The 56,345-nt window shown below is 66.7% G+C and carries 52 protein-coding genes and 1 pseudogene (2 of these 53 cut by a window edge); 27 read left to right on the top strand and 26 right to left on the bottom strand.

Annotated elements, in window-relative coordinates:
* Positions 1-526, top strand: the final stretch of a protein-coding gene (locus tag ACI48I_RS07385) for a peroxidase family protein (RefSeq protein WP_498573773.1). 1,094 nt of this gene lie to the left of the window's left edge; the window shows 526 of its 1,620 coding nt (coding positions 1,095-1,620); its start codon lies beyond the left edge, outside the window; the stop codon is at positions 524-526.
* Between the two features lie 19 nt (positions 527-545).
* On the opposite strand, the gene ACI48I_RS07380 is transcribed toward ACI48I_RS07385, so the two are convergent.
* Entirely contained in the window at positions 546-1,778 is a 1,233-nt protein-coding gene (locus ACI48I_RS07380) for a sensor histidine kinase (protein WP_498573772.1), read from the bottom strand.
* Entirely contained in the window at positions 1,768-3,108 is a 1,341-nt protein-coding gene (locus tag ACI48I_RS07375) for a sigma-54-dependent transcriptional regulator (protein ID WP_498573771.1), read from the bottom strand. Before ACI48I_RS07375 ends, ACI48I_RS07380 begins: the two co-directional genes overlap by 11 nt.
* A gap of 257 nt (positions 3,109-3,365) precedes the next feature.
* On the opposite strand from ACI48I_RS07375, the gene ACI48I_RS07370 reads away from it, so the two are divergent.
* Genes ACI48I_RS07370 through ACI48I_RS07360 form a run of 3 tightly spaced genes read left to right on the top strand, consistent with a single transcriptional unit; the run spans position 3,366 to position 7,737 of the window.
* Entirely contained in the window at positions 3,366-4,610 is a 1,245-nt protein-coding gene (locus ACI48I_RS07370; RefSeq protein ID WP_498573770.1) for an efflux RND transporter periplasmic adaptor subunit, read from the top strand.
* Positions 4,611-4,639: 29 nt separating this feature from the next.
* Entirely contained in the window at positions 4,640-5,320 is a 681-nt protein-coding gene (locus ACI48I_RS07365; RefSeq protein ID WP_498573769.1) for an ABC transporter ATP-binding protein, read from the top strand.
* Entirely contained in the window at positions 5,317-7,737 is a 2,421-nt protein-coding gene (locus ACI48I_RS07360) for an ABC transporter permease (RefSeq protein ID WP_498573768.1), read from the top strand. The genes ACI48I_RS07365 and ACI48I_RS07360 overlap by 4 nt, the downstream gene beginning before the upstream one ends.
* On the opposite strand, the gene ACI48I_RS07355 is transcribed toward ACI48I_RS07360, so the two are convergent.
* On the bottom strand, positions 7,734-8,066 hold the full coding sequence (locus tag ACI48I_RS07355; RefSeq protein ID WP_193685260.1) for a VOC family protein: 333 nt from the start codon (positions 8,064-8,066) through the stop codon (positions 7,734-7,736). The two genes, ACI48I_RS07360 and ACI48I_RS07355, sit on opposite strands and share 4 nt — an antisense overlap.
* A gap of 41 nt (positions 8,067-8,107) precedes the next feature.
* Positions 8,108-9,094, bottom strand: coding sequence for a Bug family tripartite tricarboxylate transporter substrate binding protein (locus ACI48I_RS07350; protein ID WP_498573767.1), 987 nt, complete (start codon positions 9,092-9,094; stop codon positions 8,108-8,110).
* Between the two features lie 140 nt (positions 9,095-9,234).
* Between ACI48I_RS07350 and ACI48I_RS07345 the strand changes: the two genes are divergently transcribed.
* A complete protein-coding gene (locus ACI48I_RS07345; protein WP_498573766.1) occupies positions 9,235-10,194 on the top strand; it encodes a LysR family transcriptional regulator in 960 nt (319 codons plus the stop codon).
* Positions 10,195-10,235: 41 nt separating this feature from the next.
* On the opposite strand, the gene pyk is transcribed toward ACI48I_RS07345, so the two are convergent.
* From pyk to ACI48I_RS07325, 4 genes are all read right to left on the bottom strand, one after another.
* The gene (pyk, locus tag ACI48I_RS07340) at positions 10,236-11,672 is read right to left on the bottom strand and encodes a pyruvate kinase (protein ID WP_498573765.1); all 1,437 of its coding nucleotides are present in this window, start codon (positions 11,670-11,672) and stop codon (positions 10,236-10,238) included.
* On the bottom strand, positions 11,669-12,949 hold the full coding sequence (locus ACI48I_RS07335; protein ID WP_498573764.1) for a glycerate kinase type-2 family protein: 1,281 nt from the start codon (positions 12,947-12,949) through the stop codon (positions 11,669-11,671). The genes pyk and ACI48I_RS07335 overlap by 4 nt, the downstream gene beginning before the upstream one ends.
* Positions 12,950-12,975: 26 nt before the next feature.
* Positions 12,976-14,325 carry a dicarboxylate/amino acid:cation symporter gene (locus ACI48I_RS07330; protein WP_498573763.1) on the bottom strand — a complete coding sequence of 450 codons (1,350 nt, stop codon included), beginning with the start codon at positions 14,323-14,325 and terminating at the stop codon, positions 12,976-12,978.
* Positions 14,326-14,448: 123 nt separating this feature from the next.
* Positions 14,449-15,537, bottom strand: coding sequence for a tartrate dehydrogenase (locus ACI48I_RS07325; protein WP_193685254.1), 1,089 nt, complete (start codon positions 15,535-15,537; stop codon positions 14,449-14,451).
* Positions 15,538-15,851: 314 nt separating this feature from the next.
* On the opposite strand from ACI48I_RS07325, the gene ACI48I_RS07320 reads away from it, so the two are divergent.
* From ACI48I_RS07320 to ACI48I_RS07305, 4 genes are all read left to right on the top strand, one after another.
* Complete coding sequence (locus tag ACI48I_RS07320; protein ID WP_498573762.1) at positions 15,852-16,202, top strand: DUF3147 family protein; 351 nt, start codon at positions 15,852-15,854, stop codon at positions 16,200-16,202.
* A 73-nt stretch (positions 16,203-16,275) separates the two neighbouring features.
* Complete coding sequence (locus ACI48I_RS07315; protein WP_498573761.1) at positions 16,276-16,806, top strand: DUF4142 domain-containing protein; 531 nt, start codon at positions 16,276-16,278, stop codon at positions 16,804-16,806.
* A 10-nt stretch (positions 16,807-16,816) separates the two neighbouring features.
* Positions 16,817-17,152, top strand: a complete 336-nt coding sequence (locus ACI48I_RS07310) for a cupredoxin domain-containing protein (RefSeq protein WP_498573760.1) — start codon at positions 16,817-16,819, stop codon at positions 17,150-17,152.
* A gap of 11 nt (positions 17,153-17,163) precedes the next feature.
* Positions 17,164-17,850, top strand: a complete 687-nt coding sequence (locus ACI48I_RS07305; RefSeq protein WP_498573759.1) for an RNA polymerase sigma factor — start codon at positions 17,164-17,166, stop codon at positions 17,848-17,850.
* 253 nt (positions 17,851-18,103) lie between these two features.
* Here ACI48I_RS07305 and ACI48I_RS07300 read toward each other — a convergent pair whose 3' ends face one another.
* A complete protein-coding gene (locus tag ACI48I_RS07300) occupies positions 18,104-18,325 on the bottom strand; it encodes a hypothetical protein (RefSeq protein ID WP_498573758.1) in 222 nt (73 codons plus the stop codon).
* 237 nt (positions 18,326-18,562) lie between these two features.
* On the opposite strand from ACI48I_RS07300, the gene ACI48I_RS07295 reads away from it, so the two are divergent.
* A complete protein-coding gene (locus tag ACI48I_RS07295; RefSeq protein ID WP_498573757.1) occupies positions 18,563-19,552 on the top strand; it encodes a ferritin-like domain-containing protein in 990 nt (329 codons plus the stop codon).
* Between the two features lie 45 nt (positions 19,553-19,597).
* Here ACI48I_RS07295 and hpnA read toward each other — a convergent pair whose 3' ends face one another.
* Positions 19,598-20,599, bottom strand: a complete 1,002-nt coding sequence (gene hpnA / locus ACI48I_RS07290; RefSeq protein WP_498573756.1) for a hopanoid-associated sugar epimerase — start codon at positions 20,597-20,599, stop codon at positions 19,598-19,600.
* Positions 20,600-20,857: 258 nt separating this feature from the next.
* Here hpnA and ACI48I_RS07285 point away from each other — a divergent pair, with 258 nt between their 5' ends.
* The 7 genes from ACI48I_RS07285 to ACI48I_RS07255 are packed head-to-tail and all read left to right on the top strand — an operon-like array spanning position 20,858 to position 27,904.
* Positions 20,858-21,364 carry a helix-turn-helix domain-containing protein gene (locus tag ACI48I_RS07285; RefSeq protein ID WP_498573755.1) on the top strand — a complete coding sequence of 169 codons (507 nt, stop codon included), beginning with the start codon at positions 20,858-20,860 and terminating at the stop codon, positions 21,362-21,364.
* 13 nt (positions 21,365-21,377) lie between these two features.
* Positions 21,378-22,310 (top strand): 4-hydroxy-3-methylbut-2-enyl diphosphate reductase, encoded by a 933-nt coding sequence (gene ispH, locus ACI48I_RS07280; RefSeq protein ID WP_498573754.1) that lies wholly within the window; start codon positions 21,378-21,380, stop codon positions 22,308-22,310.
* 11 nt (positions 22,311-22,321) lie between these two features.
* Positions 22,322-23,467, top strand: a complete 1,146-nt coding sequence (hpnH, locus tag ACI48I_RS07275; protein ID WP_498573753.1) for an adenosyl-hopene transferase HpnH — start codon at positions 22,322-22,324, stop codon at positions 23,465-23,467.
* A 15-nt stretch (positions 23,468-23,482) separates the two neighbouring features.
* A complete protein-coding gene (gene hpnI, locus ACI48I_RS07270; protein WP_498573752.1) occupies positions 23,483-24,628 on the top strand; it encodes a bacteriohopanetetrol glucosamine biosynthesis glycosyltransferase HpnI in 1,146 nt (381 codons plus the stop codon).
* A gap of 15 nt (positions 24,629-24,643) precedes the next feature.
* Complete coding sequence (hpnJ, locus tag ACI48I_RS07265; RefSeq protein ID WP_498573751.1) at positions 24,644-26,077, top strand: hopanoid biosynthesis associated radical SAM protein HpnJ; 1,434 nt, start codon at positions 24,644-24,646, stop codon at positions 26,075-26,077.
* A 10-nt stretch (positions 26,078-26,087) separates the two neighbouring features.
* Entirely contained in the window at positions 26,088-26,918 is an 831-nt protein-coding gene (gene hpnK / locus ACI48I_RS07260; RefSeq protein WP_498573750.1) for a hopanoid biosynthesis-associated protein HpnK, read from the top strand.
* Positions 26,915-27,904 (top strand): lysylphosphatidylglycerol synthase domain-containing protein, encoded by a 990-nt coding sequence (locus ACI48I_RS07255; RefSeq protein ID WP_498573749.1) that lies wholly within the window; start codon positions 26,915-26,917, stop codon positions 27,902-27,904. The genes hpnK and ACI48I_RS07255 overlap by 4 nt, the downstream gene beginning before the upstream one ends.
* Before the next feature lie 2 nt (positions 27,905-27,906).
* Here the strand turns inward: ACI48I_RS07255 and ACI48I_RS07250 are convergent, their stop codons facing one another.
* Positions 27,907-28,557 carry an MlaC/ttg2D family ABC transporter substrate-binding protein gene (locus tag ACI48I_RS07250; RefSeq protein ID WP_498573748.1) on the bottom strand — a complete coding sequence of 217 codons (651 nt, stop codon included), beginning with the start codon at positions 28,555-28,557 and terminating at the stop codon, positions 27,907-27,909.
* Between the two features lie 137 nt (positions 28,558-28,694).
* Between ACI48I_RS07250 and hpnN the strand changes: the two genes are divergently transcribed.
* Positions 28,695-31,361, top strand: coding sequence for a hopanoid transporter HpnN (gene hpnN / locus ACI48I_RS07245; protein WP_498573973.1), 2,667 nt, complete (start codon positions 28,695-28,697; stop codon positions 31,359-31,361).
* 38 nt (positions 31,362-31,399) lie between these two features.
* A complete protein-coding gene (locus tag ACI48I_RS07240; protein ID WP_498573747.1) occupies positions 31,400-32,170 on the top strand; it encodes an MlaA family lipoprotein in 771 nt (256 codons plus the stop codon).
* A gap of 10 nt (positions 32,171-32,180) precedes the next feature.
* Here the strand turns inward: ACI48I_RS07240 and ACI48I_RS07235 are convergent.
* From ACI48I_RS07235 to ACI48I_RS07200, 8 genes and pseudogenes are all read right to left on the bottom strand, one after another.
* A pseudogene (locus ACI48I_RS07235) lies at positions 32,181-32,276 on the bottom strand (3-deoxy-8-phosphooctulonate synthase); the annotation flags it as partial.
* 180 nt (positions 32,277-32,456) lie between these two features.
* On the bottom strand, positions 32,457-33,605 hold the full coding sequence (locus ACI48I_RS07230) for a hypothetical protein (RefSeq protein ID WP_498573746.1): 1,149 nt from the start codon (positions 33,603-33,605) through the stop codon (positions 32,457-32,459).
* Between the two features lie 527 nt (positions 33,606-34,132).
* Complete coding sequence (locus ACI48I_RS07225) at positions 34,133-34,462, bottom strand: hypothetical protein (protein ID WP_498573745.1); 330 nt, start codon at positions 34,460-34,462, stop codon at positions 34,133-34,135.
* Between the two features lie 256 nt (positions 34,463-34,718).
* The gene (locus ACI48I_RS07220) at positions 34,719-35,351 is read right to left on the bottom strand and encodes an alpha/beta fold hydrolase (RefSeq protein ID WP_498573744.1); all 633 of its coding nucleotides are present in this window, start codon (positions 35,349-35,351) and stop codon (positions 34,719-34,721) included.
* Between the two features lie 189 nt (positions 35,352-35,540).
* Entirely contained in the window at positions 35,541-36,335 is a 795-nt protein-coding gene (locus tag ACI48I_RS07215) for a S1 family peptidase (protein WP_498573743.1), read from the bottom strand.
* A 187-nt stretch (positions 36,336-36,522) separates the two neighbouring features.
* Entirely contained in the window at positions 36,523-37,173 is a 651-nt protein-coding gene (locus ACI48I_RS07210) for a hypothetical protein (RefSeq protein WP_498573742.1), read from the bottom strand.
* Between the two features lie 76 nt (positions 37,174-37,249).
* The gene (locus ACI48I_RS07205) at positions 37,250-37,762 is read right to left on the bottom strand and encodes a hypothetical protein (protein WP_193687131.1); all 513 of its coding nucleotides are present in this window, start codon (positions 37,760-37,762) and stop codon (positions 37,250-37,252) included.
* Between the two features lie 290 nt (positions 37,763-38,052).
* Positions 38,053-39,216, bottom strand: a complete 1,164-nt coding sequence (locus tag ACI48I_RS07200; protein ID WP_498573741.1) for a GGDEF domain-containing protein — start codon at positions 39,214-39,216, stop codon at positions 38,053-38,055.
* A 904-nt stretch (positions 39,217-40,120) separates the two neighbouring features.
* Between ACI48I_RS07200 and ACI48I_RS07195 the strand changes: the two genes are divergently transcribed.
* Positions 40,121-41,302: a hypothetical protein gene (locus ACI48I_RS07195; protein ID WP_498573740.1), complete on the top strand. Its 1,182-nt coding sequence runs from the start codon at positions 40,121-40,123 to the stop codon at positions 41,300-41,302.
* 452 nt (positions 41,303-41,754) lie between these two features.
* Here ACI48I_RS07195 and ACI48I_RS07190 read toward each other — a convergent pair whose 3' ends face one another.
* Genes ACI48I_RS07190 through dxs form a run of 4 tightly spaced genes read right to left on the bottom strand, consistent with a single transcriptional unit; the run spans position 41,755 to position 47,284 of the window.
* On the bottom strand, positions 41,755-42,489 hold the full coding sequence (locus ACI48I_RS07190; RefSeq protein ID WP_498573739.1) for a phosphorylase family protein: 735 nt from the start codon (positions 42,487-42,489) through the stop codon (positions 41,755-41,757).
* Positions 42,486-44,468 (bottom strand): squalene--hopene cyclase, encoded by a 1,983-nt coding sequence (shc, locus tag ACI48I_RS07185; protein WP_498573972.1) that lies wholly within the window; start codon positions 44,466-44,468, stop codon positions 42,486-42,488. Before shc ends, ACI48I_RS07190 begins: the two co-directional genes overlap by 4 nt.
* 49 nt (positions 44,469-44,517) lie before the next feature.
* Positions 44,518-45,417: a presqualene diphosphate synthase HpnD gene (gene hpnD / locus ACI48I_RS07180; RefSeq protein ID WP_498573738.1), complete on the bottom strand. Its 900-nt coding sequence runs from the start codon at positions 45,415-45,417 to the stop codon at positions 44,518-44,520.
* Positions 45,407-47,284, bottom strand: a complete 1,878-nt coding sequence (gene dxs / locus ACI48I_RS07175; protein ID WP_498573737.1) for a 1-deoxy-D-xylulose-5-phosphate synthase — start codon at positions 47,282-47,284, stop codon at positions 45,407-45,409. Before dxs ends, hpnD begins: the two co-directional genes overlap by 11 nt.
* Before the next feature lie 291 nt (positions 47,285-47,575).
* On the opposite strand from dxs, the gene ACI48I_RS07170 reads away from it, so the two are divergent.
* From ACI48I_RS07170 to ACI48I_RS07160, 3 genes are all read left to right on the top strand, one after another.
* The gene (locus tag ACI48I_RS07170) at positions 47,576-48,130 is read left to right on the top strand and encodes a GNAT family N-acetyltransferase (protein WP_498573736.1); all 555 of its coding nucleotides are present in this window, start codon (positions 47,576-47,578) and stop codon (positions 48,128-48,130) included.
* Positions 48,131-48,196: 66 nt separating this feature from the next.
* Complete coding sequence (locus ACI48I_RS07165; RefSeq protein WP_498573735.1) at positions 48,197-48,526, top strand: antibiotic biosynthesis monooxygenase family protein; 330 nt, start codon at positions 48,197-48,199, stop codon at positions 48,524-48,526.
* A gap of 132 nt (positions 48,527-48,658) precedes the next feature.
* On the top strand, positions 48,659-49,066 hold the full coding sequence (locus ACI48I_RS07160; RefSeq protein WP_498573734.1) for a PaaI family thioesterase: 408 nt from the start codon (positions 48,659-48,661) through the stop codon (positions 49,064-49,066).
* A 59-nt stretch (positions 49,067-49,125) separates the two neighbouring features.
* On the opposite strand, the gene ACI48I_RS07155 is transcribed toward ACI48I_RS07160, so the two are convergent.
* Complete coding sequence (locus ACI48I_RS07155; RefSeq protein WP_193685227.1) at positions 49,126-49,917, bottom strand: SDR family NAD(P)-dependent oxidoreductase; 792 nt, start codon at positions 49,915-49,917, stop codon at positions 49,126-49,128.
* Position 49,918: 1 nt separating this feature from the next.
* On the opposite strand from ACI48I_RS07155, the gene ACI48I_RS07150 reads away from it, so the two are divergent.
* The gene (locus ACI48I_RS07150) at positions 49,919-50,074 is read left to right on the top strand and encodes a hypothetical protein (protein ID WP_193685226.1); all 156 of its coding nucleotides are present in this window, start codon (positions 49,919-49,921) and stop codon (positions 50,072-50,074) included.
* A 4-nt stretch (positions 50,075-50,078) separates the two neighbouring features.
* On the opposite strand, the gene ACI48I_RS07145 is transcribed toward ACI48I_RS07150, so the two are convergent.
* Positions 50,079-51,311, bottom strand: coding sequence for a YbfB/YjiJ family MFS transporter (locus ACI48I_RS07145; RefSeq protein WP_498573733.1), 1,233 nt, complete (start codon positions 51,309-51,311; stop codon positions 50,079-50,081).
* A 319-nt stretch (positions 51,312-51,630) separates the two neighbouring features.
* Between ACI48I_RS07145 and ACI48I_RS07140 the strand changes: the two genes are divergently transcribed.
* Positions 51,631-52,680, top strand: coding sequence for an NAD(P)-dependent alcohol dehydrogenase (locus ACI48I_RS07140; protein WP_498573732.1), 1,050 nt, complete (start codon positions 51,631-51,633; stop codon positions 52,678-52,680).
* A gap of 1 nt (position 52,681) precedes the next feature.
* Positions 52,682-53,878 (top strand): MFS transporter, encoded by a 1,197-nt coding sequence (locus ACI48I_RS07135; protein ID WP_498573971.1) that lies wholly within the window; start codon positions 52,682-52,684, stop codon positions 53,876-53,878.
* 11 nt (positions 53,879-53,889) lie between these two features.
* Here the strand turns inward: ACI48I_RS07135 and ACI48I_RS07130 are convergent, their stop codons facing one another.
* Positions 53,890-55,206 carry a chloride channel protein gene (locus ACI48I_RS07130; RefSeq protein WP_193685223.1) on the bottom strand — a complete coding sequence of 439 codons (1,317 nt, stop codon included), beginning with the start codon at positions 55,204-55,206 and terminating at the stop codon, positions 53,890-53,892.
* 152 nt (positions 55,207-55,358) lie between these two features.
* Here ACI48I_RS07130 and senA point away from each other — a divergent pair, with 152 nt between their 5' ends.
* Positions 55,359-56,345 carry the 5' portion of a selenoneine synthase SenA gene (senA, locus tag ACI48I_RS07125; protein ID WP_498573731.1) on the top strand. The gene runs 237 nt beyond the window's last position, so the window shows 987 of its 1,224 coding nt (coding positions 1-987); it begins with the start codon at positions 55,359-55,361; the stop codon falls past the right edge of the window.

Below are 56,345 nucleotides of genomic sequence, written 5' to 3'. Positions count from 1 at the left end.
CTGGCAGACCTTCTTCGATTTCGGCGACGGCAACATGCGTCCGAACAAGCGCATCGATACCAGGCTGTCGTCGCCGCTGATGAATTTGCCGGGCTCGCGCGCGCCCTCGCCGGGCCTGCCGAACGACGGCGTCCAGGCACTGCCGGCCCGCACCCTGAGCCGCCACATCAATTTCGGCATCCCGTCCGGCCAGGCCATCGCGCGCAGCATGCACATGCCGGTGCTGGCGCCGAGCCAGCTGAGCGAGCTCGCTCCCTACGCGCTCGATCCACGCACCACGCTGGCCAGCTCCACGCCGCTGTTCTTCTACATCCTGAAGGAAGCCGAGGTGATGGAACACGGCCTGCGCCTCGGACCGGTCGGCGCGCGCATCGTCGGCGAAGTCTTCGTCGGCCTGCTCAGGGAAGACCCCGGGTCCTGGCTGCGCGCCGCGCCGCAGTGGAAACCCACGCTGCCCACGAGCCACCCCGGCGACTTCCGCATGGCCGACCTGCTGCAGTTCGCGGGCGTGGTGGCGCCGCTGTAGGCGCTTCTACACCTGACCCTCAGAAACCGAGCACGAAGCGGGCGCCGCCCGTCACGGGACGCACGTGGCGGACGGTGCCCCCATTCGCATGCACCAGCTGGCGCACCAGCGCCAGCCCGATCCCGCGCCCGCCCTTCCGGGTGGTGAAGAAGGGCGTGAAAATGTGCGGCAGCAGTTCTTCCGGCACGCCGGGACCGTTGTCGCTGACCTCGATGCGCAGCCGCGCGCCGCGCACCAGGCGCGCGTGCACGGTGGCGCGCGGCGCCGCCAGGCCCGCGGTCGCTTCAAACGCGTTCTTCAACAGGTTGATCAGGGCCTGTTCGAGCTGGCCCGCATCGGCCACCAGCGCCAGCGAGTCCGGCTCGACCAGGATGCGCAGCTCGCCGCCGCGTGCGCGCCAGGCCGGTTCGACCAGCATCGACACGCGCGCCAGCAGCTGTTTGAGCGCGACCTGCTCCGGCACCGGTTCCGGCATGCTGGACAGGCTGCGGTAGCTGCCGACGAAATCGGCAAGGCTGGTGGCGCGGCGCGCGATGGCGTCGAGCGCCGCGCCCAGGTCGGCGGCGAGTTCGGCTTCAACTTCGCCCTCGAGCTGCGGCTGGAGTTCCGCCAGCATGCCCTGCGCCGTGTTCGACAGCGAGGCCACCGGCGTGAGCGAATTCATGATCTCGTGGGTCAGCACCTGCACCAGCTGGCGCCAGGCGTTCAGGGTTTCGGATTCGAGTTCGCTTTCGACCGGGAGCAGCGCGGCAATGCGCTGCGCCTTGCCCTGCACCGTCAGCGAGGACATCGCCACCATGGCGCGTTCAACGCCGCGTTCGGTGTCGAAGGCGAGCAGCGCGCGGCCGCTCGCCGGCTGCGCGGCCAGCTGCGAGCAAAGTGCCGCGCGATCTGTCACGCGCCCGGGCGCGAGCAGCTGGCGCGCGCTGGCATTCAGGGGCGCGGCCTCGCCTGCGCAAGTGGAGGGATCGAGCAGGAACAGTGCGACAGGCGCATGTTCGAGCCGTGCCTCCAGCACCAGTGCGTCGTCCGCTCGCCGCAGCATCGGCGGATCTGCCTGGGCCATTTGCGCCGGCGGCGGCGCCATGCGAGACAGCGCGCGCCATACGAGCCAGGCGGGGACGAGCGCCGCCAGCGCGCACGTGACCTGCAGGCGCGGCGAGCCCGCCGCGGCCCCGGCAGCGGCCGCCAGCGCCATCAACGCGGCCACACCGGCAAGGGCTCCGCGCCGCAGCGAAGCGCTAGAGGCCATGCTTCTCGAGCTTGCGGTACAGGGCGGCGCGGCTCAGGCCGAGCCGGCGCGCGGCCTCGCTGATATTGCCCTTCGCCTGGGCCAGTGCGGCGGCGATCGCGCCGCGCTCGACTTCGCCCAGGGTCTGGTCATCGAGCGCGGGAGCGGCCAGCGCGGACGGCGCGACGGCCGGCGTGCCCAGGCCGAAGTCCCCGGTCTCGTAGGCCGCGCCCGCCGCCAGGATCACGGCCCGTTCGCAGGCGTGGCGCAGCGCGCGGACGTTGCCCGGCCACTGCCATGCGAGCAGCGCCGCCTGTGCCGCGTTCGACAGCGCGCGCGCCGGCCGCGCGTACTGCGCTTCGTAGTGCGCCAGGTAGTGGCGCAGCAGGCCGGGGATGTCGCCGCGGCGCTCGCGCAGCGGGGGCACCCGGATCACGATGGTATTCAGGCGAAACAGCAGGTCGGGACGGAACACGCCCGGGTCGAACAGGCTCGCTTCATCGAGATTGGTGGCGCTGACGATGCGCACGTCGACCGCCTGCGGCCGGTCGGCGCCGAGCGGCGTCACTTCGCGCCGCTCCAGCGCGGCGAGCAGCTTGGCCTGCGCCGCCAAGGGCATGTTCCCGACCTCGTCGAGGAACAGCGTGCCGCCGCGCGCGGCCTGGAAGCGGCCGTCGCGGTCCGCCTTCGCATCGGTGAACGAACCCTTGCGGTGGCCGAACAGTTCGCTCTCGAAGGTCGCTTCCGGCAGCGCGCCCATGTCCACGGCGAGGAAGGCGGCGCCGGCGCGTTTCGACGCGGCGTGGATGGCGCGCGCCACCAGCTCCTTGCCGACACCGTTCTCGCCCAGCACCAGCACGTTCGCCTCGGTGGGACCGACACTCGCCACCATCGCCCTGACTGCCGCCATGGCGGGCGACTCGCCCATCAGGATCGACGCGGCGCCGGCAACGCAGGCCGTGCTACGGCGCGCCAGGGCGGCATCGACGGCGGCCAGCAGGCGCGCATTGTCCCAGGGTTTGGTGATGAAGTCGCCCGCGCCGCGCTTGAGCGCCTCCACCGCCAGCGGCACGTCGGCGTAGGCCGTCAGGGCGATCACGGCCGGCGGCCGCGGTTGCCGGCGCAGCAGGTCGAGCACGGCGAGGCCTTCGGCGCCGTCCGTGCGTCCCGGCGTAAAGTTCAGGTCGAGCAGGACCACGTCGGGCACACCCTGCGCCAGGGCCAGCGCCAGCCGCGCAGGGTCCTGCAGCACCGTGACTTCGCCATGGCGGCGGCGCAGCAGCATCCGCGCGGCGAAGGCCACGTCGGCGTCGTCGTCGAGGATCAGGATGCGGGCGGTGGTCGGGTCCATGGCGGCCTGGCTGGGTTGAAGTCCGGGGCATTCTAGCAGCGAAGATGAGATGGCGAAATCACAAATTCGCCGTGCCCGCACACCTGTCCGGATATGAACACCTGCCCTGTCCGGGAGCGGACAGGCTGACTGCAAAAGGGGGGCAAAAAGGGCTTGGGGCCGCCATGGCACGGCGCTTGCAATGACAGGTCCTGTCACCACTCTCCGGGCCCCTCATGTCGCTGCAATCGCTTCCCACTCCGGCCACCGGCGCCGCCATGGACACCATCGTTCCGCGCAAACGCGGCAAGGCGATCCTGCTCTGCGCGCTGGCTGCCGTCCTGCTGCTCGCCGGCGGCGCCTGGCTCTGGCACCAGGTTCCACGCGGACTGCGCGTGGAACGGGCCGAGCTCGCGATCGCAAGCGTGCAGCAAGGCGTATTTCGCGACGAACTCGTGGTGCGCGCGAACGCCGCGCCGCTCGACTCCGTCATCCTCGATTCGGTGGAATCGGGCCGCATCGAGGAAGTGTTCGTGCGTGACGGCGAGCTGGTGAAAAAGGGGCAGCTCCTGTTCCGCATCGCCAACCCGCAGCGCAACCTGGAACTGCTGGCGCGCCAGGCCGAACAGGCGCAGCAGCTCTACAACCTGGCCAACCTGCGCCTGGCCCAGGAAAGCGACCGCGCCACCCGTCAGCGCCGCCTCGACGAACTGGCCTTCAACCTGGAGCAGGCACGCAAGCGCCATGCGCGCAACGAGCGGCTGGCGGCGCAGGGCTTCATCTCCGCCGTGGCGCTGGAAGAGTCGCGCGACGCCTTCGACAAGGAAGCACGTGCGATCGAACTGGAACAGCGCAGCGCCGCCGCCGACAGCCGCGTGCGCACACCCGCCCTGACGCAGCTGGAAAAGGCAATCGGCGGACTCGATACCGGCCTGCAGCTGGTGCAGGCGACCGTCGACGCGCTGGTGGTACGCGCACCGAGCACGGGCCGCCTGACGGACTTCCGGATGCAGGTCGGCGAGTCGATCGCGACCGGCAGGAACGTCGGCCGCATCGACGACCCGAGCCGCTTCAAGCTCGCCGCGCGCATCGACGAGTTCTACCTGAACCGGGTGGCGATCGGACGCACGGGCGCGGTCGACTACGAGGGACGGCGCTATCCGGTGCGGATCTCCGGCGTCTACCCGCAGATCAAGGAAGGCCGCTTTCTCGCCGAATTGCTGTTCACGGACGCGCAACCCCCTGCCCTGCGCCCCGGCCAGAGCCTGGACGCCCAGCTCACCCTGGGTGATCCGGCGCGCGCCCTGCTGCTCCCGGGCGGCGCCTGGGCCGGCGACAGCGGCGGCGCCTGGGTCTACGTGGTCGACGCAAGCGGCCGCACGGCCCGGCGGCGCGAGGTGCGCACCGGCCGGCGCAGCAACGCCCAGGTCGAGGTGCTGGCCGGCCTGCAAGCGGGCGAACGGGTCATCGTCTCCAGCTATGCGGCCTTCGGACAGTCGACCGCGCTCAGCATTTCGCAGTAATCTCTCACCCAAGGAAAACAAGGAAAGTCATGCTCAAACTTTCAGGCATCAGCAAGACCCATGTGGCAGGCGAAGTCCACACCATGGCGCTCGACCGGATCGATCTCGAGATCGAGGCCGGCGAATACGTCGCCATCACCGGCCCCTCGGGCTGCGGCAAATCCACCCTGCTGGGCCTGCTCGGCCTGCTCGACGTGCCCAGTACCGGCGACTACTGGTTCGACGGCGAGAACGTGGCCGGGTGGAGCGAGGCGCGCCTGAACCGCCTGCGGCGCGGGCGCATCGGCTTCATCTTCCAGAGTTTTAACCTGATCGACGAACTGAACGTGTTCGAAAACGTGGAGCTGGCGCTCGAGTACACGGGCATGGGCGCCTCCGAGCGGCGCGAGCGGGTCGGCGCCATGCTCGACAAGCTCGGCGTGGCGCACCGCGCGCGCCACAAGCCATCGCAGCTCTCGGGCGGCCAGCAGCAGCGCGTGGCGATCGCCCGCGCGCTGGTGGCCGGTCCCGCCCTGCTGCTGGCGGACGAACCGACCGGCAACCTCGACACGGCCCACGGCGACGAAGTGATGCGCATGCTGCGCACGATTAACGCCGAGGGCACGACGGTCGTGATGGTCACCCACTCGCCGGCACACGCGGCCCAGGCCTCGCGCACGCTGAATTTGCTGGACGGCCGCATCGTCATCGACGCGCTGAGGGCCGCATGAGGATCAAACTTAACTTCGCGCGCGACTTCCGCATCGGCTGGCGCCAGCTGCTGCAGGAACCCGGCTATTCGGCCGTTACCGTACTCGGCCTGGCCGTCGCCTGCGCCGCCTGCTTCCTGCTGCTCGGCTTCGTCGCCTACTGCCTGAACTACAACAGCCATGTGCCGGACGGCGAACGGGTCTATGTCGTCAAACAGCGCATCAATTTCTTCCCGCGCCCGGACTGGAACACGCGCGCCACGCTGTCGCTACGCGACACGGCGCTCGCCAGCGGCGCGGTCGAGCAGGCCTCGATCGCACGCCAGGTCCAGCAGCCGCTGCGCGCCGGCGACCAGCTGCACGAAGTCAGGATGTTCGCGGTCGACCCGGACTTCGGCCCCATCTTCGGCATCGTGCCGCTCAGCGGAGACTTGAAGGCGGCATTGACCCGGCCCGACGGCCTGGCGCTCACGCGCGAGACCGCGCTGCGCCTGTTCGGCCAGGCCGAGGTGGTCGGCAGGACGGTGGGCGTCGGCCAGGAGCTGCTGCAGGTGCTGGCCGTGCTTCCCGACCTGCCGGCGAACACCACGGTGCGCTGGCAAGCGCTGGGCAGCCCGCTCAGCCGCGCACTGAAGCCGGAAGACCGCAACCTGCACCCTTCCGACCAGGAGCGCGGGCAGATCTTCCTCAAGCTGCGTCCCGGCGCCGGCAGCGTCCGGCTCACCGCACTGCTGCAGGACGCGGTGGAAGCATCGCCCGTCAACCAGCGCTTCCGCACTGGACCGATGGGCCGCTCGCTGACCGGCCATGGCGTCGATATCAGGCTGGCGGCGATGCCGGATGCGTATTTCGACGCGGATCTCGCCAGCGGCCGCGACAAGCGCAACTACGGCCAGCGCGACAGTACCCTGGCCCTGGCCGGCGTCGCCCTGCTGATCCTGGCCCTCGCCATGACCAACTGGATCAATCTCGCCACCGTGCGCACGCTGCGGCGCCAGCGCGAGATCGGCATGCGCAAGGTGCTGGGGGCGAGCGCAGCGCGCGTGGCCGGCCAGTTCCTGGCCGAGTCGGTGCTGGTCGCCCTGATCGCAACCTGCGCCGGCATCCTGCTGGCCTGGCTGCTGCAGCCGCTGTTCGCCGACCTGGTGGACCGCAAGCTGGAAGGCTTCTTCACGCCCGGCCGGCTGGCGCTGGCGCTGGGCCTGGGCGTGCTGGCCGGCCTGGCGGCCGGGGCGTACCCGGCGTGGACGGCCTTGCGGGTGCACGCGTCCACCGTCCTGGCGGGACGCGACAGCAGCAGCGAGACGACGACCAACCTGTGGCTGCGGCGTGCCCTGACGGTGCTGCAGTTCGCCACCGCGATGGCGCTGGCCGGCGTCACCGTGGCAGTGGGCTGGCAGACCTGGTATGCGACGAGCGCCGATCCCGGCTTCGATCCGGCCGGGCTGACGCTGCTGGAGATGCCGCTGGCGAAGGACGAACAGGTGCAGGGCTTCGTGCGCGCGGTGGCGCGGGTGCCCGGCATCGAAGGCGCTGCGGTATCGGCCGAAGCGATCGGGCGCGACGCCAACAAGATCACCGGCGGCTTCGCCACGCCTGGCGGGCAGGAAATGCCGATGGAGATCAAGCGCGTGTCGCCCGAATTCTTCGACCTGTACCGCATCCGCCCCGTCGCCGGACGCCTGTTCAGCGCCGAACGCGACCAGCCCAAGGCCAGGGTGGCGCTGCTGAACATGGCGGCGGTGCGGGCGCTGGGGTATCGCACGGCGGAAGAAGTGGTCGGCAAGCTTCCGTTCGCAGCGGGTCCCGACGGCTTCGACCTGACCATCGTCGGGGTGGCGCCGGACGTACGGCACCAGTCGATGCGCGAGCGCCCGGGACCGATCGTCTACTTCCTCACCGACTCGGACGGCGTCGTCACGGTGCGCAGCTCGCTCGACCAGCAAACCCTGGCGCACGCCATCGGCCCGACCTGGCGCCAGTACTTCCCGAACGGGATGATGTACATGAAAAGCGCGGCCAGCATCTTCGGCGACAGCTACCGCCAGGACCTGCGCATGGTGAAGATCCTCGGCGCCGCCAGCCTGGTGGCGCTGGCCCTGGCCGCCTTCGGCATCTATGTGCTGTCGGCCTACACCGTGCAGCGCAGCCGGCGCGAGATCGTGATCCGCAAGCTGTACGGGGCCAGCGACGGCGCCATCGCGCGCCGCCTGGGACGCGAGTTCGGGCTGACGGTGGCGGTGGCCGGATTGATCGGACTGCCTGCGGCGGCGCTGGCGATCCGCACCTACCTGGACGGCTTTGCCGAACATGCGCCGCTGGGACAGTGGCCGCTGGTGGCGGCGGTGGCGCTGGCGCTGCTGGCGGCACTGGCGGCGACGGCAAGGCATACGGCGGTGGCCATGCGTATGAGTCCGGTGCAGGCGCTGCGCAGCTAGTCCTGTTGCAGCGCGGCGTACCAGGCTGCATACGGCGTGTTGGCGGCGAGCTTGCGGTTGTAGTCCGGCGCGCCGTCGTTCCACCACACGGGGCCGCGCTCGCCGAGCGCGCGCTTGGCCTCGTCGACGGCCGCGCGGGCGCTGCGCTCGGCTTCGCGGTCCCCTGCCCGTTTGGCGGCGCCGACCTGGCGCCGCGCCGTCATGAGACGGTCGACCAGTGCTTGCCGTTTTTCCGGCGCGAGTGCCGGATTACTCGTGCGCCAGAGGCGGCCGCGCACCACGAAGTAGCGGCCGTCGGGAGTATCAGGGTATTTTTTCAAGTCGGGCATGGCCCGACTTTACCCGACGGTCCCCAGGGATGGCGTACGGCTTACTGGACGGTGACCTTCGCGTCCTTCACCAGCTTGGCGTAGCGCTCGGTGTCGGTCTTGATCTGGGCCGCCATCTGCGCGGCGCTGCCGCCGATCGGAACGGCGCCGATCTCTTCCATCCGCTTCTGGAATTCGGGCGATTTCACGATGCTGACGACCTCGGTGTTGAGGCGCGCCAGCACGTCTTTCGGCGTCGCCGCCGGCGCCAGCAGGCCGAACCAGGTGCCCTGGTCGAAGCCCTTCAGGCCGGATTCGTCGAGCGTCGGCACCTCGGGCAGCGCGGCGGAGCGCTTGATGGTGGTGACCGCCAGGGCGCGCAGCTTGCCGGCCCGGATATGCGAGAGCACCGGCGTGACGGTGTCGAAGGACATGTCGATCTGGCCGCCCAGCAGGTCGATCGTCAGCGGACCGCTGCCTTTATAGGGCACGTGCACGATGTCGACGCCGCTGGCGAGGCTGAACTGGGCGCCGATCAGGTGCTGGCCGGTGCCGTTGCCGTTCGAACCGAAGCTCAACTTGCCCGGTGTTTTCTTCGCCAGCGCGACCAGCTCGGCGACGTTCTTCGCCGCGAGGTTCGGGTTCACCACCAGCACGTTCGGCACCATGGCCACCGTCGACACGGGCGCCAGGTCGCGCTGGAAGTCGTAGGGCAGCTTCTTGTAGACGCTGGTGGCGATCGTGTGATGGACGGCGCCGACCAGCAGCGTGTAGCCGTCCGGCTTCGCCTTGGCGACATAGTCGGCGCCGATGGTCGCGCCGGCGCCCGGCTTGTTCTCGATGATCACCGGCTGGCCCAGGCTTTTCGACAGTTCCTGGCCCAGCGTGCGCGCGATCGCATCGGTGGTACCGCCGGTCGCGAACGGGACGACGATGCTGATGGTTTTTGCAGGCCAGGCCTGGGCCATTGCGCTGGCGCCGCTTCCGAGTAACACGCCCAGCGCAAGGGCTTGGGCAATACGCTGGTACTGCCGGGGATGCTTTTGCATGCTCGTCTCCTGAAAAGTTATGGATTCGCTTCGTGGTCCCGGTTGCCGGGCTGGTAACGACGGGTCAGGAGCTGAATATACGGGTTGCGGGCACTCAAAGATGACGCTAAAGTTGAACCATTATTAAACTTGGATTAACAATGTCCACTCCCGTCAACGCCCAGTCCGAGATGGCCTTTTTCAGCCTGCTGGTGCGTGCCGGCAGCCTGTCGGCGGCGGCGCGCGAACTGAATGTCACGACGGCCGGGGTCAGCAAGCGCCTGTCGCAGATGGAGGCGCGCCTGGGCACCCGCCTGCTGCACCGGACCACGCGCCGCATCGGGCTCACGGCCGAGGGCGAGATCTACCTCGAACATTCGCGCCGCATCCTGGCCGACATCGAGGACATGGAGCAGATGATCACGAGCGCCGCCACGGCGCCCAAGGGCCTGCTGCGGGTGAACGCCACCCTCGGCTTCGGCCGCAGCCATATCGCGCCGCTGATCTCGGCCTTCCACAAGCGCCATCCGGACGTGCATGTCCAGTTGCAGCTGACCGTCAATCCGCCGACCCTGATCGAGGACGCCTGCGACGTCTGGATCCGCTTCGGCGAACCGCCCGACACCCGCGTCATCGCGCGCCGCCTGGCCTCGAACCGGCGCCTGATCTGCGCCGCCCCCGCCTATCTCGAACGCCATGGCACGCCGCGCGTACCGAACGATCTGACCCACCACAGCTGCATCGGCATCCGCCAGGGCGCGGAGGGATATGGCATCTGGCACCTGAGTTCCGGCCAGCGCACCGAGACGGTCAAGGTGCGCGGCGAACTGAGTACCAACGATGGCGAGATCGCCGTCAACTGGGCGCTCGAAGGGCACGGGCTGATCATGCGGGCGGAATGGGATATCGCGAAATACCTGCAGAGCGGACGCCTGCGCCAGGTGCTGGCGAACTGGGAGACGCCGGGCGCCGACATCTATGCGGTGTACCCGCACCAGCTGCAGACGGCGGCGCGGGTGCGTTCCTTCGTCGACTTCGTCGCCGCCGCGTTTTCGGCGGCGACGCCGATGGGACAGGAAGTGGCGCGCTGGCCGTCGAACGAGGCGAGCGGCGGCGCCTGATCCTTCCGTTTTTTATGCGGGCGGACGCTCCACGCCGGCGCTCATTGACCGCCGCCGTTCTCGTCCAGGCGCGCGATGCGCAGCAGGTTGGTCGTGCCGGCGGCGCCGAAGGGCATGCCGGCCGCGATCACGATGGCCTGGCCGGGCCTGGCGAGGCCCTCGCGGCCGGCCGTGGCGCAGGCGAAGTCCGTCATCTCCGACACCGACTCCACATCGTGCACCAGCACCGCATGCACGCCCCAGGCCAGGGCCAGGCGGCGCGCCGTGGCCAGCTTGGGCGTCATGCCGATGATCGGCGCCCGCGGGCGTTCGCGCGCCACGCGCAGGGCCGAGTGGCCGGACATGGTGTAGGCGACGGTCGCGGCCACGTCCAGCAGGTCGGCCACGTTGCGCAGCGCCAGGCCGATGGCGTCCGCAATCTCGGCGCGCGTGGGGTGCTGGGCCGCCTTGATACTCTCGGCGTACCAGGTATCCGATTCGGTGTGCTCGATGATGCTGTTCATCATCTTGACGGCTTCGACCGGGAACTGACCGGAGGCCGATTCGGCCGACAGCATCACCGCATCCGCCCCGTCGTAGACGGCGGTGGCGACGTCGGAGGCTTCGGCGCGGGTCGGCACCGGCGCCGACACCATCGACTCGAGCATCTGGGTTGCCACGATCACCGGCTTGCCGAGGCGGCGGCAGGCGCGCACGATGCGCTTCTGGATCGCCGGCACCTGCTCGGCCGGCATCTCGACGCCGAGGTCGCCACGCGCCACCATCACCGCATCGGCCGCCTCGACGATCGCGTCGAGCTGGGCGATCGCGGCCGGCTTTTCGAGCTTGGCGACGATTCCGGCGCGGCCCTGGACGATTTCCTTGATCTCATGGATGTCCTCGGCCCGCTGCACGAAGGAGAGCGCGATCCAGTCCACGCCGAGGGCCAGCCCGAAATCCAGGTCCCTGCGGTCCTTCTCGGTCAGTGCCGACATCGGCACCACCACGCCCGGCACGTTCACGCCCTTGCGGTCGGACAGCATGCCGCCGGCCACCACGACGGTATCGGCGTAATTGTCGCCGAAGCGCTTGACCTGCAGTTCGATGCGGCCGTCGTCCAGCAGCAGGCGCGCGCCCTCCTCCAGGGCTGCGAAGATTTCCGGATGCGGCAGCGCGACCCGCTCGACGTCGCCCGCTTGTCCGCTGTTCAGGTCGAGCCGGAAGGCGGCGCCCGGCGCGAGTTTCACCGGGCCGTTGGCGAAGCTGCCGATGCGCAGCTTCGGCCCTTGCAGGTCGAGCAGCACCCCGATCGGCCGGCCCAGGGATTTTTCCAGGTCGCGCAGGATGGCCAGCCGCGCCTTGTGGTCCTCGTGGGTGCCGTGGCTGAAGTTCAGGCGGAAGACGTCTGCGCCCGCGCGGAACATGGCTTCCAGGGTGGCCGCGCTGGAACTGGCGGGACCGACGGTGGCGACGATTTTGGCTTTGCGATTGCGATTCATGTTTCATTCCTGGATGCCGGGTTGATGAGGAAGGCCCGGAAATCGTTGACGTTGGTGAGTGTCGGCCCGGTGACGACCGAGTCGCCCAGCTGCTGGAAAAAACCGTGGCCGTCGTTGCGGTCCAGGCTTTGCTGCGGCCTCGTTCCAAGGGCGAAGGCGCGTTCGAGGGTCTGCGGCGAAAAGTAGGCGCCGGCGATTTCCTCGACGCCGTCGACGCCGTCGGTGTCGCCGGCCAGGCCGTGCACGCCCGGCTCGCCGCGCAGGGCAATGGCCGCGGAGAGCAGGAATTCGACGTTGCGCCCGCCCCTGCCGTCCCCCTTGATGGTGACCGTGGTCTCGCCGCCAGAGAGCAGCACGCACGGGGTAGCGAAGGGCTGGCCGCGGCGTGCGGCCTGCAGGGCGATGGCGGCCATCACCTTGCCGGCCTCGCGCGCTTCGCCCTCGACGCTGTCGCCGAGGATATACGCCTTGACGCCCGCCGCTTCGGCAACCCGCGCCGCCGCTTCGAGCGCCATCCGGGGCGTGGCAACCATGTGCACCGTATTTCCCGCCAGGCGCGGGTCGCCCGGTTTCACGGATTCGCCGGCGCCGCTTGCCAGGACCTGGCGTACCTGCGGCGGCAAGGCGATACCGTAGCGCTCGACGATGGCCAGTGCGTCGGCGCAGGTGCTGGCGTCGGCCACCGTGGGACCGGAGGCGATGTCGCGCGGGTCGTCGCCCGGTACGTCGGAGATCAGGAGCGTGTGCACCCGCGCCGGATGGCAGGCAGCGGCAAGGCGGCCGCCCTTGATGCTTGATAAGTGCCTGCGCACGCAGTTCATTTCGCCGATGCTGGCGCCCGAAGCGAGCAGCGCGCGGTTGACCGCCTGCTTGTCCGCCAGCGTGATGCCGGGCAGCGGCAAGGGCAGCAGCGAGGAGCCCCCGCCCGAGATCAGGCACAGCACGGTGTCGTCGGCCGTCAGGCCGCCGACCAGCGCGAGCATGCGTCCGGCGGCGTCCAGCCCGGCCTGGTCGGGCACCGGATGCGCGGCCTCGACGATCTCGATCCGCTCGCAGGGCACCGCATGGCCGTAGCGCGTGACCACCAGCCCTTCCAGCTTGCCCGGCCAGTGGCGCTCGACCGCGCGCGCCATCTCGGCCGAGGCCTTGCCGGCGCCGATCACGAGCAGGCGGCCGCGTGGGGCTTCCGGCAAATACGCCGGGATGCACAGGGCCGGCTGGGCCGCCGCGATCGCGGCCCGGAACAGGCCTTCGAGGAAGTCACGCTCGCTCTCCATATCTTTCTCCAGCACGTAGGACGGGTTCAGGCCGAGGCCTTCTGGCCGCCGGCCAGGCCGACGACATTCAGGTCGACCGGCACAGGGGCTTCCTCGACCGGCTTGGCCAGCGACGGCACTTCCTGGCCGTCGAGGATGCGGTGCATGCGCTCGCTGTCGACGCCGCCCACCCACTTCGCGATCGCCACCGTGCCCACCGCATTGCCGATTGTATTCGTAATCGCCCGCGCTTCCGACATGAAGCGGTCCACGCCCAGCAGCAGCACCATGCCCGCGACCGGGATGTTGCCCATCGAGGCGAGCGTCGCCGCCAGGGTGATGAAGCCGGAACCGGTGACGCCGGCCGAGCCTTTCGAGGTCACCATCAGCACGCCCATGATCACGAACTGGTCCAGTAGCGACAAGGGCGTGTTCGTGGCCTGGGCGATGAAGATCGCGGCCATCGTGTAGTAGATGCACTGCCCGTCCGGGTTGAAGGTGACGCCGGCCGGCACCACCAGGCCGACCACGGGCTTCGAGACGCCGAGGTGCTCGAGCTTGTGCATCAACTGCGGCACGACCGACTCCGAGGAGCTGGTTCCGAGAACCGTGAAGATCTCGTCCTTGATATAGCGGAGGAACTTCCACAGGCTGAAACCCGAGACGCGGGCAATCGCATTGAGCACGACGAAGATGAAGGCGAGGCAGGTCAGGTACATGCAGCCCATCAGCTGGCCGAGCGAGAGCAGCGAGGCCAGGCCGTATTTGCCGACCGTGAAAGCGATGGCGCCAAAAGCGGCGATCGGCGCGATGCGCATCACCATCCGCACCACCACGAACATGGCGTTGCTGAAGGCTTCCAGCATGTCGACCACCGGTTTCGCCGCACGTCCCATATGCGACAGCGCCACGCCGAACATGGTCGCGAACACGAGGATCTGCAGGATGTCGTTCTTGGCCAGCGCATCGACCACGCTGGTCGGCACCATGTTCAGGAGGAAGTCGACGAAGCCGGTCGACCTGGCGGCGGCGGCCGTGTAGTTGGCGATCGAGTGGGTGTCGAGCGCTTTGGCGTCGACGTTCATGCCGGCGCCGGGCTGGAACACGTTGACGACGATGAGGCCGAGCAGCAGGGCGAAGGTCGACAGGACCTCGAAATAGATCAGGGCGCGGACACCGACGCGCCCCAGTTCCTTCATGCTTTCCATGCGGGCGATGCCGAGCACCACCATCGCGAAGATGACCGGTGCGAACACCATCTTGATCAGGCGGATGAAGACGTCGCCGAAGGGTTTGAGGTCGGTGCCCAGCTTGGGATAGAGGAAGCCCAGCAGGCCGCCGGCGAGCACGCCGATCAGGACCTGCACGTACAGTTTTCCGAAAATGCGGGTTGACATGATGTCTCCTTGATGTCTGCTGCTTGCAGCGCCCCCTCCCCGCTCTGCGGCGGGTGTTGTACGAGGGGACGCGGGTATTTCTGAACCGGGCCGCAGGGCGCGGCGCCGGTGGACGAACCGGTTTTACGCTGCGGCGCGCTCGCCGCGGGCTTTGATCCAGTCGCACACCGCCCGGGTGACTTCGACGGTGGTGGCGCTGCCGCCCAGGTCGCGCGTGTGCAGCGAAGGGGTGCTGGTCACGCTTTCGATGGCCGCCATCACCTGCTGCGCGGCTTCGGATTCGCCGAGGTGCTCGAGCAGCATGACGACCGACCAGAAGGTGCCGATCGGGTTGGCCAGGCCTTTGCCCATGATGTCGAAGGCCGAACCGTGGATTGGCTCGAACATCGACGGGTAGCGGCGCTCGGGATCGATGTTGCCGGTCGGGGCGATGCCCAGGCTGCCGGCCAGCGCCGCGGCCAGGTCGGAGAGGATGTCGGCGTGCAGGTTGGTGGCGACGATCGTGTCCAGCGTGGCCGGACGGTTGACCATGCGGGCCGTGGCTGCGTCGACCAGTTCCTTGTCCCATTTCACGTCCGGGAAGTCGCGCGAGACTTCCAGCGCGATCTCGTCCCACATCACCATCGCATGGCGCTGGGCATTGCTCTTGGTGATCACCGTCAGCAGCTTGCGCGGACGCGACTGCGCCAGTGTGAAGGCATAGCGCAGGATGCGCTCGACGCCGACGCGGGTCATCATGCTGACGTCGGTCGCCGCTTCGATCGGATGGCCCTGGTGCACGCGCCCGCCGACGCCCGAGTACTCGCCTTCCGAATTCTCGCGCACGATCACCCAGTTCAGGTCTTCCGGTGCGCAGCGCTTGAGCGGACCGTCGATGCCGGGCAGGATGCGGGTCGGACGCACGTTGGCGTACTGGTCGAAGCCCTGGCAGATCTTCAGGCGCAGGCCCCACAGGGTGATGTGGTCGGCGATATCCGGGTCGCCGGCCGAGCCGAACAGGATTGCGTCCTTGCCGCGCAGTGCGTCGAGGCCGTCGGCCGGCATCATGACGCCATGCTTGCGGTAGTAGTCGCCGCCCCAGTCGAAGTCTTCGAAGGCGAACTGGAAGCGGTTGCTGCCTGCAGCCAGCGCCGCCAGGACTTGCTGGCCCGCCGGCACGACTTCCTTGCCGATGCCGTCGCCTGGGATGGTTGCGATTTGATAGGTTTTCATTGCTGCTGTCTCCGTCTGGGTAGGTGATGTCGTGCATGCACTGTACCGGGGGACGGACGGTCCGGAACGACGCCGGACTCAAACCATTATTAACTCCAGCTTAACAATGCATCGGGGGCGGCGTTGAATGTTGACTGCTGGGCTGGATGACCCGTGCTACGCAGTACGTAGGGGCGGAAGGCGGGAGTGACGCAAGGTGGGGCCCCGGCAGAACCCGGGGAAACGGTCTGGTGGCCTCATGGTCAAGCATACTGCCAGGTTCTGCAGTCCCATGGATAATGCTGCCCAGACATATCAACGTGTGAGCGTAAAACATGAAGTGGATCATCACGAAATACCTGGTCACCGCGGCGGTCGTCGTGCTGGTGTCCGAGCTGGCCAAGCGCAGCGACCGCATCGGCGGCTTCATCGCAGCATTACCCATGGTCACGCTGCTGACCCTCGTCTGGCTGCACCTGGAGAACCAGCCGGCGGCCAAGGTCGCCAACCACGCCTGGTACACCTTCTGGTACGTGGTGCCGACGCTGCCGATGTTCCTCGCCTTTCCCTGGCTGCTGGGCCGGCTCGGCTTCTGGCCGACCCTGGGGGCCTGCACCCTGCTCACGGTGGCCTGCTTCGGTGCCTTCGCGCTGGTGGTGAAACGGTTCGGAATCGTGCTCCTTTAATTCTTGCAACGCAAACGCAGGATGCGACATCTAATGGGTGCAAGAACAACATCCACCTACAGAGGAGCATGCCATGAGCAAATTTACCCACAAGCTGTTGTGCGCCACCATTACCGGCGCGTTCGCCCTCGCCGGTAGCGCCTTCGCGCAGACGGCGCCGGACGACGCCCAGATTGCCGGTATCGTCGTTGCCGCCAACCAAGTCGATATCGATGCCGGCAAGCTCGCGCAAAAGACGACGAAGCAGGCCGAGGTGAAGTCGTTTGCCAAACAGATGGTGACCGACCACACCGGCGTCAACAAGCAGGCGGGCGCGCTCGTGAAAAAGCTGAAGGTGACGCCGACGGACAGTGATCTGAGCAAGAGCCTGAAAGCGGGCGGCGCCGAGAACATCGCCAAGCTCAAGGGGCTCAAGGGCAAGGAATTCGACAAGGCCTATGTCGACCACGAAGTCGCCTACCATCAGTCCGTGATCGACGCGCTCGACAAGACCCTGATCCCGAATGCGAAGAATGCCGAGCTGAAGGACACGCTGGTCAAGACCCGTCCGGCTTTCGTGGCCCACCTCGAGCACGCAAAACAGCTGCAGTCGGCAATGAAATAAGGCGGCGGCCGTGGCTTTCCTTCTAAAAAGGGCGGGCTGCGCGCTCGCCCTGCTGGCCGCGCTCGGCCCGGCGGTGCAGGCGGCCCCGGCCGTGCACACGATCCTGATCGACGGAATGCGCTTCATCCCGCAAACTGTCGAGGTAAAAGCAGGCGACACCGTCGTGTGGCGCAACAAGGACCCGTTCCCGCACACGGCGACCGCTACACAGTCCGGCAGCGGCGGTCCGAGCTCGCCGGCGATCGCCCCCGGGGCCAGCTGGCGCTTCAAGGCGGCCAAGCCCGGGTCCTACCCCTACCTGTGCACGCTGCACAGCACGATGACGGCCACCCTGGTCGTGAAATGAAGGAGCGCTCGATGGAACAACGCAGACAAGCCGATCCGGCGCAGGCGACCGATCCCGACCTGGCCGGCCTGGTCGCCGCCGGCGATCCGGGCGCCTTCGAGGTGCTGATGCGGCGCCACAACGGCGCCCTGTACCGGACCGCGCGCAGCATCGTGCGCGACGACGCCGAGGCCGAGGACATCGTCCAGGAATCCTACCTGCTGGCCTACCGCAAGATGGCACACTTCCGCGGCGACGCCAGCCTGGCCACCTGGCTCACCCGCATCGTCGTCAACGAGGCGACGGGAAGGCTGCGCAAGACGCGGCGGCGGGCCGACATCATCGCGCTGGTGCCGGGAGCGAACGGGTTCGAGACCGACGGAGAGGAAGCCATGAGCGACGAACCTGGCGCGCCAGAGACGCCGGACACCGCGGCGCTGCGCGCGGAAGCGCGGCGCCTGATCGAAGCGCGCATCGACGCCCTGCCCGACCAGCTGCGCACCGTCTTCATGCTGCGCGCGGTGGAGGACCTGTCGGTCCAGGAAACGTCGGCGGCGCTCGGCATCCCGGAGGCGACGGTGCGCAGCCAGTATTTCCGCGCCCGCGGCCTGCTGCGCGAGGCGCTGGCGCGCGACTTCGACCGGGCGGTCGATACGGCGTTTTCCTTCGATGGGGAGCGTTGCGACCGGATTGTGGCAGCGGTGCTGGCGCGGCTGTAAGGGACGGCCGACATCGGGGATCATGCTGTAAACCAGCGCCCCTGGCAGAGTGAGCCCGGCAGCTCCGTCGGCAGCGGCCGGCCGCGACGCCTTGCTCGCTGCACTTGTATTCAAACTGCCGGTGTTGGTTAGTTACTTTTCAGTCGTTTGATGTGCTGCGGAGGCTGTGGCTTCGCGCCGACCAAAGAACCTCGCACACAAGCCGGCATGGACAGTGCCGGCGCAAGCACGCTCAGCCATGGCCTGCGCCAGCCTAGCGTCCCACCCCAACGCCGATGCCGACGCCGGAACCGCGCCCCCAGCTGCCCCAGCTGCCGAAAATGGAGGTCGAGACGCCGCCGTAGCCGGCACCGTTCTTCGCCGCTAACTGGACAATACAATTGCGCCAGGGATCGGAGTTCGCCGGGTAGCCCAGCTGCGTGCAGGCCGGCCCGTATTCAGCGATCATGCGGTCCATCTCAGCTTGTTGCTTCATCGCTTTTTCTTGAGGGCTGGCACATCCAAGCAAGCAAACGACGCTCGCTGCCGTCAACATTAAAACGCGCATGGTGGTTCTCCTTGGAAACGGCCGATCGAAGCGGCTCGCGTCTGGCAGGGTGTGCAACGATCATACATCCCAACGCGCTGGATACACGGCCAGCACGCGCAATCGACGCAGCTTCATGAAAGATGCATAATCGACGGATCCGATCGCACCACGCCAGGAGCCGGCATGGACGGGTATCTCGAGGATGAGTTCGACATTGCGCAGCTGGTGCCCGGCTTTCGTGCGCCCGTGGCCGCAGGCGCGCTGCCCGCCGATGGCGCGGCGCTGGACGCGGCCGATGCCGGGATGCGGCAGTGGACCAGCCGGGCCGAGGGCCGTTTTGCCCCCGGCTCCGACCTGCATCGGCGCGAAACCTGCCGCATGTTCCGCGACACCTTCAATCCCTACCGGCCGGCCGTGCTCGACTGGCCACGGCTGGCGCCGGCGGCGCTGGCGCGCATCGTCGCCCTGCCGATCTGGGACATCGCGGTCCAGACCGAGGGCAAGGCCAGGCTGCGGATGGCGGCCTATGCCGGGACGGTGCCGGACCCGGACATGCGCGCCGCGCTGGCCCTCAATGCCTGGGAGGAAAACCGCCACAAGGAAGTCCTGGCGCGCATGGTCGCGGCCTACGGCATCCGCCTCGCGCCCGAAGCGCCGTATGCCTGGCCGGCCGATGCGGAACGGGCTTACCTGGTCACCGGCTTCAGCGAGTGCATCGACAGCTTCTTCGCCTTCGGCCTGTTCGAGGTCGCCCGCCGCTCGGGCCTGTTCCCGCACGAACTGGTCGACACCTTCGAGCCCGTGATGCAGGAAGAGTGCCGCCACATCCTGCTGTTCGCCAACTGGATCGCCTGGCATCGCGCGGGGCTGTCGCGCTGGCGGCGGCTGCGTTTCGAAGCGAAGGTGGCGGCGGTCTGGGCCTTCCTCGTGTGGGAACGCATCGGCCTGGCGCGCGCCGTCGAGGGGGATGCCGCCGCCCAGGACAACAACTTCACGCTGAACGGCGCGCAATCGGTTGCCTTTGATCCGCCCGCCCTGCCCGAACTGCTGGCGCTCTGCCTGGCGGAAAACGCGCGCCGCTTCGCCGGCTACGACGAACGGCTGCTGCGCCCCACGACGGTACCGCGCCTGGTGCGCGTCGCCCTGCGCCTGCTCGGGCGCCGCCCTTCCTAGATCGGAGCTGCCGTGTTCGCGCCCCCTCCATCGATCCCAGCGCCGCTAGCCGAGATAGCCGGCGCGTCCGAACCAGTCGAGCGCCGCCTGCAGCGCGGCAGCGTGTGGACGCGGCCGGTAGCCGAGCTCGCGCCCGGCCTTGGCGGAACTGAAGAACATCCGGTTGCGCGACATGCGCAGGCCATCCACCGTCAGGAAGGGTTCGTGTCCGGACAGGCGCGCCATGGCCTCGGCCGCGTGCGCCAGCGGGATCAGCGGCGCCACCGGCAGGCGCAGGCGCGGCACGCGCCGTCCCGCGAGAAGCGCAATCTCGCCCAGCAGCTCGCGCAGCATCAGGTTCTCGCCGCCCAGGATGTAGCGCTCGCCCACCCTGCCCTGCGCCAGCGCCAGCAGGTGGCCCTCGGCAACGTCGGCCACGTCGACCACGTTCAGCCCGGTCTCGACATAGGCCGGCATCCGCCCGCTGGCCGCCTCGACGATGATGCGTCCGGTCGGGGTCGGCCGCAGGTCGCGCGGACCGATCGGGGTCGACGGATTCACGATGACGGCCGGCAAATTGTCCTCGAGGACCATGCGTTCGACCAGGCGCTCGGCCAGGATCTTGCTGCGCTTGTAGGCGCCGATCGCCTCCTGCGGCGCGAGCGGCTCGTCCTCGCGGGACTCCACCGTCGCCGGGCCGACGCGCAGGGTCGCCACGCTGCTCGTGTACACGACGCGTTCGACCCGTGCCGCCAGCGCCGCGCGCATCACCGAGGCCGTGCCGGCCAGGTTGTTGCGCACGATCTCTTCCGGATCGCGTGCCCAGAGCCGGTAGTCGGCGGCCACGTGCAACAGCGAGCGCACGCCGGCCAGGGCCTGTTCCACGGCCGCCTGGTCGCGCATGTCGGCATCAAACACTTCGGCGTCGAGCCCGGCGAGGTTATCTCGCGGACTGCTGGCGCGCACCAGCAGGCGCACCCGGTAGCCCTGCGCCGCTGCCGCGCGCGCGACGGCCGAACCGATGAACCCGGCCGCGCCGGTGATCAGGACCGTTTCCTGCCCATCCATGGTGGCCTCCCCGCGCGCCGGGAGGGTGGCGCACGTGCGGGAATTGTAATCCTGCGCGCTTTGGTTGAACACATTCGGCTGAACACAATCAAAACAACTCCCCAACCAGGACGCCAGACAGGGAGCTTGACTCCAGTCTCGAAGACGATGGAAAAACGTGAGCAACCATACGCAGGGTGCGCACCAGCAGCACGGTCGGTTGAACTGGCCAAGTACGGGGAGGGTCCAGCATTTCGTCGTCCGCGACCCGTTGTTGACATGCTGTTGGCCCACCGCATCCGACTCGACCCGACACCTGTGCAGTGTGATTACTTTGCGCGCGCGGCAGGCACCGCACGCCGCGTCTGGAACTGGGCCCTGGCGCAGTGGCAGCGCCAGGTAGCTGCTGGGCAGCGCCCCAACGCGATGGCACTGAAAAAGCATTTCAACGCTATCAAGTATGCACATCCAGACTGGCTCAATGCCGAAGGTCAGCCATGGTTGCGCGCCATCCACCGCGATGCCACTCCCAACCATTCGCCAACCTTGCCAAAGCATGGCGCCGTTACGTTGCCGCGCTACGCGATCAATTTGAAACGGCTCGCAACCGGCGCCTGTGCGGCGCAGTCTGCGCTACCCGTGGCGAGCTTGGCGGCAACGCCAGGCACTGCCGCCGGCATGGGGTCGGCGGGAGACGGGAAAGTCACGCCTGCCAGGCACGAGCACGGTCGGACAGACGGCTCGGGGCAGGAACAAAACGATGCTCACTTTCGAGCACATTTTTGAAAGCAGAACGTCCATGCGAGTCATCCTAGCCCAGCCGCGCGGCTTCTGCGCCGGCGTGATCCGCGCCATCGAGATCGTCGAGCGCTCGCTCGAACGCCACGGTGCGCCGGTGTACGTGCGCCACGAAATCGTCCACAACAAGGCCGTGGTCGACGGCTTGCGCGACAAGGGCGCGATCTTCGTCGACGCCCTCGAGCAGGTGCCGCCGCGCGCGGTCACCATCTTCAGCGCGCACGGCGTCGCACGCAGCGTCGAGGCCGAGGCCGCCGGCCGCGGCCTGCACGTGCTCGACGCGACCTGTCCGCTGGTCGCCAAGGTCCACCTGCAGGGCCGCCAGTACGCGGCCGGCGGCCGGGTCGTGATCCTGATCGGCCACGCCGGCCATCCGGAAGTCGAGGGCACGACCGGCCAGATCGACGGCCGCGTGCTGCTGGTGCAGAACGAGCGCGACGTCGAGGCGCTCGACCTGGCGCCCGACACCCCGATCGCCTACGTCACCCAGACCACCCTCAGCGTGGACGACACGCGCGGCGTGATCGCCGCCCTCGAGCGCCGCTTCACGGACGTCGTCGGCCCCAACGTGCGCGACATCTGCTACGCCACCCAGAACCGCCAGCGCGCCGTGCGCGAGCTGTGCCGGCAGGTCGACGTGCTGCTCATCGTCGGCGCCGCCAACAGCTCGAATTCGAACCGGCTGCGCGAGATCGGCACCGAATGCGGCATCCCCAGCTACCTGCTGGCCGGCGGCAGCGAGCTCGATCCCGCCTGGGTGGCCGGGGCCGGTACGGTCGGCATCACGGCCGGCGCCTCCGCGCCCGAGGCGATGGTGGAAAGCGTCATCGATGCGCTGCGCCGCCTGGCCCCGGTCGAGCTCTCGACGATGGACGGCCTGGTCGAGCACGTGGAGTTCCGGCTGCCGGCCGAACTGTCCGGCCACGCCGCCTGAGGGGAACGGACATGGCCATTCCGATGCTGCAAAAGACCCTCGTCGGCGCCTACGTCCTGCGCAAGCACCTGGCGGGACAGAAGCGCTATCCGCTCGCCCTGATGCTCGAACCGCTGTTTCGCTGCAACCTTGCCTGCGCGGGTTGCGGCAAGATCGATTATCCCGACGAGATCCTGAACCTGCGCCTGTCGCGCGAGGAGTGCCTGGGCGCGGTCGACGAGTGCGGCGCCCCGGTCGTCTCGATTGCCGGCGGCGAGCCGCTGCTGCACAAGGAGATGCCGGAGATCGTGGCCGGCATCGTCGCGCGCCGCCGCTTCGTCTACCTGTGCACCAACGCGCTGATGATGGAGAAAAAGCTGGACCAGTACCGCCCCAGTCCGTTCCTGGTGTGGTCGGTGCACCTCGACGGCGACCGGCAGATGCACGACCGCTCGGTCTGCCAGCCGGGCGTGTACGAACGGGCGGTGGCGGCAATCGGGCGCGCCAAGGCAGCCGGCTTTCGCGTCAACATCAATTGCACGCTGTTCAATGACGCCGAACCCGAGCGCGTGGCCGCCTTTTTTGACTCGGTCGAGGAACTCGGCGTCGACGGCATCACGGTCTCGCCCGGCTATGCCTACGAACGCGCCCCGGAGCAGGACCACTTCCTCACCCGCTCGAAAACCAAGCAACTGTTTCGCGACATTTTTGCGCGCGGCGACGGCGGCCGCAAATGGGCCTTCAGCCAGTCCAGCCTGTTCCTGGACTTTTTGGCGGGTAACCAGACCTACCATTGCACGCCCTGGGGCAACCCGGCGCGCACCGTGTTCGGCTGGCAGCGCCCCTGCTACCTGCTGGGCGAAGGCTATGCCGCCAGTTTCAGGGAACTGATGGACGAGACCGACTGGGATGCCTACGGCACCGGGCGGTACGAAAAATGCGCCGATTGCATGGTGCACAGCGGCTACGAGGCGAGTGCCGTGCTCGACACCATCGCGCACCCGCTGGCGGCAGCCAGGGTCGCGCTGGCGGGCGTGCGCACGGGCGGGCCGATGGCGCCGGACCTGGCACTCGACAGCCAGCGCCCGGCGCAGTTCGTGCACGCGCGCCACGTTGCCATCAAGCTCGAAGAGATCCGCGGGCGCCGCGCGCCGCGCAAGGCTGCCGATTCCGGCTGAGACGGAGACAGGTAAATGGCCTCTGCCCTCACCGTCGCTGGAGCGCTGCTGACCGCGCTGGCCACGCTGTACGCGCTGGCCGCGCTGCTGTGCAGTCCGCGCACCTGGCGGCCCCCCAGGGGTGGCGTGGCCCCGGTTCCGGTGAGCGTGCTCAAGCCCCTGTGCGGCGCCGAACCCAACCTGGAACGCAACCTGATTACCCTGTGCCGGCAGACCCATCCCCAATACCAGCTCGTGTTCGGCGTGCGCGACCCCGGCGATCCGGCCGCCGCGATCGTCGCCGGCCTGGGGCGGCGCTTTCCCCGGCTCGACATGTGCCTGGTGACCGACCCGCGCGTGAACGGCAGCAACCTCAAGGTGAGCAACCTGATCAACATGCGGGCGGCGGCGCGCCACCCGTGGCTGGTGCTGGCCGACAGCGACATCGGCGTCGGCCCCGACTACCTCGAGCGCGTGAGCGCGCCGCTGGCCGAGCCCGGCACCGGCATCGTCACCTGCCTCTACCGCGGGGTCGCGGCCGGCGGGTTCTGGAGCCGGCTGGGGGTCCTCTTCATCGACAGCTGGTTCGCGCCCTCGGTTCGCGTCGCCAGCCGCGGCGGCAGCAGCGCCTTCGGTTTCGGCGCCACCATCGCGCTGCGCGCCGGGACGCTGGACAGGATCGGCGGTTTCGAGGCGATCAAGGACCGGCTGGCCGACGATTTCTGGCTCGGCGAACTGACCCGGCGCCAGGGCCTCGCAACGGTCCTGTCCGAGGTCGAGGTCACGACCGACGTCACGGAGCGCAGCCTGGCCGCGCTCTGGGCGCGCGAGCGGCGCTGGATGCAGACCATCCGCTCTCTCAATCCGCCCGGCTACGCCTTCTGTTTCGTCACCTTCACATTGCCGATGCTGGTGCTTGGCCTGTGGCTGGCGCCGGCGCCGTGGAACTGGGCGGTGGCGCTGCCCGGCCTGGGTGCGCGCCTGCTGCTGCACTGGCGCGCCCAGCCGCATCTTGCCGCGCTGCCGCTCGCGCTGGGGTTGGCCCCCCTGCGCGACTGCCTGCTGCTGATCGAGTGGCTGAGCGCCTTCGCCGGCAGCACCACCCGCTGGCGCGGGCACCTGCTGCGCGTGGACGGGCGGCGCGCGACGGGCGCCGTGCCGGCCGCGCTCGAAAAAACCTGAACCCGGGAGCCTCCCATGATGAAAACCCTGTTCCTGCAAGCGCCCTCCTTCGACGGCTTCGACGGTGGCGCCGGCTCACGCTACCAGGCGAAGCGCGAGATCCGTTCGTTCTGGTACCCGACCTGGCTGGCCCAGCCCGCGGCCCTGGTGCCCGGCAGCCGCCTGCTCGACGCCCCGGCCGACGGCCTGTCGGTGGCGCAGGCGCTGGCCATCGCGCAGGAGTACGAGCTGGTCATCATGCATACCAGCACACCCTCCTTCCCGGCCGATGCCCGCTTCGCGGAACTGATCAAGGAACACTCGGCGGACATCATGGTCGGCATGGTCGGCGCCAAGGTCGCGGTCGACCCTGGCGCCTCGCTGCAGGCCAGCAGCGCCATCGACTTCGTCGCGCGCGAGGAATTCGATTACACCTGCCGCGACGTTGCCGAGGGCCAGCCGCTGGCCGGCATCGCCGGGGTCAGCTGGCGCGACGCCGAGGGCGGCATCCACCACAATGCCCCGCGCCCGATGATCGAGGACATGGACGCGCTGCCCTTCGTGGCGCCCATCTACAAGCGCGACCTGAACCTGCGCAACTACTTCATCGGCTACCTGAACTACCCCTATGTTTCCCTGTACACCGGGCGCGGCTGCCGCTCGCGCTGCACCTTCTGCCTGTGGCCGCAGACCGTGGGCGGACACCGCTACCGGATCCGCTCGCCGGAGAGCGTGCTGGCGGAGGTCCGCTGGATCAGGGAAAACATGCCCGAGGTGAAGGAGATCATGTTCGACGACGACACCTTCACCGATTTCCGGCCGCGCGCCGAGGAGATCGCGCGCGGTCTCGGCGCGCTCGGCGTGACCTGGTCCTGCAACGCCAAGGCCAACGTGCCGTATTCGACGCTAAAGATCATGAAGGAAAACGGCCTGCGCCTGCTGCTGGTCGGCTACGAATCGGGCGACGACCAGATCCTGCTGAACATCAAGAAGGGCCTGCGCACCGACATCGCGCGCCGCTTTGCCGCCGACTGCCGGGCACTCGGCATCACCGTGCACGGCACCTTCATCCTCGGCCTGCCGGGAGAGACGCGCGAGACGATCGCCAAGTCGATCGAATTTGCCAAGGAAATCAACCCGCATACGATCCAGGTCTCGCTCGCCGCCCCCTATCCGGGCACGAAGCTGTACGAGCAGGCGCTGGAAAACGAGTGGATCCCGCCGAACAAGACCATCCACCTGGTCAACGAAAGCGGGGTCCAGCTGGCCGCGTTGAATTACCCGCACCTGTCGAGCCAGGAGATGTACCACAGCCTCGAGCAGTTCTACCGCAGCTTTTATTTTCGGCCGGCGAAGATCTGGGAAATCGTGCGCGAAATGCTGCGCAGCTGGGAGATGACGCGCCGGCGCCTGCGCGAAGGGGTGGAATTCTTCCGCTTCCTGCGCGAGCACGGCGCGGAGCAGGCGTGAGAGGAGCAGAATGCACTGCCCCGGCCTGATCATCACCGCCGACGATTTCGGCCTGCACGAGAGCGTCAACCGCGCCGTGCTGCGCGCCCATCGCGAGGGGGTGCTGTGCGCCGCCAGCCTGATGGTCGGGGCGGCCGCCGCGCCCGATGCGGTGGCGGCCGCGCGCGCCTGTCCCGGCCTGCGGGTCGGCCTGCACCTGGTGCTGGCCGACGGCGCCGCCGTGCTTCCGCCGCGCCTGATCCCCGACCTGGTGGACGCGAACGGCCGCTTCGGCGCGCGCATGGTCCGTGACGGGTTCCGCTTCTTCTTCCTGCCGCGCGTGCGGCGCCAGCTGGCCGCCGAGATCCGCGCCCAGTTCGAGGCCTTCGCCGCGACCGGCCTGGTGCTCGACCACGTCAACGCGCATAAACACTTCCACCTGCACCCGACCGTGCTCTCGCTGATCCTCGGCATCGGCCGCGAATTCGGGCTGCGGGCGGTGCGCCTGCCTGACGAAGCTGGCCTGCCGGCCGGGCTGCAACCCTGGCTGCTCCTGCTGCGCGCCCGCCTGCGCGCAGCAGGCATCGCGCACAACGACTACCTGATCGGCCTGCGCCTCTCGGGCCGCTTCGACGAGGACGCGCTGCTGGCGGCCCTCGAGCGGCTGCCGCCGGCCGGGATCGGCGAACTCTACCTGCACCCGGCGCTGGAGTCGGGCACGGCGATCGCCGCCTCGATGGCAGGCTACCGCCACGCCGACGAATTCGCCGCCCTGGTCTCGCCGCGCGTGGCCGAGGTGCGCGCCTCCCTGCGCGCAAGCGGCTTTCGCTTCGGCGGCTTCACCGACCTGCTGCCCGCATGAGCCGCCTGGCCATCGGCGGCGCCCTGGCCGGCCTGCTCCTGCTGAGCGTACTGGTCGCCTGGCAGGGGTGGCACGACGTGCTGGGGGCCGTCGGGCAAGCCGGCTGGGCGCTGCTGTGGCTGGTGCCGCTGCGCCTCTTCACGCTGGCGCTCGATGTGCGCGCCTGGCAGGTTTTGCTCGGACCGGCGCCGGGGTTCTCCTTCCTGCTCTGGGTGGCAACCGTGCGCGAAGCCGTCAACCGCCTGCTGCCGGCGGCCGGCGTCGGCGGCGAGGTGGTCGGCGTGCGCCTGGTGCGCACGCGGCTGCCCGATACCGCCGCCATCACCGCCAGCGTGATCGTTGAGGTGCTGCTCACGATGGTCGTGCTCTACCTGTTCTGTGGCCTGGGCGTGGTGCTGATGGCGCACATCGCCGCCGGCATGCCCCAGGTGGGCGTGATCGCGGCCAGCCTGGCGCTGTCGCTGCCGCTGCCGCTGCTGGCCTGGTGGCTGCTGCGCCATGGCGCGCCCTTCCAGCGCCTCGAGCGCTGGAGCCTGCGCCTGCTCGGTGCGCGCGGCACGCTGGCAGGTCTCGACGGCGCCGCGCTCGACGCTGCGGTGGCGCGCCTGTTCGGCCGCCATGGCGCGCTGCTGCGGGCATTGGGCTGGCAGCTGCTCTCTTACCTGCTCGGCAGCCTCGAGACCTGGACTGCGCTGCGCCTGCTCGGCCATCCGGTCGACCTCGCGACCGCAATCGCAATCGAGGCGCTGACCCAGGCCGTGCGCCACGCGAGCTTCGTGGTGCCGGCCGGCCTCGGGGTACAGGAGGCCGCCGTGCTGCTGTTCGGCTACCTGGCCGGTGTCGGCGGCGAAACCGCGCTGGCGCTGGCCCTGGTCAAGCGCATGCGCGAGATCGTGCTCGGCCTGCCGGCCCTGCTGTCCTGGCACTGGTTCGAAGCCAGGCGCCTGCGCCGGAGGCAGCCGGCGCCGCGCGTGCGGCCGCGCTAAGCTCACACGGCCGCGTTATGGGCAGCCAGGTACTTGATCAGACCATCGATCCCGCCGGAAGCGAGCTGGGCCGCGAACTGGCGCCGGTAGACCTGGATCATCCAGGCGCCCATCATGTTGATGTCGTAGATCTTCCAGCCGGCCCCGGTCTTGCGCAGGCGGTAGTCGATCGGCATGCGCTCGCCCTCGGTCAGCACGCTGGTCCTGACCACGGCGTCGGCGGCGCCCTCCGCGAGCGGCGCCGCCGGCGCGTAGGTGAAGCGCGTGTCCTGCTCGCGGATCTGGGTCAGCTGGAGGGCGAAGGTGCGCGCCAGCAAGGTCTGGAACTGCCCGACCAGCGCCTCGCGCTGGGCCGGCGTGGCCTTGGCCCAGGCCGGACCGACCGCATACTGGGTGGTCAGGGCGAAATCCGTGGCCGGCAGAAAATGTTGCTGGACCAGCTGGTAGATGCGCTCCGGGTCGCCGGCGCGGCCGCCGGGGTCGTTGTGGATGGCCGACATCACGCGCTCGATGGTGGTTTTTACAGCATGGTCGGGCGATCCGGCCCCGGCCTGCTGGTCGGGCTGAACGCGGGCTTGCTTCCCCGCCTGCTCGGCATGGGCCGGGAAGGCCGGCGCCAGCATGGCCAGCGAAAGAATGATCGACGCTTTCATGGAGTCTCCCTGCTTGCGTGCGGCCTTAATACGACATCGCCAGCATACGCCGAAGCCGGCCTGGATGGTACTTGGTACTATGGCGTATCCGCGCCGGCCCAATTCGTGTGGGCGTGCGGGCCCATCATCTCATGCGTATGCTCACCAAGCTGATCGCCCGGATCGTCCACCTCTCGGTACGCCATGCCTGGGCGGTCATCGGTGCGTACGCGCTGCTGGTGTTTGCGGCCGGGCTGTATGCCGCCAGCCACTTCGCCATCACCACCGACGTCGGCCGCCTGATGGATCCCGGCGCGCCCTGGGCGCAACGCGACGCCGCCGTGACGGCCGCCTTCCGCGAGCGCAGCGACACCACGCTGATCGTCGTGCGCGCGCCGGCGCCCGAGCTGGCCGCGCAGGCTGCGCGCGAACTGGCCGCACGCCTGCGCGGGCAGCCGCAGCGCTTCCACTCGGTCAACCTCGGCGAGGCCAACCCATTTTTCCAGCGCAATGGGCTGCTCTACCTGTCCGTGCCCGAGCTGGCCGATCTCACCGGGCAGCTGCGCGACGCCAGGCCGCTACTCAAGGCCCTGGCCCACGATCCCTCGCTGCGCGGGCTGGCCAACCTGCTGTCGGTGACGCTCGGCACGCCGCTGCAGACCGGCCAGGTCGAGCTGGCCGGCATGGCGCCGCTGCTGGCGCGCAGCGCCGGCGTGGTCGAGGCGGTGCTGGCCGGGCGGCCGGCGGCGCTGTCCTGGCAGGACCTGGCCGGTGCCGATGGCGGCGCCAGGGCTGCCCCGGCGTCCAGCCTGGTCGAGGTCAGGCCGGTCCTCGACTTCAGCGGCCTGATGCCCGGCGCCGCCGCCGCCGAGGCGATCCGCGCCGCGGCGCGCGAGCTGCGCCTGGCCGAGCGCTACCACGCCGGCATCATGCTGACCGGGCCGGTTCCGCTGTCCGACGACGAATTCGCGTCGCTGCAGGAAGGCACGCTGCTCGAAGGCCTGCTCTCGCTGCTGCTGGTGCTGGCGCTGCTGTGGCGGGCACTGCGCTCGGGCAAGCTGGTGCTGGCGGTCTGCCTGACCATGGCCGGCGGCCTGGTGCTGACCTCGGCGCTGGGGCTGATGATGGTGGGCGCCCTGAACCTGATCTCGATCGCGTTTGCGATCCTGTTCGTCGGCATCGGCATCGACTTCGGCATCCAGTTCGGCATGCGCTTTCGCGAGCTGCACCGGCACCAGGGCGTCACGGCAGAAGCCCTGCGCGAGACCTCGCACGCGATCTCCCTGCCGCTGACCCTGGCCGCCATCGCCACCGCCTTCGGCTTCCTGTCCTTCCTGCCCACCGCCTACCGCGGCGTGGCCGAACTGGGCCAGATCGCCGGCGTCGGCATCCTGTGCGTCGCCCTGCCGTCCTGCCTCACCGTGTTGCCGGCATTGATCCAGGTGCTCGCACCAGGCCCCGCCGCCAGCGCCCCCGGCTACCCCTGGCTGGCCCCGGTCGACCGCGCGCTGCAGGCCCACCGCAAGCCGCTGCTGGTGGCCACCCTGGCCCTGGTGATTGCGGGCCTGCCGCTGCTGCGGCACCTGGAGTTCGACTTCAATCCGCTGCACCTGAAAAGCCCGCAAAGCGAATCGATGGTGGCCCTGCAGGCGCTGTCGCGCAGCACCGATATCGGCCTCGACAATGTCCAGGTGCTCACCCCGACGCTGGCGCAGGCGCGGCTGGTGGCGGCTCGCCTCGAACGCCTGCCGGAAGTCGGGCGGGTCGTCACCGCCGCCAGCCTGGTGCCGGAGCAGCAGGCGGCCAAGCTGCCGCTGATCGGCGCCGCCGCCACTGCCCTGGCGCCGGCCCTGGAAGGAACGCCCCTCCCGCCGGCGCCGGACGCGGCGCGCGTTGGCGCCCTGCGCGCGGCCGCGCTGGCGCTGCGCAATGCCGCGCTCGACCATCCCGGCGCCGGCGCGCCGGCGGCCCAGCGCCTTGGCCGCGCGCTGGCGGCGCTGGCACGCGGCGATGCGGCCGGCCGCGACCGCGCCGAACTGGCGCTGGCGCTGCCGCTGGGGCTTGCGCTCGACGCCCTGCGCCAGGCGCTGGGGGCCGGACCGGTGACGCTGGCATCGGTCCCGGAGGAATTGCGGCGCAACTGGATCGCCGCCGACGGCCGCGCGCTGGTCGACGCCAGCCCGCGCCGTCCGCAAGACGCCCGGCAGGCCGCCGGCGGGACGGCCGCGGTGCGCGACGACGCGCTGCTGCGCCGCTTCGCACTGGCCGTGCAGCGGGTCGCGCCGGAGGCCAGCGGCGGACCGATCGCGGTGATGGGCGCGGCCGACCTGATCGTCGACGCCTTCGTCCAGGCCGCGCTGCTGGCGGTGGCGACGATCACGCTGCTGCTGTGGCTGGCGTTCCGGCGCTTCGGCGACGTGCTGCTGACCATGGTGCCGCTGCTGGTGTCGGGCCTGGTCACGCTCGAAGCGACGGTCCTGCTCGACATGCCGCTCAATTTCGCCAACATCATCGCCCTGCCGCTGCTGCTGGGCGTCGGCGTCGCTTTTAAAATCTATTACGTGATGGCCTGGCGCGCGGGCCAGGCGGCCCTGCTGGAACAGGGGCTGACCGAGGCCATCATCCTGAGCGCGGCCACCACCGGCACCGCCTTCGGCAGCCTGTGGCTGTCGCACCATCCGGGCACCGCCAGCATGGGTGCGCTGCTGGTGCTGTCGCTGGCCTGCACCCTGGTCGGCGCCGTCTTCTTCCAGCCCATCCTGCTCGGCACGCCGCGTGCGCGCGCACGGAAAGCCGGCGCCGGGCTGGAACACTCCTCCTCCTGAATTCCTTCCGAACCACCACGACCATGACTGGAACCGGCATGCACGCACAGCACACCCGACGCCTCCTCCTGGCCGCCTGCGCGCTGGCCGCGACGGCAGGCTGCGCCACCGGCCCCGAGCGCAACCGGGCCGATCCGCTCGAACCGCTCAACCGTGCCACCTTTCGCTTCAACGACGTCATCGACCGGCACATCGCCCAGCCGGTGGCGCGCGGTTACAACCGCGTCGTGCCGCGGCCGATCCGGACCGGGGTCGCGAATTTCTTCGCCAACCTCGGCACCGTGCCCGTCATGCTCAACAACTTCGCCCAGCTGCGTTTTGCCGACGGCATGTCCGACCTGATGCGCCTTGCCCTGAACAGCACCTTCGGCGTGCTCGGCGTGCTCGATATCGCCACCCCGGCCGGGATCGCGGCGCACGAGCAGGACTTCGGACTGACGCTGGGCCACTACGGCGTGGCCAGCGGGCCCTACCTGGTGCTGCCGCTGTTCGGGCCGAGCACCTTCCGCGACGCCGCCGGTTTCGGCGTGGACCAGTACGCCAGTCCGACGACTTATGCGGAGCCACGAGCACGCAACGTGCTGTGGGGGCTGAACTTCGTCAGCACCCGCGCGCGTTACCTGAACGCGACCGACCTGCTGGAACAGGCGGCGCTCGACAAATACCTGTTCGTGCGCGACGCCTGGCTGGCGCGGCGCCAGTCCAAGCTGGACGAGGACCGGCCGCAGGCGCTGCCGGACTACGACGCCGGCGGCGCGGCTGACGCCCGCCCCGGCACCGAGTCGGGCCAGGGTGCGCGCAGGGAATAGGAAAGCCCGGCATGCCGACAACCAGGCCCGGGCTGCGTCTACAGTGGATCGACGAGCGGTTTGCCTTGTCGAAGCTGGCCTTGAAGACGTCGGGAATGCCCAGTTTGCCGATCAGACAAATTCCACGTCCAACACGCGTCATGATGAGAGCGCCTCGTGCCGCACGCCGGATTCTCTACGGCGTACCGAGGCGTTTCGCCCATGCTCCGCAGGCAGTTGCGAAAATTCAAAACCAGGCCTCAGTGATTCATGAGGCTCCCGAGCAAGGTCTGAAGCCGTTCGCCGACTACTGTCGAGCAGCCTGCTCGAACATGGTGGGCGAATAGCTTTGACCGGACCGCTCGGACAAGTTCATCATGCGCTTCCACAGGACCACGGGCGCGATGCCGCTATCGACGTGGCGCTTGAAGCCGCAAGCGTACGTGCCCCGGTAGCCGTCTGTGGATTCTTTCAGGGCGATACACTCGTCAACCAGTTGGCGAACCATGGCGGACGATTGTTCCGCGCTAACAATGCCGCTGTCGCGCAGCGCGGCCGTGGCCAGCGCTTCAGCACCACCTTCGTGCACCCAGGCCGGGCCCTCGCCAATACCACCCTGCTTTACGCTGTTCTGCCAGATATGCGCGAGTTCATGCGCTACCACGTGCGCCAGGCGTGCGCGTCCGTCCGGTGTGTCCAGGGTGATCTGCGCGCCTTCCATCCGATACACTACTTGATAGCCGATCGCTCCGCCCTTCACCGAGTAACCCGGACGGGTCAGGTCGCCCATCGCGACCATGACGAGCGGCGAAAATAGCAAGGGGCGACCCAGCGACTGCGTGTAGAAGGCACTAACGCGGTCTGTCGTGGTGCGCAGGACTTCCTGTGCCCACGCAGGCGTGGCGGGATCGAGAATGAGCTTCGACGCACCGCCCTGAATTGGTTGACTTGGGCCGAAGTAGGCATACATATCGGGCAATTGTGGATCGTCCGGCGGGGCCACAGCGTGCTCACCGGGCAGAGGCTGGAGCGAGAAGCGAATCAATAGAGCGCGTGGCTTGCCTGCAACGATGGCGCGGCCATCGAAAAATCCCAGGAAGACATCAGTACCGCCATCGCTGTAGCGGTCCATCGGCGTATAGCTCTTTTCACCATAAGGGAGGAACAGGTCTACATCGACACTGACCCTTCGCACTGGCTCGGATGCAACCAGGAGCTCATCATCGCCGTGGCGCTGTAGCGCCACGCCGGGCGTACGGATATGCCAGGCTTGCTGGCGGTAAGACGTGCCCGTATAGCTAAGCTCCAGCTTTTCGACCGGTTCGGAGAATTCGAAATCGGCGCGCCAGTTGTCCCTGGCAGTGTGAGTCAGCTTTACGGTGGCCGTGAGTGGGCTGGGTTCGGCGGCAAACGCTGGTGCCGCCAGTGCAAACAAAAAAAGTAGAAGGATTTTCACAGTGGAATCCAAAGAAAAGGTATCGCCCCCCGAAACGGGAATTAAATTTGCATAATATTTCGGTTAGGCATCTGCGTGAATACGGCCAAAATATCATGAAGACGAGAAGTGAGCATCAAATAATGCCCGTTTCAGGAACTGGCTTACAGCCTACAAACGGAGTTCCCTTAGAACTAGTTTTGTGGCCGGTGCCATGTCGGGGATGCCGTTGACTTCGAGCGCCATAAAGTGGAAAGGCGAGTCAAAATAAAATGTATTTAGTTCAGGCTGCGTGTATTTCACATGCAGCTGATCGGCGCTGCCCCGCGTTTTCTACCGTTGATGATATTTCCTCCATTGGCGCTTCCTGGTAATCATCGTCACCGTACGGCGCGCCGACCAACACAGATACTTGGACTGTGGCGAAGTTCATTTTTTTTGTTTACTTCACCACACTTACCGTCTGCTTTTGGCCGATAGCGGTCACGGCTACCAAAGAATTTTAGGTAGTTGTTTGTCCACCAGTTCAGCCTCCTTCAGCAAGCTGTTTAGCTCCGATAGGGAAAAACGGCGTTCGACTTGTGTATCTGGCGGATAACCAGCGACATGCGCGATTGCTGCGTATTCTGGGCAATCCCCCAACGACCATGCGCGACGAGATTCCTAACCTCGCGCAAAGAGTCGGCGGCCATATACCAAGTCGCGATCTTGTGGAACTCTTCATTGTTTTCACTGAAACGAGCGCCAACATCATCAATGTAGCGTTCGAGCTTCTCACGAAACGACCCAGAGCCTCCTACTTGCAATGAAAGGTTTAGCTCAACTCTCGCAAAGGTTACAAAAAAACGCCCCAATAGGAGGTGCAGTTGCTCTTCCATATGCTCGTAATCAAGAGGAACCTCTGTCGACATTGTCCAAAGCCCGAATTGTGAATAGCTGCAAAACTGCGGTAGCTGTGGGAAAACCTCAGTTTGCGCGTACCCAGTGGCGCCCCCGCCCATCTCACCCGTCGTCGAGGACTACTCTTGGCCGTTCGCAGACCTATTGTAGCGGCCGCTATCGACCCGAAGCAGACGATCATGCCTCCGTTGGCTGAACGCGCATGCGTAACCAGCCCGACGCAATATCTGCTCCTTACGCAGACAGATGCCGATCAATGAGCTGCGCAATAAGCTCGGCGAAAGTAAATCCGACGTTGTGATCTCCACCTGGGAAAATATGTAATTCTGCCTGTGGCAACTGGGAAGCCAGACACTCGCCGACCTGCACTGGACTAATCGGGTCTGCATCGCCCCAAAGCAGAAGCGTCGGAATGCGCAATGTAGATAACCTTGGCGTCAGGTCTTCGTGATAGCTGGTGAACCAGTTCGGCAGTTCGGGATGAGCCGCACGCATTGCTGGTCGCCAGTCCTCGGCATCGAAGCGCTTCAGATCCATTCCACCAGAAGTTACGGAAAGCACTAAATGCGTGATGAGTTCCGGCTTCTCTAGCGAGGCGAGCATGGCAACGACGCCTCCCATCGACTGAGCAATGACGGCGCTGGGCTGATCTACCTCGACAAGAACCTTGGAGACCAAGTCGTCGATGCCTTGGATGGTTGGATCCGATGGCGCTCCGCTAAAGCCAGGCCAAGTGACGTGAACCTTCGCGGCGGAATAGGTCAGGCGGTCGGAGACGGGATGCCAGAATTCCGTTCGACCTAACGCGCCGGGGAGAAAAAGGAGTTTTGATGGTTTTTGCATGAACGCAATGTACAACAATTCCATGCGTCTGCTCCTGGCCGGAAGCAGTCTACCAGCGAAGGACCGCAACCGACCCAAAGCAGACGGTCATCGAATGTTCGGAGGAACCGATCCTCAATTGTCGATCATTCTCGCAGGGGGCTCGTCCGCGATTATTGCTCTGGAGATGGACAACTGTAACCGTTCGGTGTACCCGCTTGCCATCTGCGCTCTCTACTTCGCCGAGATCAACAAGGCGCGCACGCTGGCGAGGCTGTTGCCCACACCAATCAGCTTGCCCAGCAGCGTGCCGCTTCCGAGACTCGTTCCAACGACTTCGCCAGCAGCATTGACGATGGGCGCGCCGCTGGTGCCCTGAAGGTTCAGTCCGGCGTTATCGAACGCGTATTGCAGCGCCTTATCGGTCGACGAACGTACGACGGCATGGTGCAGGAGCTGGTTGGGCAGCGCTCCTTCCGGGACCTGTGCGAGCAGCCAGACGGAATCCCCGACCTTGGGCGCCGTGGCCGCGAGCTTCAGGCGCACCGGATGGATGGGTGCCCCTGTTGTATCGAGTGCAAATGCCGCTAGGTCCCGGTATGGGCCGTCGTCCATTGCGTGCGCGTCAAGCAGGGTCAGCGCGCGGCCTGCGTACCAGATTTCATCCAGGCCAACCGCCTTGCACCCAGCCAGCGACACCCGGCGCGACAGTTCAACTGCGGGGATCTGCTCGTCGAGCCCGCCCGTCGGACCGAATATGTGGATGGCGGTGACGAGCAGCGTGCGGGGCGCCGGCTGCGGTAGCTCAAGGGCGAAGGCCGTGCCAGCTGAGAACGCCCGGCCGTCGGCTTGGAAGACCGGGCTGCAAATTGCGTTCTGGACAGTGGGTGAAGGTGCGGCGGCGGTATGTGCCGCAAGCAGCACTGCGAAGGAAGCGAATGTGAGGGTAAGGCGATGGCGCATATTTTTCAGTATTGATGGCTGTGCAAATCCTGAACACCCTTCTTCCTGCATTTCCTTAATTTTCATGAATCCTGCTTCTTTCCAAATAGGTTTAACACTGAATTGACTGACTGCTTTTGGCCGAAGACCGCCGTTGAGCCCAGCATATCAGCTCGCCAGGGCGGAAAATCGCAGACGGTCACGAAGTACCGGATCCGACCCAAAGCAGACGCTGGCAGATCACGCAGTGGAAGATCGACTTTGCCCATTTAGGCTAGTCACTCTCAAGTTCATCCATTGTCAATGGTAAAGAGCTTAGCGGTACAAGGCCTATCTGCTGCCGAACTTTTTTGAAGTTATCAGACCAAATCCCCAAGGACTCGCGCGCCGCCAATGTCTCAGCAGCAATAAGCTCTTTGACATAGGTATCGTATCTGCCTTGAGGAATCAGCCGTCGTGAAGTAACGCCAGTAGGATTTCCTCCTCTTTCTCCTTGGGCAGCACGTTTGACAAAGGGCGCGTTAGCCGATGCTTGGAGCAATCGACCGAACTTTGCTGTTTCGAGCATCCCTATCGCAGGGTGAACACCGTTCCTTACCAGGTACACGCTTAGATTGTCGCTGCCATCGACCGCCCAAACAAAGACCATTGGTAGTTGTGATTTTTCGCCAATGATCGATACAGGAACAGCGGTTGCACCTGGGTGTTGTGTGGACCATTCCTGGATCGCAGCACGTTCTTGTGCAATTGGTATCCCCGCGAAAACTTTTCGTTTGAGAAGAAAGTATTCGAACGGCTCGCCCTGATGGAAGCCGCTCACACTCACGCCTTCCCAGATGATTTCTCTGAATGGAAGTTCGCGTTGAGCAAATGCGCTTTGACAAATTGCCAGCAGTACCGAAAAAAGGACTGATCTCAGCTTCATCTTGCCTCCAGGAGGGTTAGGAAAAACGTCCGCTTTTGGCCGGTTGCGGACCTATTGTAGCGTCCGCTGTCGACCCTTAGCGGTCGTAGGACCACTCCAAGAACTCGCCAACGGTGTCCGATGAGGTCAGCTCTAGCAGCGCCTCTGCAAGCTCGTGTTGACCCTTTGCGGCGGCAGTAGCAGACAGAGCACAGGCCGTAAAAGCAGCGCTCCACTGCTTTTCTTCGGCACTTGCAACCAAAGCAGGAATGCGGCTTAGTGAGTCGAAGTAATCTGCTACCAGCTCATCGGGAACATCGACGCCATTCTTGTGCCGGCAGATTTCGACCCATGCGGGGAAGTGAAAATACACATCGGTCACGCGTTCTGGTGAGCTAGCGATTGCCGCGATAACGTGTGGAACCGCTGCGAACGAAGCCGAGTACACGTCGCCTTGGTGAGCAAGGGCACTCCATAGGCTGAACCACGGTTCGGATCTGCCATCATCACTGGGTAAAGCCGATAGCTGCCGAAGAAGCTCAGGAATCTTCGCAGCGCTGCCGTACGCATCGCTCAGCTCACTCCACCGTGGACTACTCAGTTCCAGCATCTCTTGCCCCTTTATCGTGTGATGCACCGCGCACTTCGTCAACGGCTGCTTCTGGCCGATTGCAGTCGTTCAGTTGTGCCCGCTTTCGACCCGGAGCGAACGCCCGGTACCGTCAAGAGAGACCGCTGATGAAGTGTTCAATTTAGATGTCTAATCGAGAGGCGCATCCGCTACCTTGCCAACGATGATGGACACGTAACCGGGTGCATGTAATCCATCGATCGCTGGGGAAACCTCGGCGTCTGTGAGTTGCTTATGAAAATGCGCAGCAACTAAGCTCCGCAAAGGAATTACACAGCAGCGTGCATCGGAGCCATAATAACGCAGTTCTTTCCAGCCCGTTTTGCAGCATATAAGGCCTTGTCCGCAGCGTCCAGGAGCGAGAGCAGGTCAGGATTATCCATGTTGACGCAGGCGGCGCCGATACTCACAGTATAAGGCGGCACACCTTTGGCATTGGTCTCGGTAATGCAAGTACGTAATCGGTTAGCGATCGCAAGCGCTGCGTCGATGCCGGTTTGTGGAAGAAGGACTACGAATTCTTCTCCGCCATAGCGACCGATGACATCTTGCGCACGTAGCAGTTGTGTAGCCTGTTCCGAAAAATTCATGATCACTTTGTCGCCGATTAGGTGACCGTAAGTGTCATTGATTGCCTTGAAGTTATCGAGGTCCATCATCAGCAATGATAGGGGCGAACCATGCCTTCGTGACACGGCGATCTCGCGCTCGACAATTTCCAGGAAAGCGTCGCGTCGCAATGCACCCGACATGGGGTCATGCAGTGCCTGCAACTCAAGGCGGCCCTGCAATGCACGGTTGGCCATGAGCAGAAACCCCAAGCTCATCGCCACCAGCGAGAACGGAAACGCGAGAATATACAGGTCGTGAATCGTGGACGTGTCATTTTCCCGCGTCAAAGTCTGTCCATACAGGAGCGCCGAAATGCAGCGTGCTCCCATGACCAACGCAGTCGTCGCATACACGGAACATGTGAACCATTCGGGAAACCGTTTTATGTGGTAACTGGCAAGCAAGACACTACATGCTCCAAAAAGCACAGTGAGCAACGCGCTTACAATGATCACTCGAATGCCATAGTCGTCGACGATAAAAGTTGCCCATCCCAAGGCCACTGACGCGCCACCAAGCAGCGCGACCAGCGGCCGTTCGCTTGGCGTCAAGTTGCCGAACAAGGCCAAGCTTCGATGCATTACGATGACACCAAGCGGAATGAGTAAGTTGGGCAAATAGCTCGAGAACAGCACGGGCAATTTGCCGCGCATTGTAAAGCCCAACGCGGCGAGGACCATCAGCAAGCATGCCCATGCCCATTCAGATAAACCGGCGATGGTCTTTGGGAAACCGACACGTACGGAGAAGAAAAGAAAACCGCAAAGCAGGCCGAATGCGGCTGAAATGATGATGAAGGAGTTGTTGTCGATGCCGAGCATAGCGAGCAGGCCTTTCTGAACGAACCAAAGACAGGATTTCTGTCAGCTGGATCGCCTCCAGTAAGTAGGTCCCATGCACCATAAACGAAACCAGCAATTCTAACAGGAAACATCGTTTGCCAATCGGAACTATTGCGCGGCAATGCCAGTGCGTTGTCGAAGCAATCAGGCATCTTGGGGTTCTCTAACCGGTACGGCGCACGTCTCAGCGAGTGCAGTGTTGTACTTGAGCCCGGCTGATATCTCTCCAGGCTTTGTTTCTGGCCTTGCGACCCTGGCTACTTATGAACAGCCGCCAGGCATCCTGGTTTTGCAGCGGTTCGAGCGGCATCGCAACTGTCAAAGTTTTGCTCGAAGCATATCAGCACCCGGAAGACAACGTCGCTCAGAGGACGCAACCTGCCGGTCAGGCAGTGTGGCCTGTCGCACCTCGGGTTTCGATACCTTATGGCGCCCACGCTGCTCCGGTGTCCACATGACGTACTCCTGCAAGAGTGAACCGTTTGGACACCATGGTTGCTTCGAAGTTTTTAAACCATTTCTTAACGTGCTATTTTTTACGTTTTGCGACTTGGCTATCCTTGAAACGTAGACTATGGTCCTGGTGAAGCCTGGACACGCGCAGGAAGCGAAGGCGGCAATCGACGACCACATCGCCAAGACAAACGAGATCAGAGCCGATCATCCTTCGGAAAGATCTGCGCCAGGGTTGAAAAGGCGCTTTATCAGGCATAGCACTTTGGCGCGCGTCCGGACTGGCCGGGTGCGCCACGGGTCATCATTTTATTCGCTGGCGCCAGCGGCACAGCTTAAACGTTAGGGGAAACACTTGTCGCCTGCTCGTCTATTCATCACCATTCTACTCCTTGGTATTGCCCTGAGTGCTGCAGTTGGACTCTCGTTCATGTCCAGGACCGTTTCGTGGAACGAAGATGTATTGCTTGAGAGTGGGCAAATGCTTCAAGTCCATCGCACAGTAACTTATGGCCCCGATGAATGGTGGCGCTCGGGTCGGGGCCCACTTAAAGAGCAGACAATTCGATTTGATCGTGATGGCCACAGCGTCGAATGGAAAAACAACGATCGCTGGACTATCAACTACATGCCTGAGATCCTCGATTTCGCTAGCGGCATGCCTGTGTTGGTAATGCCAGTACAAGGCTGGGGACCTTGCCATAAATACGGCCTCCCACCGGAAGGCCTGGCTGCGTTCGGTTATAAAAAGGGGCGATGGGATCGCATAGCCACCGCCGACTTACCGAAGGAGCTAAAGATAAATCTCCTGCGAAGTACACACGAGATCCGATACTCGAAAGAGTACAAGGACAAACGGATCACCCTAGTGGCCAAACGAGCGTTGGAGCGAAGCGGCCGGGGCGACACGCAGCAAGGACAGTCGCTTGCTGACGCCAGCAAGCAGTATGTGGATAACGAAGAGTCATGTGTTCGGATGCGGCCGCCCCCAGACAAGCAATTGGAGAAAGCGCGGCAGCGCAACGCTGATGCCGAGCGTAATGCATCCACGATTGCAGCCTCCGTTTTATCTGTCGACACCGAGCCGGAGTCAGTCACAAGCGAGATGTTCCTCCGTCAGAGAGGGGCGTGGACTGGCGCTGGGTTCCTGGCTGGAAGTTGCAAAGGCATTGTAGAAAAGATCGAACCTCTATACCAGTGGACCGGCGATGCGTATGCAGCCAGGTCGGAACTCATTGGCGATCAACTACTTCTTCAAGCTGCGCCTGCTGACAAAAAGAAGGTGCAGATCGGAGAGGCCGGCCGAGCGCAAATGCACGGTGTGGTGTGTGACCAATCGACCATTTTTGTCGTGAGAAGGCAGAATAAGGCGAATTTGATCATTCATCGCTTCGGCCACAATGGCGACCTGATAGATGCCTTCCGCGTTGCGCTCCCGGATACGGCAAAGGTGGTCCCCGATGGAAATTGGGGCACGCTCTGGGCTGTAACTCCAGATGGCAAAGGGAATCTTTCAATGTCAGTGGTGGATTACTTCTATCCTTTAACTGCAAACCAAGGCGGTACGATCAAGCGGAGGGTCAATTATGCGGTTCACCTGCCGGCCAGATAGTCGCCCCTAACTCGGCACTCAACCACGCTCCCTTCGACCGCGGGACGCTGCGCGATATCTGCCCCAATATCTCCAACACCCCCCCAGCAGTCACCGCCGCAATCGATTGAGCGTGGATCTGCTGGGATTTCTGGACCCCGCCTGCAGCTCCCACGGTAATTGGGCGGATCGTTAATCATCAGGACTCCTGGCTTTCTAAGGTCCGCTTCTGGCCGATTGCAGACGTATTTTAGCGTCTTGCTTTGTCCCCAAGGCGGGCTTTTTTTCCGGGCAATCTTTATGCCCGAGGCCAAGGTTAAATCTGCTGGAACGAGGCATGGCAATTTCTGCCTCACCTCGCTGTTGCGCGCGCAGCATTGCTGGAATGACGGTGAGGGGGCAATCCGGCGTGGACGAGACTAGTGATTGGAAGCCAGAACGGCCCAGCGTGCGGTCTAGCTACCTTGAAGCAATCAACAGATTTTGTCAGGCGCGCCAAAACAAGATCCGCCGGGCGGGGCAAGGGCCGCCCCAACTCTTGCCCGCACCGCGCGCAGCGTGCGCCGGGCGCGCCAGGCGTCTGCGGCAAGCAGGAGAAGCGGCGCCAGCTGGCCGGGGGCGAGGGCCAGTGCGCGCAGCAGCGCCGCCGGGTCGGTCGTGCCGTCCTTGCGCATCGCTGTCAGCGCGCAGGGCGGCAGGCTACGGCTGGCCGGGTCGAGCACGATCCGCATGGCGGCGAATGGCAAGCCCAGGCGGCGCGCAGCCAGCGCAGCAGCATGCGATTCCATGTCGACCGCCAGCGCCCCGCTCGCCTGCCACAGCTGCGCCTTGGCGGCGCGCGAAATCAGCGGCGCGTCCAACCCCGCCAGCGCTCCGCAGTGGGCACGCGGCAGGCGCTCGTGCAAGGTGCGCGTCCAGGCCGGATCGACTGCGAACGTGCCCGCGGCGCTTGTCACGCTCGATGCCATCACGCAGTCCCCTGCCCGCAGTGCCGGGTCGAGCGCACCGGCACAACCGAAGCTGAGGATGCCGGCCCAGCCGGCATCGGTGCCGCCAGCGAGCGCATCGATGGCCGCCGCCACCCTCGCCGGCCCGGGTCCGCACACCGCGATCACGCCCGGTCCTGCCGCGATGGCCGTCTCGAAGGCGAGGCCGCACACGACCAGCACCGGTGCGCCACTGTCGGCACGGGCGGGGTCCGGCTTCACATCCCGAATCCGACCCGGTTGGTGCCGAGCGCGCGCAGGTTGCGGTAGCGCGCCAGCGCCCACAGCGGGAAGTAACGGGCGTATCCGTGATAGCGCAGGTAGAACACCCGTTCGAAGCCGGTCGCCGTATGGTGTTCCTCGTCCCACAGCCCGTCCGCGCGCTGGTGCGCGAGCAGCCAGGCGATGCCGCGCGCGACCGCCGGCGAGTCGACGGCGCCGGCCGCCATCAGGCCGAGCATCGCCCAGGCGGTCTGCGACGGCAGCGACTGGAAAGGCTCATGGCCGGCATAGTCGAGACGGTAGCTGCTGCCGTCCTCGCCCCAGCCGCCGTCCGGATTCTGCACCGCATGCAGCCAGTCGACCGCGCGCGCGACCGGCCTGGCCTCCATCCCCATGCCGGCCGCGTTGAGCGCGCACAGCGCGGACCAGACGCCGTACACGTAGTTGATGCCCCAGCGGCCGTACCAGGCGCCATGCGGCTCCTGGGCGCACAGCAGCCAGTCGAGCGCGCGCGCCGCCGGCGAGCCGCGCCGCCGGCAGGCCTGCGGGTCGAGCTGGGCCAGCATCGACAGGCAGCGCGCCGAGACGTCGGCGGTCGGCGGGTCGAGCAGCGCGCCGTGGTCGGCAAAGGGAATGTTGTTCAGGTAGCGGCAGGTATTGTCGGGGTCGAAGGCGCCCCAGCCGCCGTCGCGGCTCTGCATGCCGAGGACCCACTCGTGCGCGCGTTCGACGGCGTCGGCGAACCTGGGTTCGCCCAGCACGCGGTCGGCGCGGTGCATCGCCATGGCCACCACCGCCGTGTCGTCCACATCCGGGTAATGCGCGTTCGCATACTGGAAGGCCCAGCCGCCGGGACGCAGGCCGGGACGGTTCAGGCTCCAGTCGCCGTGCAGGTCGAGGATCTGCAGCGGCCGCAGCCATTCGAGGCCGCGCAAGGCGGCATCGATTGCCTGCATGGTCCCGGTTTCCAGCAGCGCGTGGCACATCAGCGCCGTATCCCAGACCGGCGAGAAACAGGGCTGGCAATAGGCCTCCTCGCCGCGGTCGACCAGCAGCCTGTCGATGGCGCGGCGCGCGCCGGCGTACTCCCCGGTATTGCGCTCCAGGCCCAGCGCGTCCAGCATCTGGACCGCGTTGACCATCGCCGGGAAGATGGCGCCCAGCCCGTGCTCGCCGTTCAGGCGCGCGCGCACGAAGGCGCTGGCGCGCTCGATGGCGCGGCGGCGCAGGCGCGCGGGAATGCGCGGCTCCAGGCGGCGCACGTGGCGCTCGACGGTGCGGAAGAATGCGAACCACAGGCGGCTCTGGTGCGGCGCGCGCGCCGTCACCCGCAGCTGGCCAGGGGGCGCCAGGAACAGCTCGTCGATGCCGACCGCGCGCGGGTTGCGCGCGCGCGGCTTGAGCGCGCCCAGCACCAGCAAGGGCGTGAGCACGGTGCGGGTCCAGTACGACACCTTCGTCAGGTGGAAAGGAAACCACTCCGGCAGCAGCGCGATCTCGACCGGCATGGCCGGCACCGCGTCCCAGGGCACGATGCCGTACAGCGCCAGCAGGAAGCGCGTGAACACATTGCTCTGTTCGGCCCCGCCGTGGGCCAGGATGGCGGCGCGGGCCCGCGCCATGTGCGGGGCGTCGACCGGGTCGCCGATCATCTTCAGCGCGAAATAGGCCTTCACGCTGGCGCTGGGGTCGTAGGCGCCGCCGTGGAACAAGGGCCAGCCGCCGTGCGCGCCCTGGACCCGGCGCAGGTGGCGGCCGATCTTGGCTTCCAGCACTGCATCGGGCGGCTCGCCCAGGAAATGCACCATCAGCACGTATTCGGCCGGGATGGTGGCATCGGCTTCCAGCTCGTACACCCAGTGCCCGTCGGGCCGCTGGTCGTCCAGCACGGCGCCGAGCGCGGCATCGATCGCGCTGGCGAGCCGGGTAGGCTGCGCGTCCAGGCGGGCCGCGCCGGCCAGGCCCGCCTCCATCCCCATCGCTCCGCACGCCGAATATCGCATCGCTCCCTCTTCACGCTGGCCGACGCTACACGAGCGCATGCCGCAACAGGATGCCTGCCCGCGCCAGCTTGCCGACCCGCACCGGCGCGCGCGGACAGTCCCAGCCACGTTCGCACAGGCGCCCCAGCAGCGCAAGGTAAACCGCGCCCATCAGCCGCGGCGTGCGCACGCGCGCCGCCGGGTAGCCGCGCATGAGGCGCCGGGCGGCGTCGAAATGCCGCTGAGCCTGGGCCGCCACCTGCGGGCAGGCGCGGGCCAGGGCCGGATCGGCGGCGATGGCGCCGGCCGTGCTGTCGTCCAGGACGACGCCGGCCTCCAGCAGCGCCTCGCGCGGCAGGTAGACGCGCCCGATGGCGGCGTCCTCGTCGATGTCGCGCAGGATGTTGGTGAGCTGGAGCGCGCGTCCCAGGTGGTGTGCGAGCAGGACGCCGTCGTCGCCTGGCACGCCGAACACCTTCACCGACAGGCGCCCGACAGCACTGGCGACGCGGTCGCAGTAGAGGTCGAGGGTGGCCGCCGGCGGCGCACACAGCGGCTCGGCCCCGGCGTCCATCAGCATGCCGTCGATGACGGCCTCGAAATCCGCGCAGGCCAGCCCGAAGGCGTTGATGTGGCCTTGCAGCGCCCCCAGTTTTTCCGGACCGGCGCCCGCGCAGCAGGCCCGGATGTCGGCGCGCCAGCGTTCGAGGGCGGCCCGCCTGGCCGGCACCGGGGCGGCGCCGTCGGCGATGTCGTCCACCGTGCGGCAGAAGGCGTAGATCTCGAGCATCGCGGCGCGCTGCGGCGCCGGCAGCAGGCGCATCGCCGTGTGGAAGGAGCTGCGCGCCGGTGCCGGCGCGGGCGTGGGCGCGGGTGCGGGCGTCCCCAGGGCGCCTGCATGGTGCGCGCCGGTCCCAACACCCGCCTGTTCGCGCTCAGCCGTCATTCGCCACCCGCCTTCCCTGTTCGTCCGGAAAACGCCGGCGGATCGCAGCGGCGATCCCGTCCGCGTCGAGCCCGGCGGCGGCCAGCAGGGCGGCCGGATCGCCGTGCTGGACAAAAATGTCGGGCAAGCCCAGCATCAGCAGGGGCTTGACCACGCCTGCGGCGGCCAGCGCCTCCGCCACCGCGGCCCCCGCGCCGCCCATCAGGCAGCCCTCCTCCACCGTCACCAGCCGGTCGTGCGTACGCGCCAGCCGCAGCACCAGCTCGCCGTCGAGCGGCTTGATGAAGCGCAGGTTCGCCACCGTCGCGCCCAGCATCCGCCCGGCGGCGAGGCTCGGCGCCAGCATCGAGCCGAAGGCGAGGATGGCCGTGCCGCGCCCTTCGTGCCGGATCTCGCCGCGGCCGAAAGCGATCTCCTCCAGCGTCTCCTCCACCGCCACGCCGGGCCCGGTGCCGCGCGGGAAGCGCACCGCGGCCGGCCCGGGGTGGCGGTACGCCGTGCTGAGCATCCTGCGGCATTCGTTTTCGTCGGACGCGGCCATCAGCACCATGTTCGGGATGCAGCGCAGGTAAGCGATGTCGTAATTCCCGGCATGCGTGGCGCCATCGGCGCCGACCAGGCCGGCCCTGTCGATGGCGAAGGTGACGTCGAGATCCTGCAGCGCCACGTCGTGGATCAGCTGGTCGTAGGCACGCTGGAGGAAGGTCGAATAGATCGCCACCACCGGCTTCATGCCCTCGGCTGCAAGGCCGCCCGCGAAGGTGACGGCGTGCTGCTCGGCGATGCCGACGTCGAAATAGCGCTCCGGATAAAGCTGCTCGAAGCGGACCAGGCCCGAGCCTTCGCGCATCGCCGGGGTGATGCCGACCAGGCGCGGGTCGGCGGCGGCCATGTCGCACAGCCAGTCGCCGAACACCTCGGTATAGCTCGGCTTGCCCGCTGCCGGCGCCGGTGCGGTCAAGCCGAGCGCGTGATCGAATTTGCCGGTGCCGTGGTAGCGGGTCGGTTCGGCCTCGGCGAGCTTGTAGCCCCGCCCCTTCTTCGTAATGATGTGGAGGAACTGCGGCCCCGTGCGTGCGCGCAGGTTTTCCAGCGTCGGCACCAGGGCGTCGAGATCGTGGCCGTCGATCGGCCCGACGTAGTCGAAGCCGAAATGCTCGAACAGCGTCGCGGCCGGCAACACCATGCCCTTGGCGTGCTCTTCCAGCCGGCGCGCCACTTCAAGCACCGGCTCCGGCAGCACGGCCTGGCCGGCCTGCTTCGCCGCCGCGACCGCATGGCTCGAGAGCAGGCGCGCCAGATAGCGGCTCAGGGCCCCGACCGCGGGCGAGATCGACATCTCGTTGTCGTTCAGGATGACCAGCAGGCGCAGGTCGCCGGCAATCCCGGCGTTGTTCATGGCCTCGTAGGCCAGCCCGGCGCTCATCGCGCCATCGCCGATGACGGCCACCGCATGCCGGTCCTCGCCGCACAGCCTGGCGGCCTGCGCCATGCCGAGCGCGGCCGAAATGGAGGTGGACGAGTGGGCGGTGCCGAAGGTGTCGTAGACGCTTTCGCTGCGGCGCGGAAAGCCGGAGAGGCCGCCCTGCTGGCGCAGCGACCCCATCCGCTCGCGCCTGCCGGTCAGCACCTTGTGGCCATAACTCTGGTGCCCCACGTCCCAGACGATGCGGTCGCGCGGCGTGTCGAACACGTAGTGCAGCGCAATCGTCAGCTCGACGGTGCCCAGGTTGGATGAGAGGTGGCCGCCGGTACGCGCCACCGATTCGAGCAGGAACTGGCGCAACTCCCTGGCCAGCGGTTCGAGCTGGGCGCGCGGAAGCCGGCGCAGCGCTGACGGATCGTCGATAGCCTGTAGCAGGTTCATTCGCTTTCCTCCAGTACCACCGTGCGCCCGGCGAGCCGCGGATGCGCCCGGCTGCGTGCCCGGCCGCTCGACGGCAAGGTGCGGCGGATTGGATAGCCGGTCTATTTTAAGACAATCACGGCATACCTGTGGTTCGCGCATTGCGCGATGCGCAGCCTGCCCCGCAACGCGGCCGGCCGTATGACAAAACAAACCGACGCCCGCTGCGCGCGCGCCTGTTACTTGCTCTGATGGCAACAAGCTCGTACACTGAGCCATACTTATCCGGCACCAGCACATGGAATCTGGCTCATGAATAGCGAGTTCATCACTTCTGTTCCCACCCTTCACACGAAACGACTCGTGCTTCGTGAATATCGACGGGAGGACTTTGACGCCTTCGCAGCGCATTGCGCCGACCCTGTCAGCTCGGCCCACCTGGTCCTGGCCGACCGCCAAGCTGCATGGCGCATCTTCTGTTCACAAGCCGGACTATGGCTCATCCATGGCGCCGGATGGTGGGCTGTCGAGGGAAAGGAGACTGGTCAACTCATCGGGACTGTCGGCGCGTTCTTTCGCGAGGACTCCACCGTGATGGAACTTGGCTGGAATACCTATCGGGCCTTTTGGGGCCAGGGATTCGCGAACGAAGCGGCGGCGGCGGCCCTGAACCATGCGTTCGAGATCCGACGCGAACCCAAAGTTCGGGCGCTCATTGCTTCAGCCAATGAAGCATCGCTGCGCGTTGCCGGGCGCCTTGGCCTGACTTATGAAGCGGAAACTGAGATATACGGCAAAGCGGTCGGCATTTATACGCGTGAGCGGACCTTCGCTCCTGTAACCATGGCAAGGGGTCCTGCTGCCTGAACTATTAACGGCAAACTGGTATCGACTTGCGGCCAGAAGGATTTGGCCACAACCCGACAGGATGTGATGCACGCGATTTACTTTAGATGGAAAGTAGCCTCTGGCCATGAGCGAGACTTCGAGCACGCCTGGCTGGAACTGACCAGGCTTATTCGCGATGAGCGAGGCGGTCTGGGGTCGCGTTTGCATCGGTGCGCCGACGGCCACTATTTCGCGTATGCCCAATGGCCGTCCGAACTCTGCTGGGCGACACAAGCCGAGCCTACTGCACGCATGGCCGAGCTGCGAAACCAGATGCGTGAATTCGCTGAACTTGTAGATGGCCCACTTCAGGGTGACGTCATTGCCGACCTCCTGGTTCCACTCGCTCACGGGATGGGTGGCCAGCTGGGGTGAAGCGGCTGATGGTTGCAGCCATGGACGAGAGCAGATGAACTCTTGAGAACATGCCAGGTACGAATATTCCGATTGGCATAGCAAAGCGACCATCTTTTACAGTAACAGCAATTTAGCCCCCTGGGAAATACGATGGAAAATTTATCGGCGTTCGCCCATCAGGTGTTTGAATCGCAAGCTTTCAGCCAGTTCATCGGTGCCGAGCTGACCCAGGTCGGGTCCGATCATGCCGAACTGTCCCTGCGGATAGCGGACCACCACAGGCAACAGCATGGCTTCGTGCATGGCGGGGTGCTCAGCTACCTGGCGGATAACGCCATTACCTTCGCTGGCGGCCTGGCCCTGGGCGGCAATGCGCTGACCTCGGAATTCAAGATCAATTACATCAAGCCGGCCAAGGGGTCGCACCTGCTGGCGCGTGCCAGGGCACGTAGTGCGGGCAAGCGCCAGGCCGTGTGCCAGTGCGAGATCTTCGTTGTGGTAGAGGGTGTCGAAACGCTGTGCGCGCTCGCGCAGGGGACCGTCGTCGCAGCCGCCTGACGTACATCTTCCTGTCTGTTTCTGCTGACCGACCGCGCTTCTCGATCCGCCACGGGTAGTCAGACCACGCTCTTCACCACTCCGCCGTCCGCACGCAAGGCCGCGCCCGTGGTGGCGGACGCCAGCGGGCTGGCGATGTACGCCACCAGCGAAGCGACTTCCTCCGGTGCGGCAAAGCGCTTGATGAGCGAGGTCGGACGCGCCTTCTCGAAGAACTCCTTCTCGGTCTGGTCGAATGACATGCCTTGCGCCTTGCCCAGCTCTTCGACAAAGTCCCTGACGCCGCGCGACCTGGTAGGCCCCGGGAGAATGCTGTTGACCGTAATGCCGGTGCCCGCCACCGTTTCGGCAAGACCGCGCGACACCGCCAGCTGGGCGGTTTTGGTGGTGCCGTAATGGATCATCTCGGTGGGGATCTGGATCGCACTTTCGCTCGAAATGAAAATGATGCGGCCCCAGTTGCGCTGCCTCATCGATGGCAGGTAGAGGCGCGCCAGGCGCACGCCGCTCAGCACATTCACTTCAAAAAAGCGCATCCAGTCCTCGTCGGGAATGTCCTCGAACGGCTTCGCCTCGAAAATGCCCAGGTTGTTGACCAGGATGTCGACAGCCGGATACCGGCGTCCAAGCTCCTCGGCGGCGGCTGCGGTGCCGAGATCGCCGGCGAATCCGAGCACGTCCGCGCCGGTGGAGGTGTTGATTTCCGCAATCGCCGCATCGACCGCGGCCTGGGTGCGCCCGTTCACGATCACGCGTGCGCCTTCGCGTGCCAGCGCTTCGACGATTGCACGGCCGATGCCGGCGGTGCTGCCGGTGACGAGTGCCAGTTTGTTGGTGAGCTTGAGATCCACGATGTCCTTTCTTTTTCCGACGGCCGGTAGTGGTGAGATGGATGATTATGCAGCTTTTCCCGATATCGGCAATTGGCGCTTCGCGGAATACGAAGGCTGCGCGGAACGCGAAGGCAGGCTGGCCGATCCTGGCCGTTTTTGTCCGCGCGATGGCTGAACGATCAGGAGCGCCCGGACTGCCTCGCCTGGCGACGCGCAGGCTCCCTGCCGGCGGCCGCACGCGCCTCCGCTCCGCTGTCCACCGATCGGAGGACCAGCAACAGGCAGGTCCCGAGGAGCATCATCGCCGCGGCCAGGTACAGCCCCACCTCGTAGCTGCCGAAATGGGCGGCGAGCGCACCGGTGGCGGCCGGACCGACAATTTGTCCCGCCCCGTAGGACATGCTCATTTTTCCCATCATTTTGGCGGGCCGGTTCGGGTAGTAGCGGCCGGCCATGGTCATGACCAGGCTGACCATCCCGACAAAGGTCGCGCCAAACAGCAGGGCACCGACGATGGTCATGACCAGGCCGCCGGCCAGCAGCGGCAGCAGGATCCCGGCGATTTGAAGGACGGCGGCCAGGATCAGGGCGTTCAGGTCGCCCGTGCGGCGGGCGACCAGGTCCCAGACGATACAGGCCGGCGCCGCGCCGATGCCGATGGCGAGGAAAGCCAGGTTTCCCTGCCCGGCCAGGCCAGGCAGCTTGTTGACGATGGCAACGATGAAGGTGGCGCCGATGACATAGGCAAACCCTGCGCAAAAATAGGCGGCGATAAAAATCTGGAGATAGAGCGCGCCGGGCGGCCGGTCTTCCATCTTCTGGCCGGTCGTCGTCACGCCGCTCGCATCGGGCCTGGGTACCCAGCGCAGGGCGGGAATCAGCAGGAACGCGCCCACCGCCGCAAACGCAAACCACTGTTCGCGCCAGTCCAGTCCCTGGGTCAGGAATTCCACCAGCGCCGCACAACCGGCGATGCCGAGCCCGATGCCGGAGAAGTGGATGCCGAGTTCGCTGCGATGGTCATGCCGGATCAGCCAATGGAGAATCAGGCCGGTCCCGAGCAGCATGCCGGCGGCTGCGCTCAGTCCGCCAACGAAGCGCAGGAGCGCCCACAGGACCACATCGGTGGTGAGACCCATCGCCAGGGTGCTCACCACGGCGATCACCATCCCGACCCGGTACAGCCGGTCCTTGAGCGCAAGGTCGCCGATGGAGGAAGCAGCCAGGGCGCCGCACAGATAGCCTGCGTAGTTGATGGCCGCAAGCCAGCCGGCCGCGCGAACGCCGAGGCCCGCCTGCTCCTGCATCAGGGGCAGGAGCGGCGTATAGGCGAAGCGGGCCACGCCCAGCGACAGCAGCAGGCTGAAGATTCCACCGCAGAGTACCTGCAGACGTTGTCCTTGACCGGGCATGTCAGCTCCTAACGCGGCCGGCCTGCAGGCAGGGCCAGCCAGGAGCACCGTTGGGCCTTCAGACAGCTCTGCAGCATGTGGCGCTCCCGAATGTTTTAATTGACCGTTTGCCTACAATAAACGAAAAACCCGAACGCAGGCGAGCCGAATGCCCGCAGCCTCTTTCAGTAAGCCATAAGCTGAAACATGCCCTCCATTCATGACGGGCATTCATAAGCCCAAGCAATCCCCGCCCGGTTTTCGCTTGACGTTTGCCGCTACCATGCGTCCTGTCCCGCCACGCCTCCAGCGCTGGCGCAACTCTTTCAAAGGAAAACCCATGACCGTCAAAGCCTACGGCGCCCACGCCGCCGACAAGCCGCTCGAATCGATGGACATCACCCGCCGCGCGCCGGGTCAGCACGACGTGCAGATCGACATCGCCTACTGCGGCGTCTGCCACTCCGACCTGCACCAGGTGCGCGCCGAATGGGCCGGCACCCTCTTCCCTTGCGTACCGGGCCATGAAATCGTCGGCCGTGTCTCCGCCACCGGCGCCCACGTGACCAGATACAAGGTCGGCGACCTGGTCGGCGTCGGCTGCATGGTCGACAGCTGCAGGCATTGCGCCGATTGCGAGGACGGCCTCGAGAACTACTGCGACGGCATGGTCGGAACCTACAACGGCCCCACCGCGGATGCCCCCGGCCATACCCTGGGCGGCTACTCCGAGCAGATCGTCGTCGACGAGCGCTTCGTGCTGCGCGTGCGCCATCCGGAAGAACAGCTGGCCGCCGTGGCGCCGCTGCTGTGCGCCGGCATCACGACCTGGTCTCCGCTGCGCCACTGGAATGCGGGGCCGGGCAAGCGCGTCGGCATCGTCGGCATCGGCGGCCTCGGTCACATGGGCATCAAACTGGCCCGTGCGATGGGTGCCCACGTGGTCGCGTTCACGACCTCCGAAAGCAAGCGCCAGGATGCGCAAGCGCTGGGCGCGCATGAAGTAGTCGTCTCGCGCGACGCACATGCCATGGCCGCGCAGGCGCAAAAGCTGGACCTGATCGTCAACACGGTCGCCGCGCCGCACGACCTCGACGCCTTCCTCACGCTCCTGAAACGCGACGGCACCATGGTGCTGGTCGGCGCGCCATCGTCTCCGCACCCGTCGCCGCAGGTGTTCAACCTGATCATGAAGCGCCGCGCGCTGGCCGGCTCGATGATCGGCGGGATACCCGAGACCCAGGAAATGCTCGACTTCTGCGCCGAACACGGCATCGTCGCCGACATCGAAATGATCCGGGCCGACGAGATCAACGCAGCCTACGAGCGCATGCTGAAGGGCGACGTCAAGTACCGCTTCGTGATCGACAGCGCGACGCTGGGTGGCTGAGATGCAGGCGCCGGTTTCCACAACCACCGCGCCGGACGCCGTCCGTATGCCGGCGGCCTGGGGCGGCGTGTTCGCCCTCTCGCTCGGCGCGTTCGCGCTGGTCGCCTCGGAGTTCATGCCGGTCAGCCTGCTGACCTCCATCGCCGGCGACCTGCACGTCACCGAAGGCCAGGCCGGGCAATCGATCGCGGTCTCCGGGGCCTTCGCCCTGGTGACGAGCCTGTCGCTGCCTGCGCTGGCCGGCAAGCTCGATCGCAAGGTCCTGCTGCTGGCCCTGACCCTGCTGATGGTCGTCGCCGGCAGCATCGCCGCCTTTGCGCCGAACTATTCCGTCTTCATGGCCGGCCGCGCGTTCATCGGCGTGGCCATCGGCGGCTTCTGGTCGATGTCGGCAGCAGTCGCCATGCGCCTCGTGCCCACGGACCAGGTGCCGAAGGCGCTCGCCATCGTCAACGGCGGCAATGCCCTGGCCACGGTCGTCGCGGCGCCGCTGGGCAGCTTCCTCGGCGCGCTGGTCGGCTGGCGCGGTGCCTTCTTCTTCCTGATCCCGGTCGCGGCGCTGGCCCTGGCCTGGAAATGGGTCAGCCTGCCCGCGATGCCGGCCGGGCGCACGCAACGCAGCGGCAACGTGTTCACGCTGTTCAGGCGGCCACCGGTCGCCCGCGGCATGACTGCGGTCAGCCTGTTCTTCATGGGGCAGTTCGCGCTGCTTACTTACCTGCGCCCCTTCCTCGAGAGCGTGACGCATGCGAGTGCGACGACGACCTCGCTGATGCTGCTGGTGATCGGCGTGGCCGGCCTCATCGGCACCACCGTGATCGGCCCCTTCCTGAAGGAGGGGCTGTACCGGACGCTGGTCGCGATCCCGCTGCTGATGGCGGCGATCGGGGTCGGGCTGATGGTCTTCGGCGCCTCGCCCTTCGCGACCGCCCTGCTGCTGGGCGTCTGGGGCCTGGTCGGCACCGCGGCGCCGGTCGGCTGGTGGACCTGGCTCGCCAGAACGCTGCCGCAGGACGCGGAAGCCGGCGGCGGGCTGATGGTGGCGGTGGTGCAGCCGGCGATCGCGCTCGGCGCCACTGTCGGCGGCATCCTGTTCGACGGCTCCGGCTACCGCGCGACCTTCAGCGCGAGCGCCGTGGTCTTGCTGGCGGCCGCAGGAATGGCGCTGCTGGCCGCGCGTGCCGCACGCACCGGCTAGCGGCCAGTGTCTCATCCCATCCCGGCGCGCGCCAGCTGCATGCGCGCCAGCGACGGGTACAGCGGCGGACTGATGATCCGCGCCAGCATGCTCGCCACCAGCGCGCAGGCCATCAGGCTCAGGACCATCGCGTGGCCATCGACCATCTCCATGACGATGATGAAGGCCGTCAGCGGCGCCTGCGTGGCGGCGGCCAGGAAGCCGACCATGCCCAGCGCGATCAGGGCCGGCGCCTGGGTCTGGAAAAAGGCCACGGCGACGTCGTTGCCGAGTGCCGCGCCGATTGCCAGCGAAGGCGCGAAAATCCCGCCCGGCACACCCGACCAGGTACTCAGCCAGGTCGCCAGGAATTTGAAGAGCGCGTACATCATCGGCATGGTCGCGACGCCGTCGACCATCGACCTGGTCGGCGCATAGCCCGAGCCGAAGGTGCTCCCGGCCGTGACCAGCCCGATCACCGCCACGACCAGGCCGCAAACGGCACCGAACAGCACCGGCCTGCGTGCACGCAGCCGGCTCATCGGGTCGACGCCCAGGCCGGCGGTCGAGGCGATCATCAGCCGCGAAAACAATCCCCCCGCCACGCCCGTACAGAGCGCCACCGCGATGCCGGGCAGGAGCAGCGCCGTGCCGATTGCGCCGATGTGGATGACGCCGAAATAAGTCGCGTTGCCGTGCGCCGACACGGCCACCAGGCCACCCAGCACGATCGCGGTGATGATCAGGCCACTGCTGCGCTGCTCGGGCGCGCGCGCGAGTTCCTCGATGGCGAACATGACCCCGGCCAGCGGCGTGTTGAAGGCGGCGGCGATGCCGGCCGCGCCGCCGGCCACCAACAGGCCATGGGCATTGATCGAGGTGCGCGCGGGCAGGAGGCGCCGCGCCTGCAGCATGACGCCGGCCGCGATCTGCACCGACGGGCCTTCGCGTCCCAGCGACAGTCCGGCCAGCAGGCCACCCGCGGTCAGGCCGACCTTGGCGATACTCAGGCGCAGCGCCACGAACAGCCCGCGTCGTTCGGGCGGCAGCGCCGGTTCGAGCGCCGCCATCACTTGCGGGATGCCCGATCCGGCCGCGCCCGCGGCATGGCGGCGCGTGAACCAGACGATGGCGGCGGTGCAGGCCGGCGTCCAGATGAGCGGGCTCCACCAGATTACGATCCGCAACCAGTCGAAGGCATCGAAGGCGATTTCGCACAGCCAGGTAAACGCGACCACGGTCAGCCCGGCCAGCACCGCCAGCGCCACCACGACCGCCCTCCCCGACCAGAGTTGCCAATCGGAGAGTTCTACGCGCATCCTGTCGCGCCAGTTGTGGGTGTGCTTCATGCGAGCATTGGTATGGCCGAAGGCCGTGGGGTTTGCGATGGTCGCGCCGGGCAGCGAAAACTGCCGGGATAGCGCCGGAAATCTACATTTGTGCAAATGCGAATTGTACCTCAGGCACTGCCAGTAGCCGCACGATCCCCTACAATGGATACATGACAGAGACCTCAGCATCGTTTCGCCGGATGAACCCGCGCGCGCTGGGCGCCGCATTGCAGGATGCGCGCCGGCACACGCTGGCCCTGTTCGACGCCCTCGCAGCCAGCGGTTACGACCGGGCGGCGCAGGTGCCGCACCTTCCCATCCTGAACCCGCCGCTGTGGGAACTGGGGCATGTCGCCTGGTTCGCCGAATGGTTCGTCCTGCGCGCGGCGCGCAGCAGCCAGCCCGGCGACGCCGCCGGCCCTTCGCTGCTGGCGAAGGCAGACAGCTGGTTCGACTCGAACACGGTGGCCCACGACACGCGCTGGGCCCTCGACCTGCCGGCCCCCGGCACAATCCAGACCTGGTGCTGCGAGGTGCTGGACGCGATACGCGAGCGGCTGGCGCACACGCTTGACGACGACGCGGCGCTCTACCCGTATCGCCTGGTGCTGGCGCACGAGGACATGCACGGCGAAGCCCTGCTCTACACCTTGCAGACGCTGGGCGCGGCGGCGCCCGCATTCGGGGCGTACACGCCGCAGCCCCCAGCGGCGGGCGAGATCTCCTTTGCCGGCGGCGACTTCCTGCTCGGCGGCGAGCAGTCGCGCGGCTTCGTGTTCGACAACGAACGGCAGGCCGCGCCCTGCCGCGTCGCCGCCTTCACGATCGACGCCGGCCTGGTATCGAATGCGGCCTGGCTAGCCTTCATGCGCGATGGCGGCTACGAGAATCCCCGGCACTGGAGCGCGTCCGGCCGCGCATGGCTGATGGAACACGAACGCAGGGCCCCGCGCTACTGGCAACGGACGGGCGAAGACTGGCACACGCTGCGCTTCGGCAGCCCGGTGCCGCTCGATCCGGCGGCGCCCGTACGCCACGTGAGCCTGCACGAAGCAGAGGCCTACTGCAGCTGGGCCGGCAGGCGCCTGCCGCGCGAAGAAGAGTGGGAATTCGCGGCCGGCGCGGGCCATCCCGGCTTCAGCTGGGGCCAGCTATGG

Source organism: Massilia sp. LXY-5, from assembly GCF_059801075.1.
Note: the sequence above shows the minus strand (reverse complement) of the source record. Positions and strands in the feature narration are given on the sequence as shown.

Coding starts and splice junctions, on each gene's coding strand:
- ACI48I_RS07240 (WP_498573747.1), top strand. CDS start 31,400: ATGCACGCACAGCACACCCGACGCCTCCTCCTGGCCGCCTGCGCGCTG.
- ACI48I_RS07170 (WP_498573736.1), top strand. CDS start 47,576: ATGAATAGCGAGTTCATCACTTCTGTTCCCACCCTTCACACGAAACGA.
- ACI48I_RS07300 (WP_498573758.1), bottom strand. CDS start 18,325: ATGAAGCAACAAGCTGAGATGGACCGCATGATCGCTGAATACGGGCCG.
- ACI48I_RS07380 (WP_498573772.1), bottom strand. CDS start 1,778: ATGGCCTCTAGCGCTTCGCTGCGGCGCGGAGCCCTTGCCGGTGTGGCC.
- ACI48I_RS07200 (WP_498573741.1), bottom strand. CDS start 39,216: ATGCTCGGCATCGACAACAACTCCTTCATCATCATTTCAGCCGCATTC.
- shc (WP_498573972.1), bottom strand. CDS start 44,468: ATGGGGATGGAGGCGGGCCTGGCCGGCGCGGCCCGCCTGGACGCGCAG.
- ACI48I_RS07135 (WP_498573971.1), top strand. CDS start 52,682: ATGCAGGCGCCGGTTTCCACAACCACCGCGCCGGACGCCGTCCGTATG.
- ACI48I_RS07285 (WP_498573755.1), top strand. CDS start 20,858: ATGCTGTTGGCCCACCGCATCCGACTCGACCCGACACCTGTGCAGTGT.
- ACI48I_RS07205 (WP_193687131.1), bottom strand. CDS start 37,762: ATGCTGGAACTGAGTAGTCCACGGTGGAGTGAGCTGAGCGATGCGTAC.
- ACI48I_RS07225 (WP_498573745.1), bottom strand. CDS start 34,462: ATGGAAGAGCAACTGCACCTCCTATTGGGGCGTTTTTTTGTAACCTTT.
- ACI48I_RS07145 (WP_498573733.1), bottom strand. CDS start 51,311: ATGCCCGGTCAAGGACAACGTCTGCAGGTACTCTGCGGTGGAATCTTC.
- hpnJ (WP_498573751.1), top strand. CDS start 24,644: ATGATGAAAACCCTGTTCCTGCAAGCGCCCTCCTTCGACGGCTTCGAC.
- ACI48I_RS07210 (WP_498573742.1), bottom strand. CDS start 37,173: ATGAAGCTGAGATCAGTCCTTTTTTCGGTACTGCTGGCAATTTGTCAA.
- ispH (WP_498573754.1), top strand. CDS start 21,378: ATGCGAGTCATCCTAGCCCAGCCGCGCGGCTTCTGCGCCGGCGTGATC.
- ACI48I_RS07355 (WP_193685260.1), bottom strand. CDS start 8,066: ATGCCCGACTTGAAAAAATACCCTGATACTCCCGACGGCCGCTACTTC.
- ACI48I_RS07325 (WP_193685254.1), bottom strand. CDS start 15,537: ATGAAAACCTATCAAATCGCAACCATCCCAGGCGACGGCATCGGCAAG.
- ACI48I_RS07165 (WP_498573735.1), top strand. CDS start 48,197: ATGCACGCGATTTACTTTAGATGGAAAGTAGCCTCTGGCCATGAGCGA.
- pyk (WP_498573765.1), bottom strand. CDS start 11,672: ATGAATCGCAATCGCAAAGCCAAAATCGTCGCCACCGTCGGTCCCGCC.
- ACI48I_RS07220 (WP_498573744.1), bottom strand. CDS start 35,351: ATGGAATTGTTGTACATTGCGTTCATGCAAAAACCATCAAAACTCCTT.
- ACI48I_RS07195 (WP_498573740.1), top strand. CDS start 40,121: ATGTCCAGGACCGTTTCGTGGAACGAAGATGTATTGCTTGAGAGTGGG.
- ACI48I_RS07330 (WP_498573763.1), bottom strand. CDS start 14,325: ATGTCAACCCGCATTTTCGGAAAACTGTACGTGCAGGTCCTGATCGGC.
- ACI48I_RS07215 (WP_498573743.1), bottom strand. CDS start 36,335: ATGAAAATTAAGGAAATGCAGGAAGAAGGGTGTTCAGGATTTGCACAG.
- ACI48I_RS07250 (WP_498573748.1), bottom strand. CDS start 28,557: ATGAAAGCGTCGATCATTCTTTCGCTGGCCATGCTGGCGCCGGCCTTC.
- ACI48I_RS07305 (WP_498573759.1), top strand. CDS start 17,164: ATGGAACAACGCAGACAAGCCGATCCGGCGCAGGCGACCGATCCCGAC.
- ACI48I_RS07345 (WP_498573766.1), top strand. CDS start 9,235: ATGTCCACTCCCGTCAACGCCCAGTCCGAGATGGCCTTTTTCAGCCTG.
- ACI48I_RS07350 (WP_498573767.1), bottom strand. CDS start 9,094: ATGCAAAAGCATCCCCGGCAGTACCAGCGTATTGCCCAAGCCCTTGCG.
- ACI48I_RS07360 (WP_498573768.1), top strand. CDS start 5,317: ATGAGGATCAAACTTAACTTCGCGCGCGACTTCCGCATCGGCTGGCGC.
- hpnH (WP_498573753.1), top strand. CDS start 22,322: ATGGCCATTCCGATGCTGCAAAAGACCCTCGTCGGCGCCTACGTCCTG.
- ACI48I_RS07335 (WP_498573764.1), bottom strand. CDS start 12,949: ATGGAGAGCGAGCGTGACTTCCTCGAAGGCCTGTTCCGGGCCGCGATC.
- ACI48I_RS07320 (WP_498573762.1), top strand. CDS start 15,852: ATGAAGTGGATCATCACGAAATACCTGGTCACCGCGGCGGTCGTCGTG.
- hpnK (WP_498573750.1), top strand. CDS start 26,088: ATGCACTGCCCCGGCCTGATCATCACCGCCGACGATTTCGGCCTGCAC.
- ACI48I_RS07295 (WP_498573757.1), top strand. CDS start 18,563: ATGGACGGGTATCTCGAGGATGAGTTCGACATTGCGCAGCTGGTGCCC.
- ACI48I_RS07160 (WP_498573734.1), top strand. CDS start 48,659: ATGGAAAATTTATCGGCGTTCGCCCATCAGGTGTTTGAATCGCAAGCT.
- ACI48I_RS07365 (WP_498573769.1), top strand. CDS start 4,640: ATGCTCAAACTTTCAGGCATCAGCAAGACCCATGTGGCAGGCGAAGTC.
- dxs (WP_498573737.1), bottom strand. CDS start 47,284: ATGAACCTGCTACAGGCTATCGACGATCCGTCAGCGCTGCGCCGGCTT.
- hpnD (WP_498573738.1), bottom strand. CDS start 45,417: ATGACGGCTGAGCGCGAACAGGCGGGTGTTGGGACCGGCGCGCACCAT.
- ACI48I_RS07140 (WP_498573732.1), top strand. CDS start 51,631: ATGACCGTCAAAGCCTACGGCGCCCACGCCGCCGACAAGCCGCTCGAA.
- hpnI (WP_498573752.1), top strand. CDS start 23,483: ATGGCCTCTGCCCTCACCGTCGCTGGAGCGCTGCTGACCGCGCTGGCC.
- hpnA (WP_498573756.1), bottom strand. CDS start 20,599: ATGGATGGGCAGGAAACGGTCCTGATCACCGGCGCGGCCGGGTTCATC.
- ACI48I_RS07130 (WP_193685223.1), bottom strand. CDS start 55,206: ATGAAGCACACCCACAACTGGCGCGACAGGATGCGCGTAGAACTCTCC.
- ACI48I_RS07150 (WP_193685226.1), top strand. CDS start 49,919: ATGTCCTTTCTTTTTCCGACGGCCGGTAGTGGTGAGATGGATGATTAT.
- ACI48I_RS07255 (WP_498573749.1), top strand. CDS start 26,915: ATGAGCCGCCTGGCCATCGGCGGCGCCCTGGCCGGCCTGCTCCTGCTG.
- hpnN (WP_498573973.1), top strand. CDS start 28,695: ATGCTCACCAAGCTGATCGCCCGGATCGTCCACCTCTCGGTACGCCAT.
- ACI48I_RS07370 (WP_498573770.1), top strand. CDS start 3,366: ATGGACACCATCGTTCCGCGCAAACGCGGCAAGGCGATCCTGCTCTGC.
- ACI48I_RS07315 (WP_498573761.1), top strand. CDS start 16,276: ATGAGCAAATTTACCCACAAGCTGTTGTGCGCCACCATTACCGGCGCG.
- ACI48I_RS07375 (WP_498573771.1), bottom strand. CDS start 3,108: ATGGACCCGACCACCGCCCGCATCCTGATCCTCGACGACGACGCCGAC.